The sequence below is a fragment of the Thioclava marina genome (assembly GCF_002020135.1).
Taxonomy (GTDB): domain Bacteria; phylum Pseudomonadota; class Alphaproteobacteria; order Rhodobacterales; family Rhodobacteraceae; genus Thioclava; species Thioclava marina.
In genome coordinates this window covers 170,352-225,563 of the sequence record NZ_MPZS01000003.1, presented here as the reverse complement: position 1 = coordinate 225,563, position 55,212 = coordinate 170,352, and the positions used below count along the sequence as shown (strand labels likewise).

Sequence of the window (55,212 nt, the reverse complement as noted above, 5' to 3'; positions counted from 1 at the left end):
CAAGGTAGATGCCGGTCAGCACCAGACCCGGGATCAGCGCGCCCTTGTACATATCGCCCACCGAGCGGCCGAGCTGGTCGGCCAGAACGATCAGGACGAGCGAGGGCGGGATGATCTGCGCGAGCGTGCCTGACGCCGCGATGACGCCGGTCGCCACCTTCCGGTCATAGCCGTAACGCAGCATGATCGGCAGCGAGATCAGACCCATCGCGATCACCGAGGCCGCGACGACGCCCGTGGTGGCGGCCAGAAGCGCGCCCACGATGATCACCGCATAGGCCAGACCGCCGCGCACCGGGCCGAAGAGCTGGCCGATCGTGTCGAGAAGGTCCTCGGCCATGCCGGATTTCTCCAGCACGATCCCCATGAATGTGAAGAATGGAATGGCCAGGAGTGTCTCGTTACTCAAGACCCCCCAGAAGCGTTCCGGCATCGCGTTCAGCAATGGCCAGCTGAGGTTGATCGAGCCACCCGAGTAGCCCGAAAGCTCGACGCCGATGACGAAGAACAAAAGACCGTTGGCGGCGAGCGCGAAGGCCGCCGGATAGCCGATCAGCAGGAAGACGATCAGCGAGACGAACATGATCGGGGCCATGTTCTGCGCGATAAGCTCAAGCATCAAAGGCCCTCCTCTTCGGCGATCGGATCATGACCGTGATGCCCCGCGCTGTCGGCATGGGGATCCTCGATCAGGCCGCGCATCACCGCGATCTTCTTGATGATCTCGGACACGCCCTGGAAGAAGAGCTGCCAGAAGCCGATCAGCAGGAGCATCTTCGCCGGCCACAGGATCAGGCCGCCCGAGTTCGTGGACATCTCGCCCGAGCGCAGCGACAGCATCACGAAGGGCGTCAGCTTGAACAGCATCAGGATGACGAAGGGCATCAGGAAGAAGATGTGGCCGAGAAGGTCGATCCAATGCTGCACCCGGCGCGAGAAGGCGCCATAGACGATGTCGATCCGGATATGCTCGTTCTGCTTGAGCGTATAGGCCGCCGCTCCGAGAAACGCCGCGCCGAAGAGATACCATTGCAGTTCCAGCCAGGCATTCGACGACATGTCGAACAACTTGCGAACGATGGCGTTGGTCGCACTCACGAGGATCGACACGAGGATCAGCCAGGCAACTGCCTTGCCCACTCTTTCGTTGATGGTGTCGATCAGTCGTGAAAGGGCCAGCAAAGCGCCCATCTCACTTCCTCCCTAGTTTCTTGCCCCGCCTCAGGGCCATTGCTCCCGTGATTGACCGAGCGGACAAGAAAGGTCAAGCAATTAAGGGCAATCTGGTATAATCACTTGACCACCTCCGACGGCTCCCACCCCAACGCGATCGAATTTCAGGCCCATTTCGCCTCACCCTGCGTCACGCGATGCTCAATTCCCCGCGACGGGACCACCGTGAATTTCGCAAAGTTGCGACGGCAATCGCAGCTTGCGCAATTTTCGGGAAAAAATTTGGCCACCCGCGACACTTTATTCAGGCTTTGGGCATTGACGCCCCCTCCGAGCGCTCATAATGTCCGCGCGAAGCATCGAAAAAGGAATTCGCGATGAATGCGATTCTTCTTGTCATCGTAGGAGCCAAGCGCATGGGCCGGTAACGGTTTGACCATGAAGGTTCCCATGCGCCCCCGCCTCAAAGCCGGGGGCTTTTTCTTGACAGGACGATGCGGCGACGACAGACGGGGCTGGACCCGTTGGCGGGAATATGGAGTGAGCATATGGCACGGCAGATGACCGGCGCGAAGATGGTGGTGCAGGCGCTGAAGGATCAGGGGGTCGATACGATCTTCGGCTATCCCGGCGGCGCGGTTCTTCCGATCTACGACGAGATTTTCCAACAGAACGACATTCATCACATCCTCGTCCGCCACGAGCAGGCCGCCGTCCACATGGCCGAGGGCTATGCGCGCTCGACGGGCAAACCCGGCGTGGTGCTGGTGACCTCGGGCCCGGGCGCGACCAATGCGGTGACCGGCCTGACCGACGCGCTGATGGACTCGATCCCTCTCGTGGTGTTCACCGGCCAGGTCCCGACCTTCATGGTGGGCACCGACGGGTTCCAGGAGGCCGACACCGTGGGCATCACCCGCCCCTGCACCAAGCATAACTGGCTGGTGAAGGATACCGACAAGCTCTCGGAGACGATCCATCAGGCCTTCCACGTCGCCACCTCGGGCCGTCCCGGCCCGGTGCTGATCGACATGCCCAAGGATGTGCAATTCGCGACCGGCACCTATACCCCGCCGAAGGCCGCGCGCACCGACAATTACCAGCCGCAGGTGAAGGGCGATCTCGAGGCGATCACCCAGCTCGTCGAGCTGATCGAACAGGCCGAGCGCCCGGTCTTCTATACCGGCGGCGGCGTGATCAACTCGGGCCCCGCCGCAAGCCAGTTGCTGCGTGAACTCGTGGACGCGACCGGCTTCCCGATCACCTCGACGCTGATGGGTCTGGGCGCCTACCCCGCCTCGGGCAAGTCGTGGCTCGGCATGCTGGGGATGCACGGGCTCTACGAGGCCAACCTCGCGATGCATGGCTGCGACCTGATGATCAACCTCGGCGCGCGCTTCGACGACCGGATCACCGGGCGCATCCCCGATTTCTCGCCGCGCTCGACCAAGGTGCACGTCGATATCGATGCCTCCTCGATCAACAAGATCATCCCGGTCGAACTGCCGATCCTCGGCGATATCGGCCATGTGCTCGAAGATGTGCTCAAGGTCTGGAAAGCGCGCGGGCGCAAGGTCAACAAGGCCGGGCTCGAGAAATGGTGGAAGAAGATCGACGAGTGGCGCGCGGTGAATTGCCTCGCCTACACCAACTCGGAAAAGACGATCAAACCGCAATATGCGTTGCAGCGCCTCGAAGAGCTCACCAAGGGCATGGATCGCTACATCACGACCGAGGTCGGCCAGCACCAGATGTGGGCCGCGCAGTTCCTCGGCTTCGAGGATCCGAACCGCTGGATGACCTCGGGCGGCCTCGGCACGATGGGCTACGGCTTCCCCGCCTCGATCGGCGTGCAGATTGCCCATCCCGACGCGCTCGTGATCAACGTGGCGGGCGAAGCGAGCTGGCTGATGAACATGCAGGAAATGGGCACCGCTTCGCAGTTCCGCACGCCCGTAAAGCAGTTCATTCTCAATAACGAGCGCCTCGGCATGGTCCGCCAGTGGCAGGAGCTGCTGCATGGAGAACGCTACTCGCAGAGCTGGTCTGAAAGCCTGCCCGATTTCGTGAAGCTCGCCGAAAGCTTCGGCTGGAAGGGGATCCAGGTCTCCGACCCCGCCGAGCTCGACGATGCGATCATGGAGATGATCAATTACGACGGGCCGGTGCTGTTCGACTGCCTCGTCGAGAAGCACGAGAACTGCTTCCCGATGATCCCGAGCGGCAAGCCGCATAACGAGATGCTGCTGGCCGCCGATGCCGATGCCTTCAAGGAAGGTGCGACGCTGGTGTGATCGCGGCCGGGGGCGCTGCCCCCGGACCCCCGGGATATTTGGACCAATTCGAAGATCGGGTCCGAACAACGTAAAGGAGAGAGGCAATGGCCGCTCTGAAGATCAAGAAAGGCTCCTCGAGCCACTCCGCCTACGACCTGCGCGACAGCCACAGCCAGATCGAGAGCTCGCATACGCTCGCCGTGATCGTCGATAACGAGGCGGGCGTTCTGGCCCGCGTGATCGGACTGTTCTCGGGGCGCGGCTACAATATCGACAGCCTCACCGTGGCCGAGGTCGATCACAAGGGTCACAAGAGCCGGATCACCGTCGTCACCCGCGGCACCGAGAGCGTGATCGACCAGATCAAGGCGCAGCTCGGGCGGATCGTGCCCGTGCACGAGGTGAAGGACCTGACCGTCGAGGGCTCGCCGGTCGAGCGCGAACTGGCGCTGATCAAGGTTTCGGGCACGGGCGACAAGCGTATCGAGGCGCTGCGCCTGGCAGAGATCTTCCGCGCCAATGTGGTCGACTCGACGCTGGAGAGCTTCGTCTTCGAGATCACCGGCACGCCCGAGAAGATCGACGCTTTCGCCGATCTGATGCGCCCGCTGGGTCTGGCCGAGGTCGCCCGCACCGGCGTCGCGGCCCTCTCGCGCGGGGTCTGAGCGGCCCGATCATGGCCTCGGACCGTCCCGCGCTTGGCGTCATCATCGTCACCTATCGCTCTGCCGATGTGATCGGGGCGTGCCTTGCCTCGCTGCGCGCGGCGACGGGTGTCGCGCTGCATGTGGTCGTGGTCGACAATGCCTCGCCCGATGACACGGTCGATGTGATCCGTGCCGCGGTTCCCGATCTGATGGGAGCGGCGGAGGCGGGTCAGGAAGGGATTGCGCTGATCGAGGCCGGAACCAATGGCGGGTTCGCGGCGGGCGTCAACCTCGGACTGGCCCGGCTGGCGGCAAATCCGGGCCTTGAGCGCTTCTGGCTGCTCAATCCCGATTGCGTGGTGCCTCCCGAGACGCCTTATCTGCTCGCAACCCACGATCCGGGGTCGCGCGGGGCGGCGATGATCGCACATCGGGTGGTTTATGGCGACGATCCGGAGAAGATTCAGATCGATGGCGGGGTGATCGACCGGCGCACCGGGATCACCCATAACCTCAATCAGTTCGCTCCTGCGAGTTCCCCTACCCCCGACCCATCGCGGATCGATTTCGTGACCGGGGCGAGCCTTGTCGCCACCCGCGCCTTTGTCGAGCGCGCGGGGCCGATGACCGAGGACTATTTCCTTTACTACGAAGAGGTCGACTGGGCGTTGCGCCGGGGCGACCTGCCGATTTCCTTTTGTGAAGGCGCGGTCGTGCGGCATGTCGCGGGCACCGCGATCGGCTCGCAGCGGATGGGCTCGGTCGCCTCGCCCTTCTCTCAATATTTCAAGCACCGCGCCCGGGCGATGTTCCTGCGCCGCCACTTCCCCAAAGGGCTGATCGGCGGCGCGCTCTGGTCGCTCGCGAAGGCCGCGCAACTCGGCGCCAAGGGCCATCGGCCAGAAGCCGGAGCGCTGCTGCGCGGCTTCTTCGGGATGGCCCCGCCTGCGGACGTTCTGGCGGCGCTCAGCCCGGACGCGCGGGCCAAGATCGGGCGTTAGCGGGGGGTGCGGCGATGCGTCTGGGCAAAGCGCGTATAGGCTGCGCTGCGCTGCCCGGACCTGCGCCCCACGGCGTCTTCTCCATTCGCTGAAGCGTCAGTCTCGCTGCGGTCGTCGGTGGAGCGATTCTTCACCTCTTCCGTCAGCATCCACATGCCCGCACCGAAAAGGAAGAAAGTGAAGGCGTATATCGATTCCCAGACATAGACGGTGCAAAGCGTGAAGGTCATGCCCGCGAAGGTGAAGACCCAGGACCTGCGGAAGTTCTGCATCCTAACGTCGCCACTGAAATCGCGGAACATGACCTTGAAGAGCCCCCAGAGATACCCTGCCGTTACCAGCAGGAACCCCGGAATTCCGTAACGGACCGCCATCACCAGCCAGAAATTGTCCATGCTCCCCGAATACATGTACCAGGGCCGCACCCAGTCGTTGAGACCGATGCCGAAGATCGGGTTCGCCCAGACATTCTTGAGGCCCCATTCGAAGATGATGGTGCGCCAGTAGGCGGTATGGGCCGAGAAGGTCGCATAACTCAGGAAAACCATGATCGCCGAGCGGTTCGAGATCAGATCCACCGTCACGTAAGCGAGGCTCACCAACCCGACCAGAAGCCACCAGCGCCACTCCAGACGTCGCAGCGCGATGTACCAGCCGATCAGTCCGATCTGCAAAAGAAGCGAGAGCAGCGCGCCCGAAGACAGGGCGAGAAAACCGTTGAGCAGGATAAGCCCGCTCGCCACGATCCGCCACGACAGCGACTTGATCCCGTCGAAGGCGACGAAGGCGAAGGCGAAAACCACCGAACAATAAAGCCCGAAATGAATTGGATGCGCGAAGGGCCCCTGCACGCGCTCAAGTCCCATACGGGGATCTTGATAGTTGATCGTGATCGTTCCCATGCCGGGGATCTTGTCGATCAGGGTCGGGATCAAGGTGGTGCCGGTTTTCGTCTCATATAGCGAAAACACCGTCATCAACAGGACCGACCAGATCAGAACGCGGCCGAGCGCCGCGAAATCCTCGCGGGTGCGAATGAAGGCGCGCCCCATGAGATACCCGCCGAAGAACTCGATCCCGACCGAGCCCGCTTGCTGGATCACCCGGTCCGGATTGTTTACCGCGAGGGCGATCGACAGCCAGATCGTGTGAAACAGGAAAAGCCAGTCGACCGGCAAGATACGCCCGTAGCGTCCGGTGAAAAGACGGATGAAAAGCGGCACCGTCATCACCATCAGGACGAGACGCGGACCGGTCAGCGCGAGCGAGCCGAGGTTGAACTTGAAAGGAAACAGGATCGCCAACAGGAAGATGAAGACGGGCAAAGGCAATTTCGTCTTTGCCAGTGCTGCGTCGGGAAGAGCCCCGGCCAGCGAACCGTATCGAGCGGCGCCATAGGCCTCGCGCCCCAGGGCGCCGGCCCGCATCACCGCATCGCTCCGGTCACCGTGGGGCCGCTCGCGTCAAGATCGATCGCCGAGAGCTCGCCATGGAAGCTGTCCTTGTTGCCGAAAGGATTGCCGAAGGCCAGCCCCCAATATTCCATCTTGCGCACCCGCCCCGAGACAGTGCCCTTTCCGATCACCTCGTCGCCCGCAAGCACCTCGAAGAGCTTGTCGCGCGAGGAATAGCGCAACGTGATGTCGTGCCACTCCCCGTCGAAGAGCGCGATCGCCTTGGTGCGCAAGAACAGGCGCTGTCCAGTCTCGGGCCGGAAATCCACGGTGAAACTGCCTCGCCCCGTGGCCTTCACGAAAAGCGACTGATGCACGCGCAGGAGCTCGCCCGCGGATTTGTAATCCCCCATCGCCCGAAGCCGCAAATGGAGGTTGAAACGGTCGGCCCCGAAGAAGGGAGCGATCATGCCGGGCGGAATTTCCAACGCCCCATCGCCGCGACCGAACTCGATCGCACCGGGACTGAGAGGCAAGGTGTCGAGCGCCTCGGGCTCGGCGCCCACATGCGAGATGATCCGGCCGAGTTGCGGATCATAGCTGACGACACGCTCGTCGATGACCGCGATACGGCCCGAGCTTGAGGCCGCGCGACCGTCGGGCAGCGTCACCTTCAGCGCGACATTGTAGATCCCGGGCTCGGCAAAGCGCAGCGGCACGTCCGCGCCCTCGATCTTTCCGGTTTGCGCAATCGTCCAGTCATAGCGCACCTCTTCGGGGTTCACGCCGTCGGGCAATAGCGTCTTGCGCGCGTCAAAGAGCATGTCGAGCCCGCCCTCGGGCGCGCGATCGAAGCGCATCACCGGCTGGAAGCCATGCGTTCGATCGAGCGTATCAAGCATCGGCGCGCCCACGCCAGAGCCGGCCAGAGCACCGCCGGGCAGATAGGAGAAATTGGTCAGGTCGTCAGGCAGACCGGTTCGCGCTGCCACGAAGAGTGCATCGTAGAAATCCGCCCGCCCCGGCGTCGTATCCTGAATCAGGAGATTGCCGCTCACGCGCCAGTCGGCCTGTCCGACCGGCCCGGCGATCTCGCTGACCGCATTGCGCGCGATCGTCACGTCGCGCGACGTCTTTGCCACCCGTATCTGCGGAATCCAGAGCACCGGATCGCGCGTCTCACCTTCGGAAAAAACGTTGTGGATCAGCGTGTTGTTTTCGACCTTAACGCCATCGGCCTGCCCCACCGTAATCCCGTGCAGATGCGCATTGACGATCACGTTGTCGCGGATCTCGACGTTGCGAAAGAACATCTCCTCGCCCGCCTCGCCGCGATCGACGAGTTCGTTGCGCATCAGGATCGACTGGGTAAACCCGCCCAATCCCGAATTCAGCACATTGCCCGCAATCACGATATCGCGGCTCGGGCGCTCTGTTCCGGCGGTCCAGAACTGGATCATGTCGGCATGATCGCCGGTGTCGATCGCACGCAGGAAATCGTGGATATGATTGCCGACAATCCGCACTCGTTCGACCTGCGCGAAATTGAGCCCGTCCATCCGCATCGCGTGGATGTCGTTATCCTCGAGCGTCAGATCGGTGCAGTCGGTGATAATCGCTCCGCGATAGAACCCCCGAAACTCGTTGCGCGAAAGTGTTATCTCGGTCGAGGAGCGCAGCGCCAACCCGAAGCCAGTCGGCAAGGGGCCAAGCTCGGGCTGGACAGGATCGGGCGGCGCCACATCGCCATCGAAGAGACTGTCGAGGATCTGCAAATCCCGCGTGGTGAAGACCTGGAAAGGGCGCGTATTGGCGGCATCGCCTGGGGTATAGGTGTAATCGAAGGTGAGATTTTCGAGCACGAGATGACTCACCTCGCGTAGATCCATGGTCTCGATCCGGGCTGGTTTTTCCGGATCGGCGGAACGGATCACGATCGGTGCCTCGGGCTCGCCTGCCTTCTTGTAGAGCGTCAGCGCAGGATAATTTCCCGGCGCGATTTCAACCACATCTCCCGCAGCGATACGCGAGAGGGCTTCCGTCAGCTCCTGCGGTGACCCGACTTTCCAATCCTTGGCGAAAACCGGACCCGCGAGCACCAAAGCGAGCGCACAGCCCAGCAGCCCGCGCCGAAAGGCACGGGCAAGATGCCCTTGTTCTGTCGCGATCTGCTCCATCGCTTCCTGCCTGTCTTGGCGACTTTGTTAACGCCGCTCTAACCTTGTCTTACGTCAAAAATAGGGCGCGGGCGTTCGTTCGGGCAAGGATTTTCACGCTCCGAGGGCAGAGGCGGTCCGATTGTGGCCCTCGCGCCGCTAGAGCTTGCCGAAGAGCGCCTGACGCAACATCCAGCCCATCCGCGCAAGCCGCAACCGAGCCAGCGTCCCCATCGCCCGCATCCGCTCGCCCACGCCGTTCAGTCCCGGGTGACGCAGCACCTTGGGGATATGGGCGAGGATCGAGACCGGCATCAGGAGCGCCTTGCCCGCCCAACGCAGCCGGTCCATGGCGCCCGAGCCGTTCACGCCAAAGCCCTCCTCGGTCAGCCGCCGCCACTTGCGGCTCAGCGCCGCCCAGTCCTGCCGAGAGGGATGACCCACGCGCAGCTCTTCCGCATAGACGAGGCGATACCCTTTCGCGGTCGCGCGGCGGCACCAGTCGAGATCCTCCGACAGCCCCGCGATGAACGGCCCCGTCGCCTCGAAGACGTCGCGACGGGTCACGAGATTACCCGTGCCGGAAAACCCCTTCTCCTCGATATAGCGGCGGAAATCGAAGGCGAAGATGGTCTCGAAGGCTTCCGCGCCCGAGCGCGGCGGCGGGGTCTCGTCGAAGACGAAGACATGCCCGCCGACAAGATCGCCCCTCTCGGCCACGGCAAAGGCCGTCGCGATCCAGTCGGGATCGGCCACGCAATCGCTGTCGATGAAGAAAAGCCGCGGCGCTTTTGTCTCGGCCACACCGCGATTGCGCGCCTCGGCCGCGCCTTTCTTCGCCTCGGTTACGATCCGCAGATCGGGGTAAGCGGCGCGGATCGGCGCCAGATCGACGGTGGAATTATTGTCCACCACCAGCAATTCGCAGCGCGCATCAAGCTGCGGCGCGAGCGTGTCGAGACAGCGGATCAGCCGCTCGACATCGTTGTAATGCGGGATGATGACAGCGGCCTCGACCATCACAGCGCCTCCATCAACTGCAACAGCGCCGCGTCATAGGCTGAAAGCCGGTCCAGCCCGCGCGCCAAAGCCGCGCGCGCCTCTTGGGCAAGCGCCGCTCGATTGGTGAATCCGTCCTGCAACGCGGTCATCACCGCATCCGCATCGGCCTTTGTGCAATCGATCGTATGGGCGTAACCCAGCGCGCCGAACAGCCCCTCGAACTTGCGGCTATAGGCGAGCGGCACGACCGGCACGCCCGAGGAAAACGCTGCGATGCAGGCATGCATCCGCGCGCCCGCGAAGAAATCCATTCCCGCGATATAGCTCTTTGCTTCTGACGGGCTGGCGAAAGCGGGCGCGCAGCTCACGCCATGCGCCTCGGCCAATGCGGCGCTGGCGCGGTAATCATCCTCGATCACCATCGGCCCTTCCGCGACGATCACATGGGGCACGAGATGGACCTCCGCCCCCTGCCCCTTGAACCACTCGATCGCGCGCGCCATCAGCGCCGGGTAATCGAGTGTCATGCCGAAATCATTGCCCCCGTGATAGCCCCCCGCCATCAGCAGCCCCGAGACGTTGAGACCGACACGGACCGGGCCATCGTCCCGCGACTGAGGGGCGTCATACGGCAGCCGCAACGCGAGATCGGAGGCCAGAACGGAAGGCCCGCGATAACCCAGCTCGCCAAGCGCCACCTGCGAGCGCTCATCGCGCACCGCCACCAGCGCCGAGCGTTTCAGCGTCGCCCCCGCCAGCCAGCGCGCCCAGCGTTTTGAGAACGGGCCGACCGTCTGCGGCGCGACGACCAATGGCGTGCGCGCCAGATGGCTCGCGAATTTCATCCAGAACATCTTGAGCAGGCGATTGGCCCCGTAGATATCGGCGAAACTGTCCCCGCCGCCCACGTCGATCACCAGATCCGCCGCCTTAACTTCAGCCAGCAAGCCATTGGGTGATTTCAGAAAAGCACCATCGACCTCAATCAACCGCAGGTCATCGCCCGCGACATAGGGCGCGCGGCGGTCCTTCCAGTCGAGCACGGTGATCTCCAGCGCCCGGCCCGCCTTCGCGGCCAGATCGCGCAGCAAGGCGATCTCGGAGACCGTCAACGCGCCGACGCCCAGATTGTCGGAGCGCGTCGAATGAAAGATCAGGCAGATGCGCAGGGGGCGTCTCATGCTTGCCTCCGCAACGCACGGCGCAGCGTGCCCAGAAAATTGCGCGCGTTCCGCGAAAGCGGGTTCTGGCGCGCACAGGCACGCAGGTTGAGCCCTTCGTAACGCGGCACCGGCCGCAGCATCAGCTTCAGCGCTGCAAGGCGCGCGAAAAGCGCCCGTCGCCTCTCGCGCTGCCCGGGCTGGATCGCAGCGAGCTCTGCCACGTCGAAAGGTTGGGTCTCAAGCGCACCTGCCCCCTCCGCCTCAGACAGTAGCTCCACCCCGAGTGCCGTGCGCGCCACGATCAGGCTTTGCCCCGGCGCCTCGTCAAAGATCGGATATCCACGCGGATCCGCCTCCCACGCATCTGCGAAAACCAGATCAGCCGCGCCCCCCGTGCCGTCGGCGCAGATCTTGCAACGATGCTGGACATGACCCGAGAGCACCCCGCCCCAAGCCTCGTGATAGGACATCTCGCGCTCGGTTCCGTCATTCAGCTTGGCGACGGCCCGACCGGGCCAGCCATTGCCGCGATAGCGAAAGCTCTCGAGACGATCGGCATCCGCCCCCATCGCGGCGAGAAGCTCTTCGGCCCCGCGCGCACTTGGCACGCCGGCACAGAAGAAAGACAGGATCACCGGAAAGGTATGAGCGATCGCCGGATCTCGCGCGGCAGCCGCGCGCAGCGCCGCCGCATCGCAGGGCTTGCCGATGAACGCGTGACGCCGCCCCGATGCGCGCAACGCCGCAAGCCCAGCAAGTGGCGCGGAGGGCGCATAGCGTGAGCCCGCCGAGGCGAGGATGTGAGCACGTGCCGTACTGATCCGTGTCCGATTGCCGGTCGGGTTCGCTGGATCGGCTTCGATCTGCACAACCGCATCGACCCGCCCCGTCTCCAGAAGATGTGCTGCGAGTGCCGAGAGCGCCCCACCCGAGGCTCCCGCATGACGCAAGGCGGGATCAGTGGAAAAGCCGGTCTTCATTCGCTCGAACGGCCCCCAGAGCACCTCCTGCCCCGGCTTCGCGGGCCGCGCGCTTTGACCGAGCCCCGGACAGCTCGCCGCGATCGCAGCCTCCTGCGCGGCCGGGATCGGGCCGCGCTGCACTGGCCGCAGGAACCCGCGCGCATCGACCGCCATCGTCACCGCCTCGGGCGCAAGTCCGGCGCAGAGCCCACAGCCCGCGCAAAGATCGCCAGCCGCCACGAGAGAAAGCGCGGCGCTCGGCGGCGTCGGGGTCTGGGCTTGGGTGGTCATGCTCGATCATTCTCGTTTTGCGACGCAGTTGAACAGCAAAGCCGGAGTCCTGACAAGTCTGCGGCGCGGCGCGGGATGCGCGCTGCGTGGCGCCCATGTCACAGGTTCCCACACCGGCATGAGGCAGTACGCTTGACCTCCCGGGGCGCGGCGCAGGAATATGCGAACGAACCCGCGCGGATCTGACGTCTCGCGCCTTGCCGGACGAGAGATGCTTCGCACCGCCCTTCTGATCGTGACCGGAAACGCCTCCGCTTCGGCGTTGCTGCTGGCGCGCAACCTGTTGCTCGCGCGGCTGATCCCGGTGGCCGATTACGGCGTGGCCGCAACCTTCGCGATGATCATGGCGGTGATCGAGATGACCTCGACGCTGGGCTTGCAGCAACAGATCGTGCAGTCGAAGCGCGGGGATGAACCCGATTTCCAGGCCGCTCTCCAGGGGTTTCAGCTGCTGCGTGGGGGGCTGGGCGCGCTGGCGCTGCTGGTGCTGGCCGGACCGATCGCTCAGTTCCTGGGCATTCCGCAGGCAGCTTCGGCCTATCGCTGGCTGGCACTGGTGCCGCTCTTTAACGCGCTGCAGCATTTCGACATCCACCGCGCCCAGCGCGCGGGCCGTTATCGTCCGCTGATACTGACCGGCACCTTGCCCGCCCTTGTGGCCTTCATCGCGGTCTGGCCACTGGCGCTGATCTTCAACGACTGGCGCGCGGCGCTCTGGGCGATCTTGCTATATGCGGCCCTCGGCGCGTTGACCTCGCATTTCGTCGCCGAGCGCCCCTACCGGCCGCGCCTCGATGGCCCCGTGATGCGCGAGAGCCTGCGTTTCGGAATGCCGCTGCTTGCGAATGCAGCGCTGATGTATCTGGTCTTTCAGGGCGACAAGATCATCGTCGGGCGGCTTGCGGGCATGGAGGAGCTGGCGATCTTCGCGATGGGGATGACACTGACACTGACGCCCTCGTTGATCGGTGCGAAATCGGTACAGAACTTGTTCCTGCCGAAACTGTCGAGCGCACATGGGCGCGATGACGAAGCCGAGCATCGCCGGTTCGCCGCGGCAACATTCGAGGGCATGTTCCTCACGGGCTCCACCCTCCTTCTCGGCACCCTCCTCGTAGGGCCGATCGTTGTCGTCGCAGTCTTGGGAGAAAAATATGCGAGCCTCCTGCCGCTCCTGATCCCCTTTGCACTTCTCAACACGATCCGCGCCATCAAGAACGGGCCGAGCACGGTCGCGCTTTCCGCAGGACAGACCGATAACGGGCTCTGGGGGAACGTGCCGAGGATAGCGGTGCTCCCGCTCAGCTATTGGGCGTTGGTTCAGACAGGCTCGATGCTCCCCGTGATCTGGCTGGGCATTATCGGAGAGTTGGCGGGCCTGGCACTGGCGCTATGGCGCCTGTCGAAAGTGATGGCACTTCCCGAGGTGAACCGCGCGGCTCTCACAACGGTCTTCACGATCCTGTCCGTTCTCGTGCTTGCTTACCTGCCCTCCCCGGGCAGCTCGGGCATTCTGGTTACCTGGATCGGCGCACTGGTGCTCGTCGCGGCGCAATTCGCGGGCCTCACCAACCTGAGGAGCTTTTTCAGCCGCGACCCGATGCCGCTGGCGTGAACCACCCTTCCGCCCGCTCGGGAAGACCGTGAAAGGCGCCTTGGGTCGCTTGGCGGGGTTGCCTCAGTCCGAGACCTTCTTCACGAATTGCGACTTGAGACCCATCGGGCCAATGCCGGGGATCTTGCAGTCGATGTCGTGATCGCCCTCGACGAGCCGAATGCCGCGCACCTTCGTGCCGACCTTCACCACCGAGGAAGAGCCCTTCACCTTGAGATCCTTGATCACGGTGACGGTATCGCCATCGGAAAGGACATTGCCGACCGCATCGCGCACCACGGCCTCGCCTTCCGCCTCGGCACCGGGCGACCACTCATGGCCGCATTCCGGGCAAATGAGCAGGGCATCCACCTGATACGTGAATTCGGAGGCGCATTCGGGGCACGGGGGCAGAGTCTCGGTCATGGCAAAAGCCATAAGCGCCGGACGCGCCTTGCGCCAGTCAAATCGCCCGCCTGCGACATGATCGACAGCCCACGACGGTCTCAGGCTTCGAGCTCGGTATCCCAGTAGAGGAAATCCATCCAGCTCTCATGCAGGTATCCCGGAGGAAAGCGCCGCCCGATACGCAGCATGTCTTCCGGCTGGGGCTGACGCGCGGGCTTGAGCAGGCGCATCCCGGAGCGTTCGAGCGGCTTGTTCGCCTTCCTGAGATTGCACGGCGCGCAGGCCGCCACGACATTCTCCCAGCTGGTAATCCCCCCGCGCGAGCGCGGAATGACGTGATCGAAGGTCAGATCGCCCTTCTTGCCGCAATACTGGCACTTGAATTCGTCCCTCAGAAAAAGATTGAAGCGCGTGAAAGCCACGCGCTTCTGGGGTCGGACATATTCTTTGAGGACGACGACCGAGGGGATCTTGAAGGCCTCGCGCTGGCTGCGCACAACCTCGTCATATTCGGCCAATATCGTGACCCTGTCGAGGAAGACCGCCTTTATCGCCTCCTGCCAAGGCCACAGCGATAGCGGGTAGTAGGAAAGCGGCCTGAAATCAGCGTTGAGCACAAGCGCGGGATGCCGCCTCAGCGCCGCTGGCTCGCGGGTGAATTGCGTTCGAAAATCGATCCTGTCGCATTCGTCCAGCATGGGTGACTCCGTCCTCGCCCTGTCGCCTGCCTCGGCCCAGGGGCGGGGTCCGCCCCTGCCTTAACGATAACTATATATGGCGTTCGCGATCTGGCAAGCCTCTTGATCTCGCGAATTGCTGCTCTGCAGCACGAATTATCAGAAGGCTGTGACAGGCAGGTGACGGATCAGCCGGGCAGCTTGTCGCGCAGGAAGGCAAGGGCCACGGAGAGACCATCGGGCGCGATGCCATGGCCGGTGCCCTTCATCACATGCGCGTAGGTATCAAAGCCGGCCGAAACCAGCGCGTCGCCCGCCTTGCCCATGTCCGAAAAGGGCACGACCGGATCCTGATCGCCATGTACGAGCAGCACGGGCGGTTTGCTGAGCGCCTCGCCCCCCAAAGCCTCGGGACGCAGCAGGCGGCCCGAGAACGCCACCAGAGCAGCCACAGGTTCGGCACGACGCGGCAGCACCTCGAGCGCCATCATCGTGCCTTGCGAGAAACCGATCACCGCAAGCTGCGCGGGGCTCAGCCCCTGCTCGTCCAGCACCGCGTCGAGAAACGCGTTGAGATCCTCGGCCGCCGCGCGCATCCCCTCGAGCGATTCCGTCTCGGTCGAATTGTCGAGCCAGGGGATCGGAAACCATTGCCGGCCATAAGGCGCCGCGCGACAGGGTTCGGGTGCATCGGGGGCTATGAAAAGCGTGTCGGGCAGATGCCCCCCCAGCGGATCGGCGAGTCCCAGCAGGTCCGCACCGTCCGCGCCATAGCCGTGCAGGAAGACCACCGCCGATTTCACCTGCCCCGATTGCGGCCCCTTGCGACCGGCTTCCAGCTTGCGCGTCATGGCGCCACTCCTTCACGTCTCTTGCACGCGGCGTAATAGGCCCAGAGCCCGCGCGCCGCAACCGCGCGCCAGGGCGACCAGACGGCGGAAAGCTCGTTGAACTGCTTGCGTTTCGGCCGCTCGGGCAGATCGAAGAGAAGACGCGCGCCCTCGGCCAGCGCCAGATCATCCACCGCGAAGACATCCGCGCGGCCCAGAGCGAAGATCAGATACATCTCGACCGTCCAGCGACCGATGCCCGGGATCGGCAGAAGCTGGGCGATCACCTCCTCGTCAGGCAGGACGCGCAGCCCTTCGAAATCGACGCCGGATCCCGCCAGTGCCTGGAGGTAGCGCACCTTCTGGCGCGAGAGGCCACAGGCGCGCAGATCATCCTCAGAAGCTCCCGCGATCGCGACGGGCTCCGCGAAGCCTGCATCAAGCACCTTCGCGCGGATCGAATTGGCCGCCGCCACTGAAACCTGCTGACCGATGATCGCATCGCGCAGGGCGGCGAACCCGTCCTCGCGCCGGCGCAGGGGCCAGGGGCCCGTCATCTCGCAAACTTCGGCAAAACGCGGCTCGGCGCGGCACAGCCAGGCGGTGCCCTCTTCGATATCCGCCTCGCAAGTGATGATACGTCCGACCATGACCGCCACCCTGCCCTATCACGCGCGCGCTTGCCAGCCCTCTTCGCGCGCGCTAGCAAGCGGATATGAGCGATATCACCTCCCCCCAGGACTTCCCGCGCGAGAAGCGCAACACCATCGTCCTCGTGCTCGCCCAGGCGCTGCTGGGTGCGCAGATGCCGATGATCTTCACCGTGGGAGGGCTGGCGGGGCAGATGCTCGCGCCGAACCCCTGCTTCGCGACGCTGCCGCTGTCGCTGATCGTGCTGGGTTCGGTGCTCTCGGCGCAACCGATGTCGGAATTCATGAGCGCTTACGGACGTCGCGCGGGCTTTCTGCTCTCGAATGTCGCGGGCGCGACAGGTGCGGCGATTGCGGCCTATGCGCTCTATATCGGCTCGTTCTGGGTCTTTCTGGGCGGCTCGTTCCTGACCGGCATCTACATGTCGGCCCAGGGCTTCTACCGTTTCGCCGCGACCGACACCGCGCGTCCCGAATTCCAGGCCAAGGCGATTTCCTATGTGCTCGCGGGCGGGCTGGTTGCTGCCATCATCGGCCCCCAACTGGTGAAGGTCACGAGCCAGGCGATGCTCGTGCCCTTCATGGCCACCTATCTCGCGATCATCGCGATCAACGCGATGGGCCCCTTTCTCTTCGCCTTCCTCGACATCCCCGCTCCGGGGCGGCGCAAGAAACACGAGCATCACGAAGGCCGCACCCGGCGCGAGTTGCTCAAGGACCCGGTCATCGTGGTGGCGATGATCTGCGGCATGGTCTCCTACGCGCTGATGAACCTCGTGATGACCTCGACCCCGCTCGCAGTCGTGGGCTGCGGCTTCGAGCAAGGGGACGCGGCCAATATCGTCTCGGCTCACGTTCTCGCGATGTATCTGCCCAGCTTCTTCACCGGCCACCTGATCGCGCGTTTCGGCAAGGAAACGATCGTGGGCGCCGGTCTGGTGATCCTTGCGACCTCAGGCGCTGTGGCCCTGACCGGGGTGGAACTCGAGAAATTCTACCTCGCCCTGATCCTGCTGGGCCTGGGCTGGAATTTCGGTTTCATCGGCTCCACCGCGATGCTCGCCTCGGCCCATGAGCCCTCGGAGCGCGGCCATGTGCAGGGGATGAACGATTTCATCGTCTTCGGCGGCGTGTTCCTCGCATCGCTATCGTCGGGCGGCCTGATGAATTGCGCTCAGGGCGGCAACACGGAAGCCGGCTGGCAGGCGGTCAACCTCGCGATGCTGCCCTTCCTGACGCTTGCGGGCGGCGCGCTGATCTGGCTCGTGATGCGCCCGAAAGAGACGCGCTGAAAGGGGCGCTGTCCCCGCCGACATCTCACGCAACCAAGAGAGGGGCGGCGCCCCACTGCTTTCGGATCAGGAACTGGAAACGCTCAGGCGAGCTTGGAGATGCGCTCTTCGAGAACGTCGAAGGGCACGCCGGGATCGTCCTTGGCGCAGCGGATCACGAGGCTCGTCTTCACGCTCGCGACGTTATCGGCTGCGGTCAGCTCACCGGTGAGGAAGCTCTGGAAGCTCGACAGATCAGGAGCCACGCATTTCAGCACGAAATCGATCTCGCCGTTGAGCATGTGGCATTCGCGCACGAGCGGCCAGTCGCGGCAACGCCCCTCGAAGGCCGACAGATCCGACTCGGCCTGCGAATGCAGACGCACCATCGCGAAGACCTGAACCTCGAATCCCAGCTCGCGCGGGTTCACATCGGCATGGTAGCCGCGAATATAACCCGCCTCTTCCAGCGTGCGCACACGACGCAAGCAGGGAGGCGCAGAGATGCCCACACGCTTGGCCAGTTCGACATTGGTCATCCGACCATCAGCCTGCAATTCGGCGAGGATCTTGCGGTCGATGTCGTCGAGCCGAGAGGTGGGCATTTGAAACTTTCCTTCGTGACTTGCTGCGGAACTTACCTGCGGGCGTCGTGTTGCGCAATAATATTTCGCGCGGGTCGCCGCAAGAGCAATTCGCCGCAGCAAGCGGGGGCTTTTCGCCGCGGCGTGCTCCGATTATATCCGACAGGCAGATTTCAAAGGAGGCGGGCATGTCCGAGACGAAGAAAACCAAGGTCCTGATCATCGGCTCCGGCCCGGCGGGTTACACGGCGGCCGTCTATGCCTCGCGAGCGATGCTCGAGCCGGTTCTCGTGCAGGGCATGCAACCGGGCGGGCAGCTCACCATCACCACCGAGGTGGAAAACTGGCCCGGCGAGAAAGAGATTCAGGGCCCCGACCTCATGGTGAAGATGGAAGAGCATGCCCGCACGATGGGCACCGAGATCATCATGGACATGATCACCGAGCTCGACACCTCCAAGCGCCCCTTCATCGCGAAAGGCGATTCGGGCACCACCTACGAGGCTTCGGCGGTGATCCTTGCCACCGGTGCACAGGCGAAATGGCTGGGCATCCCCTCGGAAGAGAAATTCAAGGGCTTCGGCGTCTCGGCCTGCGCCACCTGCGACGGGTTCTTCTATCGCGGCAAGGAAGTCGTGGTGATCGGCGGCGGCAACACGGCGGTCGAAGAGGCGCTGTTCCTGACCAATTTCGCGTCGAAGGTCACGCTGGTGCATCGCCGCGACAGCCTGCGTTCGGAAAAGATCCTGCAGGATCGCCTGTTCAAGAACCCCAAGGTCGAGATCGAATGGAACCACACCGTTGAGGAGATCCTCGGCACCGAAGCGCCCCTCGGCGTCACCGGCGTGCGGGTGAAATCGACCGTGGACGGTTCGGAAAAAGTGATCCCCTGCGACGGCTTCTTCGTGGCAATCGGGCACGCGCCGTCTTCGGAACTGGTCAAGGACAGCCTGAAGATGCAGGCGGGCGGTTATGTCTGGGTGGAGCCGGGCTCGACCCGCAGCTCGGTGCCCGGCATCTTCGCCGCCGGTGACCTTACCGATCACACCTATCGTCAGGCGGTGACTTCGGCGGGTATGGGCTGCATGGCCGCGCTCGACGCCGAGAAATGGCTTGCCGAGCAGGGCGAGGCCGAGTGATCTCGTTCAACGGCACGGTCTGGCGGATCCTCTCTGCCGACCGCGTCGTTCAAGTGCTTGAACCGGCTCGCCACCCGGAGGGCCGGTTTCATCATTCCGGGCAGCCGGCACTTTATGCCTCGCTGAGCGCGGAGGGCGCGGCTGTGGCGCTTCGGCGTTACGTGCGGGCGGGCGATCCACCTCGCGTGATCGTGCCCCTGAGGATCACCGCAGAAAAGATGGTCGATCTGCGCGGCACCCCCGATCAGGCCGCGGCCTCGATCGTGTGGCAAGATGGGCGTGCGGCGGGCGCCCCCTCGCCCACCTGGGTCTTTTCGGATGGTGCGCGGTCGGCGGGCGCGCAGGGACTGATCTATGCCTCGCGCTCGCGTCCCGAACTGAGCCATCTGGTGCTTTTCGAGATCACGGCGGAAACGGTCACGCAGGACGGAACGGCGCCCCCATGGCAACCGCCCTACCCTGTTCCCGAAATGTAAGAAATCAGCTCAGAGCCAGCCGATGCACGCCGCGGGCGAATTGCGGCTGGACCCGGGCGAGCTGTTGAAGCGCGAGCGCAAGGCCGACCACCAGGGTCGCGTTGAGCGCAGGCGTGGAGATCAGCACAGACGCAAGCGGGGGGCTCTGGGCGGCGACAAGCGCGAGTCCCAGTCGCGACACCGCGGTAAAGGCGATGAACCGGCTCAGTCCCGGCAGAAACGCCAGGATAAACGCCGCGCTCAGCCCGACACCCAGCGCATAGAGACAGGCCGCAAAGAGCCAGAGCGGCATCGCGCCGATCGCGAGCGCCACGTGACTGTAGAAGAGGCACCCCGAGAGCCCCGCCATCGCCGAAAGCGCCAGGACGCGCCGCGACAGAGCGGGAAGAGACCCGGCGGCAGGCAGAACGAACGGATTGGCGAGGCGCATCAGCATGACCACAGCGTCGCGCGCGATGGCGACGCGCGCGCGGCGCGAATGAGGCGATTTCCCGACTTTCAGGGTACGAAGTACTCAACGTCTGAAGTCGCGTACTGATCTCTTCCGATCCTGATCGCGTGAGGGCGCCTTGATTGTCAAAGCTGCGCGGTTACCTGAGAAGCGGAACATGGAGGTCGCTCATGCGCTGGCGCGGGGTCAATCACGTCGAGTTCTCGGTGCTCGATTACGAGAATTCCATCGCCTTCTACGATGCGATGTTCGGCTGGCTTGGATACCGGAGCTTCTGGACGCTCGATATCGGGTATCGCTCGACCTATTACATGGCGCGCTTTCCGATGCCGCATTCCTATATCGGCATCCAGCCCGCGCGATCGGGCGAGAAGCTGGATCACGAGGCGCGGGCGGTGGGCATCCATCATATCGCGCTCTGGGCGAAATCTCGGGCCGAGGTGGATGCGTTTCACCGTGACTTCCTGATCCCGCGCGGCTTGTCGGTCACCGAGGCGCCACAGGAATATTCTGTTTATGCGCCCGGCTATTACGCGGTGTTCTTCGACGACCCGATAAACGGCATCCACTGGGAGCTCGCGCATATTCCACGCATCCCCGGGCTTGGCGCGCTTCGACGCTTTCGCGCGGCCTTGAAGGCCGCGCAGGCGAAGCATCCCGAATGGCACGGGCCGCCCGAGAAACTCGCGTTTCGCGACCTGCCCCGGCGCTGAGATCAGGCGAGATGCGACAGGAAAGCGTCGATCTCCTCAGGCGTCGTCGCCCATGAACACACCAGACGCGCGGCCAGAAGTTCCTCTTCCGGGCCCTCGAGCGATTGATCGAACGGCCAGAGGTAGTAATAGGCCCCGGCCTCGTGCGCGCGCTTATGGGCGCCGCGCGGGAAAGCCGCGAAGACCGCGTTGGCATCGGTGGGGTGGATCAGTTTTGCGCCTTCGATCTTGCTGACGCCTTCGGAAAGTTTGCGCGCCATTTCATTGGCATGGCGGGCAGTCTTCAACCACAGATCATCGGTCAGATAGGCCTGCATCTGCGCCGCAAGGAAGCGGTGCTTCGAGAACAGATGCCCGCCCCGTTTGCGGCGCAGCTCGAACTCCCAGGCATGTTTCGGATCGAAGATCACCACCGCCTCTACGCCCATGCAGCCGTTCTTGGTGCCACCGAAGCTGAGTACATCGACGCCCGCTTTCCACGTCATTTCGGCGGGCGTGCATCCGGCCGCGACCAGAGCATTGGCAAAGCGCGCCCCGTCCATATGCACCGGCAGGTGGAAACGCCGCGCGACCTCGGTCAGCGCCGCCACCTCGGCGGGCGAGTAGACCGCGCCTGCCTCGGTCGAGTTGGTGACCGAGACCATGCCGCGCTGGACGTTGTGGATGCCGCCCCGGCCCGTATGGGAAATGGTCCGGGCGAGCAGCTCCGGGTCCATCTTCGCATCCGGTCCGTCGACCAGAACCAGCTTCGAGCCATTCGTGTAGAACTCGGGCGCGCCGCATTCGTCTTCCTCGATATGGGCGTTGCGATGGCAGAAGATCGCGCCCCAGGGCTGGGTCAGCACCGCACAGGAAAGCGCATTGGCCGCGGTCCCGGTCGCCACCAGATAGACGCGCGCTTCGGGCGCCTCGAAAATCTCGCGGATCTTCGCCTGCACGCCCTCGGTGATCGGGTCCGCGCCGTAGGAATGGACATGGCCCGCATTGGCGGCGGCGAGGCCTTCGAGAATGGCGGGATGCGCGCCGGAGGTGTTGTCGGAGGCGAAATTCATGAGAGGTCCTCGATCGTGTATTGGTCCCATTCGTCCTCGGGCACCTCGAATTCGGGCACGGTCCAGCCGCGCACGCTCTCGCCCGCCTCGTGGACGGTCTCGCGCGAGCCCGAAATCAGGTAGTGCCACTCGGGCAGCGGCTCGCCTTCGAAGCGCAGCCGATAGGCGCAGGTCGCGGGCATCCAGTAGGCGATCTTGTTGATCGTCTTCGGGGTCAGCGTCACGCATTCGGGGACGAACTGGTGGCGAATGTCGTATTGCGTGCAGCGGCAGGTCTCGCCATCGAGAAGCCGGCAGGCGACGCGGGTGAAGACCACCTCGCCCGTATCCTCGTATTCGAGCTTGTTCAGGCAGCATTTGCCACAGCCGTCGCACAGCGCCTCCCATTCGGGGGCGGTGAGCTTTTTCAGCGGCAGCTTCCAGAATTCGGGGCGCAGTTTGGTCATGGCGCGGAAAATGGGGCAGCGGCGGGGAAATGGAAAGGGGGGATCGGCGGATCGTTACCGGATCTGTGGTTTGGGAATGGCGGGGGGAAAGAGAACTGGCGCGGGGCGACGAGCCCCGGGCCGCGCCCATTCGTCGTGCTTACGCCGCGCCACTGGCGCGACGGTCCCTCCTCATTCCCCCCGGGAGGGCGCATTGGCGATGGCGCGCGCGTTCAAGCTACCTGCGGGCTTTTGAGATAAAAGCGCCCAGCCACGAGCGGCACAAAGCGCCCACCCGAGGTCGGGCGCCGCCCTCGATCGCCTACTCCGCCAGAATCTCCCGCGCCTTCGCGCAATCTGCGTCCATCTGGGCCACCAGCGCGTCGAGCCCGTCGAACTTCATCTCGGGCCGGAGATATTCGACCAGAGCGACCGAGACATGCTCGCCGTAGAGATCGCCCTTGAAATCGAAGATGAAGGTTTCGAGATTGGGGGTGTTCTCGCCGAACATCGGGCGCACGCCGAGGCTCGCGGCACCAAGGTAATTTCCCTGATGCTTGCCGGTCAGCACGTCGATTTTCACCGCATAGACGCCGAGTTTCGGCAGATGCAGCCCCGCCACCGACATGTTCGCAGTGGGATAACCAAGGTCGCGCCCGCGTTTGTCGCCATGCAAAACGGCGCCGTCGATGCGGTGCAAGTGGCCCAGCATCTTCGCGGCGTCCTCGGGACGTCCCTCGGCCAGCGCGGTGCGAATGGCCGTGGAAGAGGCCTCGACCCCCTCGACATGCAGAAGCGGCGCGATCGTGACCTCGAAACCGTATTTGCGGCCAAGCTCGACAAGCATTTCGGTGTCGCCTTCACGGCCCTTTCCGAAACGGAAATCATCCCCTACCGCGACATGCGTAACGCCCAGCCCCTCGGCCAGAACCTCGCGGGCAAAAGCCTCGGCGGACATGTCGGCGAGCGTCTCGTTGAAGGGCAGTTCGTAAAGAACATCGACGCCGAGCTTGGCGAGCCGGTTGGCGCGCGACTCGGGGCTCATCAGGCGAAAGGGCGGCAAGATCTTTCCCGCACGGGCAGCGAAGAACTCGCGCGGGTGAGGCTCGAAGGTGATGACGCCGAGCGGCGCGTCACGACCGCGCGCCTGATCGATCACCGACTGGTGGCCAAGATGGATCCCATCGAAATTGCCCATGGCGACAGAGGCGCCACGGGCCGCATTATCAAGCGATGTCCAGGAGGTTACGCGTTTCATCACCCCGCCCTCCGGCGGGGTCCGCCGGGTCAGTCGAATTTCCGCGAGGGTGCCAGAACCAGCGCCTCGCCCTTCACGACAACCGTATCGCCCACCGCGCAATGGGTTTCAAGCGTGACACGGCGGCGCGAATGGTCGATCGCGATCACCTTCACCTCGGCATAGACCACGTCGCCGGGGCGCACGGGCGCCATGAACTTGAGCGACTGACCCAGATAGACGGTGCCGTGACCGGGCAGTTGCTCACCGATAACCGCCGAGATCAGGCCAGCGGTCAGCATCCCGTGGGCGATTCGACCCTCGAAGATCGTGTCCCGTGCGTAATCGTCATCCAGGTGCACGGGGTTATGGTCCGTCGATACCTCGGCGAACATCTCGATATCACGGTCGGTGATCTGCTTGCGCAGATAGCGAACCATCCCGATTTCCAGATCTTCGATGCAGATCGTGCCGCGGGGCATGTTGTCGAGCATATCCATAAGTCCCTGCCGGAAGTTCATGTTGCGCTGCGGCATAGCATATGCAGAAGCGCGCAGGCAAGATGCCTGCGCAACTTTTTTACCCGAATGAGATCAGAGGCGCAACAAAGTTGCCCTTAGACCTTTAGGCTAGCGCAGGGTCCCGATCGTATAGAGCGGGTCCTGTTGGCGCGCGCCGAGCCAGCCGCGCAGCAGCTCCGGGTCGGGATTCTCGCGATCGGGGCCGAACTGGTCATGCGCCAGACCACCGGTGACGAAGAGGCAATCGATCCCTTCTCCTGCGGCGCCCGGCACATCGGTATTGATCCCGTCCCCCACCGCGAGAATGCGCGCGTCATCAACGCCGCCGAGCCGCGCCAGCTTGCGCCGCGCGAGATCGTAGATCGGCGGATGGGGCTTGCCGAAATACATCGCCTCGCCCCCCATTTCCTCATAAAGCGCGGCGAGCGCGCCCGCACAGTAGATCCGCTTGTCGCCCATATCGACGACGATATCGGGATTGGCGCAAAGCATCGGTAGCTCGCGCGTCTTCGCGAGCAGGAATTTCGGCCGGTAATCCTCGGGCACTTCAGTTTCCTCGTCGAAGGGGCCGGTGCAGACGATCCCGTCGGCCTCGTCGAAATCGACGCGGGTGATCTCGGCCTGACCCTGCCATTCCTCGGGAACCTCGGTAAAGAAGCCGTTGTCCTTGTCGGGGCCGAGATGCCAGACCTTCTTGCCCACCGCTCCCGCGAACATCGCATCCTGCGCGGCATCGCCCGAAGAGACGACGAGATCGTAGGCATCGCGCGGACAGCCCATCCGGTCGAGCGCTGCGATCACGAATTTCGCCGGGCGCGGCGCATTGGTCAGAAGAACCACTTTGCCGCCTTGCTCGCGAAAGCCCTGAAGAGCCGCGACAGCCTCGGGAAAAGGCGCCACGCCATTGTGCAGGCAACCCCAGAGATCGCAGAACAGCACGTCATAGGGTTTCGAAATCTCGGCGAGCGATTGGATGATGCGGGTCATGTCGGCCTTTCGGATCTGGGTTTGGCGCATGGGGCGGAACAACCGTCACGGCCATGGGTCACAGCGCAGCCGGGACCGGCCGGGGTCGCCTTATCGAGGCTATATGGCACGGGCATGACGGAAGGCAAAGGGGCGCTCAGCCCGCGTTCTCCTCGCCATAGCCATAGCCATACCCGTAGCCATACCCGTATTCGGGGCCCGAAAAGCGGAACTTGTTGACGACGACGCCCATCACGTTGGTGCGTTCGGCCAGTTCGCGCTCGCAGATGTCGATTTCCTTGATCGTCGTCTCTTCGGTCGCAGCGACGATCAGGACGCAATCGACATAGGCCGCAAGCGCCAGCGTGTCGTCGCTGACGAGAACCGGGGCGGTGTCGAAGATGATCAGATCAGGCTGGTAGATCGCCTCGATGCGCTTGAGGGCCTCGCCGGAGGTTCTCGACTGGATCAACTCGGCGGGGTGATCGACGGGCTTGGTATTGAGCCCGAGCGCGAGGTTCGGCCCCACCCGCAGAGCGTAATCGGAAAATTCGGCACGTCCCGCGAAGACTTCGGAAACCTGCGGACCCGCTTCGATATCGAGCAGCTTTGCCAGCGAGGGGCGGCGCAGATCGGCCTCGAGCAGGATCGGGTAGATCTCTTCCTGACGTGCGAGGCTGAATGCGAGGTTGAGCGCGATGGTGGATTTACCGCAGCCCGCCGAAGGCGAGGTGATCGCAAGGCGCGTCCAGCCGTTCGAGCGCATCTGCTGCAGGATTTTGGTGCGCAGCATGTCGAAGGGGGCAGACTCGGCTCCACCCTCGCGCGCGACGACTCGGTTGGTACGCAGACCGACCGGGCTCGGCTCGAGTGGCGACAGCGCGGACCATGCCGCCCCGGCGGGCCCCGCGCGCAATGTCAGTGTTTGGGGCGCCGCGCCGAGCGCGCGGCGATCGGCTCCGCCTTGTCCCATCCTAGCCGCCCGGGCCTTGGCAATCGCATCCCGAATTCTCTCGGCCATCGCTGCCCCTCCCCCCTCAGAAGATCCGGTCGAGCGGCATGTAGAGCAGCCCGACAAGCGCAAGCACCGCGATCAGCGCACCCAACACCATCACGGAGGAGATCACGAATTGACGCCGACGCCGCGCGAGATCGGCAGGCGTCGCGATATAGGGCAAGGTCGCAAAGGCGCTGATGCCCAACTGGCGCTGCAGATCCTCGGGGCGGCGAATGCCGGGGTTGAGCAGCTCACGCCCGATGATCACCAGAAGCCCCAGCACGAACCCCGCCCCGAACCCCGCGACGGCGATCGTCTTGCGGTTAGGTTTGACCGGTTCGTTGGGAGCCACCGCCTGATCGATCACGGTCAGCTTCTCGCCTTTCGCCAGAGACTCGATCGTGTCGCCGGTCTCGGCGACCGCGCGGGCCCTTGTCGCGCGATCGTACTGGTCGAGCAGGTTTGCGTAATCGCGCTGCAACGCTTCGAGCGCGGCCGCATTGGCTGGCACCTTGGCGATATCGGCCTGGAGTTGTTCCATCTGCACTTCGGCCGCTTCCTGACGCGCGCGTGCGGTGAAGAGATCGTTTTCGAGCGCGCGCAGGCGTTCCTCGAAAGCAGAGGCAGGTTTTGCGAGCGGTTCTGTGGCGCCGGCGTCCTGCTCCATGATCTGCGCCCCGAGCGCCGCGATGCGCGGGTCGTCCGGGGGCAGCACCTGGCGAAGCGCGTCGCGTTGCGCCTCCAGCCGGGCCAGATCGCGTTGCGCCGGTGGGTAGATCGCATCGAGAACGACCGTCTCGCCCGAGACTTCCCGGCGGCGGACAAGCCGATCCTTCTGGTCCTCGACCTCCCTGATCTGGTCGGCCAGTTGTGGCGTGGAAAGCTGGAGTGCCGCAAGCTGGTCGCGCAGCAGCGGAAGGCGCTCGGGCAATGCAGTGGAATTTTCCTGCTTGAACTGGAGGATCGTCGCAGAGGATTTCGCAAGCTCGGAATTGAGCCGATCGACCTCACGCGAGAAGAAATCGAGTGTGTCCCGCGCGGCCTTCGTTCGGATATCGGCATCTTCCTTGAGGATGCGCGTGACCAGTTCATTCGCGACCTGCGCGGCCCGCGTGGGCGAGCCCGCGATGTAGGACACGGTCATGAAGGTCGCTTCCTGAGGCGCGGTTTTCGACTTTGCCTGCTTGCTGATCTCGATCGAGATCGACCCCGTCAGCGCCTCGAAGACCGCGTCGACATCGCGTGCGCCCGACGCCGTGCGCAGGGCGGGAAAGAGGTCCATCCGGCGCGCCATGTCGAGAAGGTTCTCACGGGCGAGCACCCGTTTGCGGATCACCTGCAACTTGGCATTGGTGTCGGTTTGCACCGTCGAGGAAGCGAGCTGGTCGGGGATGCGCTCTCCCTCGACCACCAACAGCGCGTTCGCCTGATAGATCGGCGTGATCAACCGCGCGACGACAAGCCCCGCCATCGTCCCGATCAGCGTGAGCAGGATCAGCCAGTGCAGACGGCGCAGCAGGAGCATCGCGTAGAAGCGCAGATCGCGCATCACGTCCTCCCGCGCGCGGCAAGATCATCCTCGCGACCGCCCGTCACGGCCTGCATTCGCTGACGCTGGCTCTCGACGGGCAGATAGAAGACATTGTCCTCGATCACCTTGTCGATGATCTCGGCGGTGACCTCCTCCGAGCGCGCGGAATAAGCATAGACCATGCCAAGATCGGCGAGTTGGTTCATCAAACGCGGGATGCCGCCGCAATAGGCATGAACCTTCTGCGAGGCCTCCGGCGTGAAGATCTGCCGCGTCGCCCCGGCGACCGAGAGGCGATGATCGACATAGGCCTGCGCGCAATCGGCCGCCATCGGTCCAAGATGGAACCCCGAGGAAACGCGCTGCGCGAACTGGCGCAGTTCGGGTTTTGAGATCAGGTCGCGCAGTTCGGGCTGGCCCATCAGGATAAGCTGCACCAGCTCGTCCTTGTCGGCATTGATATTGGTGATCATGCGCAGCTCTTCGAGCACGCCCGCATCGAGATTCTGCGCCTCGTCGATCACCACCACCACGCGCCGCCCCCCGGCATATTCGGAAATCAGGAATTGCTGGAAACGGTCGTAGATGAGCACGTAGTCTTCGCCCGGCTCGATCCGCTGACCAAGCGAGAGCATGATCCAGCGGATCACGTCCTCCCGACCACCGCGCGCATTCGAGACCAGCGCCATCGTCACGTCATCCGAGATCGAGGCCATCAGGTAGCGCAGCAATGTCGTCTTGCCTGCGCCGACCTCCCCGGTGATCAACGTGATCGGCGCACGCGAGAACAACCCGTATTCGAGCATGGTCACCGCGTGCTTGTGCTCGGGCGACCAGAAGATGAAATCGGGATCGGGCAGCAGCGAAAAGGGCCGCTCCGCAAGTCCGAAAAATTCGGTGTAGATCTCGTTCATGCCTGTTTCCGGGCCTGCGGCCTCTTTCTGATTTCCGGCAGTGAAGCGGAAATCTGCGCAAATCGCAACATTCCCCTGCCCAAAACCCGGTGCTGCGGCACATCTGTCGCAAGTTTCACACCCCTCCCCTCGCGGCGCCCCATGCCAAAGCGCGAAAGGCTTTATCGGGACATGCAAAATCGCTAGAGTGCCCAAAAGCGCCGGAGAGAGCGCAACGAGCAGGCCAGAACAGATGTCCCGACCTTTTTCCGTGCGATCCGCAGCACTCGTGCTTTGCGCAGGCCTCGCCCTTGCGGGCTGCAAGAGCAAGGAGGAGAAGGCTGAGGCGTTTTACCGCTCGGCCGAGGAACTTCTGGCGCAGGGCGACGTCCCGCGCGCGCTGGTCGAACTGCGCAATGTCTTCGATTACGACAGCTCGCATCAGCAAGCGCGCAGGCTTTATGCCGATATCCTGCTTCAACAGGGCCGCCTTCAGGAGGCCTATAGCCAGTATCTGCGCCTGTCCGAGCAATATCCCGACCTTGCCGACATTCACCGTATCCTTGCCGAATTGTCGCTGCGCTCGGGCAACCTGACCGGCGCGCGCGACCAGACGCGCCGCACGCTCGAGCTCTTGCCTGACGATCCCGGCGCGCGCGCGGTTTCGGTGGCGCTGTCCCTGCGTGCGGCGATGGCGCGGTCCGACCGTGGCGCCTATGCCGAGATCTCGAAAGCGGCGGAACGGCTCACGCAGGAGGCGCCCGATGTGCCGACCGCCTGGCACGTCCTGATCGATGCGCGCAACGCGGCAGGTGATCGCGAAGGCGCGCTCGACGCGCTCGATGCCGCACTGACCCGCGAACCCAGGCAATATCGCCTGCAAGTCCTGCGCCTCGAGTTGCTCAGTGAACTGAACAGAACCGACAAGATCGGCGCCCAACTTGAGACGATGCAGACGCTCTTCCCCGACGATCCCAAGACACGCACCGCGCTTGTCGCCTGGTATGTGCTGCGCGATGATCCCGAGGGCGCGGCGCGTTTCCTGCGCAGGCTCGCCACCGACCCGCAAAGCCAGACAGAGGGTTATGTCGAGCTGGTGCGCTTTCTCGCCCGAGCGCGTGGCGCTGACGCCGCCGCGCGCGAACTCGATAAGCTGATCACGGAGTCGCAGGGCAAACCCAACGAGGCGATCTTCTCCGCGATGCGCGCTGATCTCGCGTTTCGTGCTGGCCGCAAGGACGATGCGCTCACCCGGATGAAGGCGCTTCTGACCCGTCTGCCCGAGGGCGAGGAGCGCGGACGGATGCGCGTGGCCTATGCGCGCATGCTCGAGGCCGCAGGTCAGTCGGATGCGGCGCGCGCCGAAATCGAGACGGAATTGAAGGCCACGCCGCTCAATGTCCCGGCACTGCAACAGCGTGCAAGCTGGGCGATCGCCTCGGACAATTTCGACGCTGCGATCGTCGATCTGCGCACCGCGCTGCAACAGGACCCGACCAATCCCGACACCCTGACGCTGATGGCCGAGGCGGATCTGCGCGAAGGCGCCCCCGATCTCGCACGGGCACGGTTCGCGCAAGCCTACGAAGCCGCCAATCACGCAGCCCCCGAGGCGATCCGCTATGCCGATTTCCTGCTCTCGCAGGATCGGAGCAAGGCCGCACGCGACCTGCTTGCCGAGGCCGCCCAGCGCAATCCCGGCACGCCGGGCATCCTGCAACGTCAGGCCGATCTCGCGCTTCGGGATAATGACTGGCCCCAGGCCCATGCGATCGCCGATCAGCTTGCCGCGCTCGGCCTTCCCGAGACGGAGGCGCTTGCACAGTCGATCCGCGCGGCGATCCTGATGGGGCGCGGACGCACCGACAACGCAATCGAGACGCTCAAATCGCTGGCCGCAGCCAATGGCGGTGGAGATATGGCCGTCGCGGCGGTGGTTCAGGCGCAGATCGGGGCCGGACGCGCAGGAGCCGCGCGCGCCTATCTCGATGAACAGCTCACGCGCCGCCCTGAAGATCGCGGGCTGCGGATGCTTTCGGCCAATCTCGCCGCGATGCTCGGCGATCCGCAAAGCGCCGAGGCAGGGCTGCGCGCACTCATGTCCGAGGCGCCCGCCGATCCCGCCCCCGCGCGCCAGCTCTACCGGCTGCTGGCCGCGCAGGGCAAGGAGACAGAGGCGGCCGATGTAATCGCGCAGGCGCTGAAATCCGCGCCGCAGGCCGATCCGGTGCTTTTGCTTTACCGCGCCCGCTCGGAAGAGAAATCGGGCGATTTCGACGCGGCGATCGCCACTTACGAGGATCTTTACGCACGCGACAGCGGCGATCTGATCGTAGCCAACAATCTCGCGAGCCTGCTCAGCCAGCATCGAGACGACAAGGCGAGCCTCGAGCGCGCCGCGCGCATCGCCAAACGCTTCCGCGAGCGCCCCGAACCCGCCTTCAAGGACACCTATGGCTGGGCGGAATTTCGGCGGGGCGATTACAAGACCGCAATGCCACTGCTCGCGGCGGCGGCGGCCGGGATGCCCGAAGTGGCGCTCGCACAATATCACTATGCGATGGCGCTGGCGGCGACCGGGGAACGCGAGGAAGCCGCACGGGTACTGGCGCAGGCGGTCGCGCTGGCCGGCGATCGCTTGCCCGCGCAGATGGCCGACGCCCCCGCGACGCTCGAGAAGCTGCGCGAAGCTCCCTGAGCGTTGCCAAACCGCCCCGTTCGCGCAGAAAAAGAGGCGCAGCGCCCCGCAGCCCGGCTTGCAACGCGCTTTGCGCTTTGGCTTTCCCTCCGTCGCGGGTAGGATTTCACCAAGCGCCGCATCAGACGGCCAAGAGGCGAGCAGATGATCACGACGAGCACCTTTCCGGCACGGGTGCGCGCCCTGCCTTGGGGCGCGCTCGGCCTGATTGCCCTTGCGCTGATCTCGTCCCCGTTCTTTGCCCTAGGGATCGAGAGCCTCGCGGCGGCCTGGTCCACGCCGGAATATAGCCACGGGCCGATCATCCCGATGATCTCGCTCTACCTTTTCGCTCGTGAACTGCGCCATGCCCCCGCCCTGCCCGATGGTCCCACGCGCCGTTGGCCAGGGATCGTGGTGATCGGGCTCGGGCTCGCGCTCGGCGCTTTCGGGACGCTGGCGCAGATCCCCGATATCGTGACCTACGCGCTGATCGTCTGGCTGATGGGCGTGGTGTTGCTGGTGATGGGCTGGGACACGGGACGGCGGCACTGGAAGCCCGTCCTGCATCTGATCTTCATGCTGCCTTTGCCGCAGATCCTCTACTGGCGGCTGACGATCGCGCTGCAGATGGTCTCTTCGGAGCTGGGCATCGCGCTGGTGCGCGCGGTCGACATTCCGGTCTTCCTGGAAGGCAACGTGATCGACCTGGGCGTCTACAAGCTTCAGGTGGCCGAAGCCTGTTCGGGGTTGCGCTACCTGTTCCCGATCCTGAGTTTTTCCTATCTCTTCGGCATCCTCTATCGTGGCCCCTTCTGGCACAAGGCGGTGCTGTTCGCGATGGCGGCCCCGCTGACGGTGGCGCTCAACAGCTTGCGCATCGGAGTGGTGGCGATCCTCGTCAATTCTTACGGGATCGGACAGGCGGAGGGCTTCCTTCATGTCTTTGAAGGCTGGGTGATCTTCGGGGCCGCCATCGCGATCCTGAGCCTCTCCGCGATCGGCCTGCAACGTTTGACGCCGCGCCCGCTTCCGCTGGCCGAGGCGCTCGATCTCGATTATCGCCGCTTTGCCCCTGAGGCCCGGCGGTTGCTGAGCGTCGCCCCCTCGCGCGCCCTGATCATGGCGCTCGGACTTAGCGCGCTGGCAAGCGCCGCCTGGTTGAGCCTGCCGCGAATGGGGAGCTCCCTGCCCGATCGTTTCGCCTTCGCGACCTTCCCGGGCCGGATCGGGGATTGGGAGGGAATGCGCCATCCGCTCGCGCCTGAAACCGAGGATGTGCTTGGCGCAAGCGATTACCTCAACGCGATCTACGCCGATGCCGCGAGCGACGCGCGAGTGAACCTCTTTGTCGCCTGGTATGCCGATCAGACCGGCGGCACTGGCATCCATTCGCCCGAGGTCTGCCTGCCTGCGGGCGGCTGGGAGGTCAGCGCCTTCACCCCGCACCGTATCGCCCTGCCCGGCCGCGCGCCCTTCGAGGTCAACCGCGCGATCATCGCCAAGGGGCTCAACCGGCAACTTGTCTATTACTGGTTCGACGAGCGCGGCGTAGCGATGACGAGCGACTGGCGCGCAAAGCTTTCGGTGATCGCGGACGGGGTGACGCGCGGGCGCACGGATGGCGCATTGGTACGCTATGTGACGCCGCTGGCAGCAGGCGAGGATCCGGGCGCGGGCGATGCACGTCTCACCCGTTTCATCGCGACATCGCTGCCGGTTATGGGCGACTATATTCCGAACTGAGCAAGCCCAAGGCGTGCGTCCTGGAAGAGACCGGGATCAGGAACCCAGTTGCTGCCTGCCTTCCCAGCAATGCGGGATCGGCTTGCGTGTATCGAAGACCAACGGACAGCTTTCGGCGGCCTTGATCGCGGCATCGACGCGCGCGTCGGCCATCGCCGGGGTGAGACCGAGATCGAGCGCATGGATGACCGGGTCGTAATACGAGCGGGAGGTAAGGCCGGGGGCGGCAGGCGCGATCTCACGAAGATCTCCCGCCATCGCCGCCCCCACCGTCATGGCGCCGCAGAGAAGGGCAACAGCCCCGAAACCCTGTCTCTTCGAAATCGCCATGTGAGCCCCCACGCGGAAAAGCCTCTACCGGATCGGTTCGCGCCCGATCGGCCCCGACGGGCATCAAATCAAACGCACCCTCCCCTCTGATTTGCGGCGCAAATGGGGCATCAATCAAGCAGAAATTTGCTAAAATTTCAAGACTTTGGCTCCGATTTCGAAACAAACACCGCGCCGCAAATGGGATTATTTCTCAATCTTGGAAAAAATCCGATCGTATGCAACCAGAAGCTGTTTGGCCGAAAAGTCCCAGGAGAGCGCCTCCAGCACTCTCGCGCGCCCCTTGCGTCCCATCTCGCGGGCCATCTCGGGAGCGTCGATCAGGGCCGCGATCCGCGCTGCGAAATCGCGCGGATCGTTGGCGCGCGCGTAAAGTGCAGCCTCTCCGGCCGAGGCGCGTCCCTCGGTCAGATCGAACTGCACGAGCGGCTTTTCGAGTGTCATGTATTCCATGACCTTGTTCATGGTCGAGATGTCGTTCATCGCGTTCTTCGGATCGGGCGCGACGCCGATATCGATCGCGTTCATCGCAGCGAGCATCTCCTCGCCATAGAGCGGCCCGGTGAAGGTGAAATAGTCGCTCAACCCGCGCGCCGCGACATCCGCTTCGACATTGGGCAGCTCGGGGCCGAAGCCTACGATCACCACATGCAGGTCGGAATGGCCGAGATCGCGGATCAGATGCTCCACCGCGGCGATCAGCAGATCCATCCCCTCCTGCTGGCCGATCACGCCGATATAGCCGAGCACTGTTTTCGCGCCTTTGCGATAGGAGGCATCGCCCGGACCGGGCAGGAATGTCTCGACCCGTGGCGCGGAGCGAACGATGAAGACATCCTCGGGGGCCATGCCACCCCGCTCGATCGCGATCCGGCGGAAGCTCTCATTCGTGGCCATCGAAACCGAGGCGGTGGCGAAGGTGATCCGCTCCCATATCCGCATCACCCACCACAAGAGCCCCTTCTTGTCGAACTTGGCCTCGAACAGCTCCGGACAGACATCGTGATGGTCGAACATGTAGCGAACGCCGGAAAGCCGATAGCGCAGCGCCAGAAGCCAGATCAGATCGGGCGGGTTGCAGCCCTGGATCACGTCAAAGCCACGCTCGCGCCGGACGACTTTCGCCAGCCGGAACCACGCCTTGATCGCGTGCCAATATTCGCGCGCATAGGCGACGGCGCCGGAATGGGCCTCGGGCGGCGCGGGGTGGCGGTAGATGTGGATGCCCTCGATCTCTTCGCAGGGCGCATCCCAGCCGCGCCCCATCGGGCAGATCACCGAAACCTCGTAGCCTGCCGCTTTCAGCGTGGTGGCCTCGACCCAGACGCGCCGGTCAAGCGGAACGGGGAGGTTCTCCACCACGATCAGAATTCGTCTTGTCATCTACCCTGCCGTATTGCCCCGGGGGCGGTTTGCCGCCCATTTTGTCGTGAGCCTCTTTTTCTCAGGCTCTTTGAGAGTTATGTCGCAGCCGGACGCGGGTTTCCAGCCCGCCGTGACCCGGAATTCCAGACATGTTGCGATCCCTACTCTCCCGCCTTTCGAAATCCGACGCGGCCGCCGACGGGTTTCCGCGCCCCGAGGCGCCGATCTGCCTTATCGGCGACATTCACGGGCGCGCGGATCTGCTGGGCGCGATGTTCGAGCGGATCGGCGCGGAACCCGAGTCAGGGCGCGCCCGTGTCGTGACATTGGGCGACATGATCGACCGCGGACCGGATTCGGCGCATGTGCTTGCGATGTTGCAGGCCGCGCAGATGTCCAATCCCGCGCGGATGATTTGCCTGATGGGCAATCACGAACGTATGCTGCTCAATTTCCTGATCTCGCCCGACCGCAACACCGTGCGCTGGCTGAAGGTCGGGGGAGATGCGACGCTGCGCAGCTTCGGGCTGACGCCACCCGACCCCGACCGGCCCGACCCGGAGGCGCTCGATGCGTTGCGGATGGATCTCGCCCATGCAATCGGGCCCGATCTGCTGGCCTGGCTCGACGCGCGGCCCGCGATGTGGCGCGAGGGGCAGATTGCAGCGACCCATGCGGGGGCCGATCCCTATCACCCGCTCGAACGCCAAAGCCCGGATGCGCTGCTCTGGGGGCATCCGCGTTTCGTCAGCGCCCCGCGCCGCGACGGGGTCTGGATCGCTTATGGGCATTGGGTGGTCGAGCAGCCCTTCGCCGAATCCGGCCGGATCGCGCTCGATACGGGCGCGTGCGAGACCGGCGTTCTGAGTGCCGCCTGGATCGACCGCAAGGGGCTGCGTTTCCTTCAGGTTCAGGGCTGAAACGAAAAGCGCCCCATTACGGGGCGCTTTGAACAAAGGTCTCTCGGGGCTTACCGGCCAGTCTGACGCAGCACCACCGCGAAGGTCATCAGGCAAAGCCAGATATCGTTGCTCAACGAAAGACGCTTGTAATAGCGCTCGTCATAGCGGACGCGATCGACGAAGGCCGTCGCCGAACGGCCCGCCACCTGCCACAGCCCGGTGATGCCCGGACGCATCTCGAAATAGGCACGGCCCATCGCCCCACGATAGCTGTCTTCCTGCTCTTCCATGAAGGGGCGCGGACCCACAAGGCTCATCGAGCCGAAAAGCACGTTGAAGAATTGCGGCAGCTCGTCGAGGCTGGTGCGGCGCAGGAAAGCACCGACGCGGGTGATGCGCGGATCGTTCTCGAGCTTCTGGTGGATGTCCCACTCGCGGGCGATCTCGGGGTCGGCGGCGCAAAGACGGGCCAGCTCGGCTTCGGCGTCGATGCGCATCGTGCGAAGCTTGTAGCAGCGGAAATTGCGCCCGCCCTTACCGATCCGGGTCTGCGCGAAGAAAGCAGGGCCGCCGTCGAGGCGCACCAAGAGCGCGAGCATTGCCACCAGAGGAAGCAGAATCGGGAGAATCGCGGCGACGACAGCAACGTCGAACAGGCGTTTGCCGAGCCCTTCGTAGCCAATTCTCGAAAACGAGAGGGCCCGACGGGTTTCACGCGTTTGTTCGAGCACGCAATTTGTCGAAAGGTCCGACATGGCTTTCCCCAAAACTCTACCTTCTACGCGGTTCGATTCTGACCGCGTTTCGTGGAGGGTGTTTTCTGGGGGAATTCGTCCGAGAATGTGACGAAACCAGACAATTGTTAGGCCTGTTTCTGGGCCAGAAATCACGGGCGCGAACACAATCCCTTGAGGGCCGCCTCATAACTATATGATTTTAAACAAATTAAACCTTAGAGCGTTTCATATTTCTGTAACAATTGAGAAAGGTGCGACAATTTGCGCAGCCCGATTCCCAAAAATTCGGGAACAGACGGCATCGGCTCGCCCCCGGTGTTTGCTTCGCTTCCCCTTGATAGCCTTGAAACCTTCCCCATATCGAAGCAAAGATGTTATGGAGATTAACATGACCCGAGATGACAGCCGCGCCCTCTATATCGAGCAGCGCGTCGCCAATGAGAAGAAGTCGGCGCTGGTGGGCTACCTGCTGTGGTTCCTGCTGCCGATGCTGGGCGTACACCGTATGTATCTGGGCCGGGTCGGCTCGGGGCTCATCATGCTCATGCTGACCGGGATCGGCACGCTCTTCGCCCCGATCCTGATCGGGTATATCCCGCTCGCGCTCGTCGGGCTGTGGTGGTTGATCGACGCGCTCTTGATCCCCGGCATGATCACGCAAGACATGGCCGAGACGCGCTGGCGGCTGATGCAGGAGATCTGATCAGTCCGCGTGCCGGACCGAATGTTCTTCCATCGCGAGCGCCTGTTCGGCCGTCAGATCCTCGCGCCGCACGACCTGCGTGTGGATCGTGAAGATCACCGCGCGGGTCTGCGGCAGGCGGAACAGGCATTGCCGCTCGACCCGTATATAAGGAGAGCCGTCAGAGCCATGACGATATTCATATTCCGAGCGCGGGTCGTGCAGGTGCGCGTCTGACTGCGAGGCCGTCCCGCGCATCAGCCCCCTGCCCAGCTGCACTCCGTCCATCAAACGCTGCACCCGTTTTCCCAGATCATCCGTATAGATCTCGATCGGCTCGTGGATGCGCATCATGGGGCGCATGAATTTCTCGCGCAGCGTCCAGCCCGAGGGGAAACACAAGACACCCCCGGTCAGCACATGCTCGGCATGGCCGAAGACCTCGGGATCGGATTCCATCAGACACAGGTCGCATTGCACAAGCCGAGCCAGCGTGCGGAGCGGATCGGAGCGGTCGAGCGGAACGGTTACGCCGTCTGGTCGGATCGCTTGATCTTCGTTCAGCGAAAACCCGAGCGGCGGCAGGAGCGGCAGAACCGTGTCGAACAGCTCCTCGGCCGCCGGGCGCGCGTGGTCCGACAGCGCATAGACCAGTTCAGGCTCTTGCGAGAGCAACCGGTCGCGCAGCGCCATCTGCGCCGCATAGGCGTCATCGACTTCGAACCAGTCCTCGACGCTGACCGGGATCACGCCGGGCAGCCGCCGCGTGCGCGGGTCCACCCAGGGCGCGAAGCTCAGACGTTTTTGCAAGATCGGAGACAGGTCGAGGTCTTTCATGGCCGCGATGCTGCCCCGTCCCGCACGCCTCGGCAAGAGGGATCAGCGCAACCCTAGTCGCCGCCCGGCGCATAGTCCGAGATCATCTCGTAATCCTTGCGCGGCCCCTGCACCCGCCAGACCGCGCGCCAGTTCGGCCAATCGCCGAACTCGTAGCGCACGCGGTAATCATCAGGCTCGCACCAATGCGCGGCCTCGGGCGAGAGCGGGTCGAAACTGTGGAACGGGCGGCCATCCTCGAAGGCGACCGCAATCCTGCCGCCCTCGGCGCGCCAGAAATAGCTGCGCTCGGCGCGAAAGCTCTGCCCGGTCGGCAGGATCAGATCGCCCGCCTCGCGGTAATGCAGACCCACCCCTTCGGGCTCGAACGACGCCACGCCCTCGAACCGCGCGCGATTGCCGTCTGAATGGGCGATCTGGCGCGTCAGCACCCAGTCTCCCTCGAAATCCGACAGTTGCGGCATCAGGCCTCCCTTGCCCCAAAGGCAGGTGCAGTCTAGAAGCCGCCTCAACCACCTGCAATCGAAGAGGCCGCCGATGATCCCGCGTTATGCCCGCAAAGAGATGGTCGACATCTGGGAACCCGCCACCAAGTTCAAGATCTGGTACGAGATCGAGGCCCATGCCTGCGACGCGCAAGCCGAGCTCGGCGTGATCCCGAAGGAAAACGCGGAGGCCGTCTGGAAGGCCAAGGATGTCGAGTTTGACGTGGACCGCATCGACGAGATCGAAGCCGTCACCAAGCATGACGTGATCGCCTTCCTGACGCACCTCGCCGAGCATGTCGGCTCGGAAGAGGCCCGGTTCGTGCATCAGGGCATGACCTCGTCGGATGTGCTCGACACCTGCCTCAACGTGCAACTCGTGCGCGCCGCCGACATCCTGCTCGCCGATCTCGACAAGGTTCTGGCCGCGCTGAAGAAGCGCGCTTACGAGCATAAGGACACGATCCGCGTCGGCCGTTCGCATGGCATCCATGCCGAGCCCACCACGATGGGCCTGACCTTCGCGCGCTTCTACGCCGAGATGGACCGCAACAAGGCCCGCCTGCAGGCCGCCAAGGAAGAAGTCGCCACCGGCGCGATCTCGGGCGCGGTCGGCACCTTCGCCAATATCGACCCGCGCGTGGAAGAGCATGTCTGCAAGATGATGGGCCTGCGCCCCGAGCCGATCTCGACGCAGGTCATCCCCCGCGACCGTCACGCGATGTTCTTCGCGACGCTCGGCGTCATCGCGTCGTCGATCGAGAATGTCGCGATCGAGATCCGCCACATGCAGCGCACCGAAGTACTCGAAGGCGCGGAGTTCTTCTCGATGGGCCAGAAGGGCTCGTCGGCGATGCCGCACAAGAAAAACCCGGTCCTGACCGAGAACCTCACTGGCCTCGCACGTCTCGTACGCATGACCGTCGTGCCCGCGATGGAGAACGTGGCGCTCTGGCATGAGCGCGATATCTCGCACAGCTCGGTCGAGCGTGGCATCGGCCCGGACGCGACGGTGACGCTCGATTTCGCGCTCAACCGTCTCGCGGGCGTCGTCGACAAGATGATCATCTACCCCGAGAACATGCTGGCGAACATGAACAAGTTCCCCGGCCTCGTGATGTCGCAGCGCGTGCTACTGGCACTGACCCAAGCCGGTGTGTCGCGCGAAGACGCCTATGCGATGGTCCAGCGCAACGCGCTCAAGGTCTGGGAAGACCGCGTCGATTTCCGCGAGCAACTGCTGGCAGACAAGGACGTCGTGGCCGCGCTCGGCGTGGACGGGATCAACGAAAAATTCGACATGGGCTACCATACCAAGCATGTCGACACGATTTTCGCCCGCGTTTTCGGCGAATGACAAAGCCGCGCTGCGCCTATGTCACCTGACTATAGGCGCAGCGCGCGATTCGGATTACGCTAAGTCATCTGCAAAGGGAGATTGCCGATGACCCGTACGATTATCGCAGCCACCGTGCTGATCCTTGCCCCGCTCGCCGCCAGCGCCGAATGCCCGCGCGAGCATCAGGCCTCGATGTCCTGCCCGACCGGTCAGATCTGGGACAAGGACGCCAAGTCCTGCGTGCTGCAATCAAGCTGATCACGCAGACGGTAAGACCGTCTTAACCGCCCCCGTGCGAGGCTGCCTCGAACCGCTGGTTTCAGGCAGTAACGGAGGGGACGGTGAACGCGATTGCGCCGATGGCGCTCGGCAAGCTGACCGGGCCGGACATCCACGATGACAGCGCCCCCTCACCGGGGGCGGGCAGCTTGTCGCGGCGTCAGAAGGCCGCGATCATCGTGCGGCTTCTCTCCTCCGAAGGATTGAAACTGCCGCTCAGTGAACTCAGCGAAGATCACCAGACCGCATTGGCCGAACAGGTGGCAGAACTGCGCCTGGTCGACCGCGACACGCTCGTCTCGGTGGTAGAGGAATTTTGCGACGCGCTGGAGGCAGTGGGCCTGGCGTTTCCCGGCGGGCTCGACGGGGCGCTGTCCCTGCTCGACGGCCAGCTTTCGCCCGCCGCGTCGACCCGGCTGCGCCGCCTTGCCTCGGGCAGTTCGCGCGCCGATCCGTGGGAGCGGATCACCGGCCTCTCGGCAGAGTTGCTTCTGCCTGTGCTCGAAGAGGAAAGCACCGAGGTGGGCGCGGTGATGCTCTCGAAGCTCTCGGTGGCGAAGGCGGCAGAGCTTCTTGGAAAGCTGCCCGGCGACAAGGCGCGCCGTGTGGCTTACGCCGTCTCGCTGACCGGCAATGTCGCCCCCGAGACGGTGCTGCGGATCGGGCAGGCGCTCGCATCTCAACTCGATGCACGGCCCGCAAAGGCCTTTGACACCGGTCCGGTCGAACGCGTCGGCGCCATCCTGAACTATTCGGCCTCGGCGACGCGCGAGGCGGTATTGAAAGGGCTGGAAGAGGAAGATTTCGCCTTTGCCGAAGAGGTGAAGAAAGCGATCTTCACCTTCGCCAATATTCCCGCCCGCATCGACCCGCGGGATATCCCCAAGATCCTGCGCACTGTCGATCAGGCGCGCCTTGTCGTTGCGCTGGCCGGGGCGAAAGGCCCGCTGGAGGCTTCGGCCGAGTTCATGCTCACGAACATGTCGCAACGCATGGCGCAGAACCTGCGCGACGAGATGGCCAATCTCGGAAAGGTCAAGGACAAGGATGCCGAGGAGGCGATGGGCGAGATCGTCGGCGCGATCCGAGAGATGGAAACCGCCGGAGAAATCTTCCTGGTCGCCGAGGATGGAGACTAGGTCCCATTCCGGCGCCACGATTCGCGACGGCGATTGCAAGACGACATCGCCCCTGTCTCAATGCGCTTGGCCGGCACTCGAGGGGCCCAAAGCGCCGCCAATCGCCAATCGTTATCGCAAACACATGATGTTTTCGCTAACAAGCTGATCTGAAATCTTTTCCCGATTTGCATACAATGGTATCCCCTCGCCAAATTCCGGTCCTTGCGGGGGAGTTCACCATGACCGTCACTATCGGCATCAACGGTTTCGGCCGTATCGGGCGCTGCACTCTGGCCCATATCGCAGAAGCCGCGCGCAATGACGTGCAGGTCGTCAAGATCAACGCCACCGGCCCGATCGAGACCAATGCCCACCTGCTGAAATACGACAGCGTCCATGGCCGCTTCGGCGGTCCGGTGAAGGTCGAGGGCAAGACGCTCGATCTGGGCCGCGGTCCGATCGACGTTATGTCGACCTACAATCCCGACGAACTGGACTGGGACGGCGTCGATGTCGTGCTCGAATGCACCGGCAAGTTCAACGCCCGTGACAAGGCCGCCGTCCACCTCGGCCGCGGCGCCAAGCGCGTGCTCGTCTCGGCCCCTGCGACCAATGCCGACAAGACGATCGTCTACGGCGTGAACCACCGCGAGTTGACCGAGGCGCATCACGTCGTCTCGAACGGGTCGTGCACCACCAACTGCCTCGCGCCGCTGGCCAAGGTGCTCAACGATGCGATCGGTATCGAATCGGGCGTGATGACGACGATCCACTCCTATACCGGCGATCAGCCGACGCTGGACCGCCGCCACAAGGATCTCTACCGCGCGCGCGCCGCTGCGATGGCGATGATCCCGACCTCGACGGGCGCGGCCAAGGCCATCGGCGAAGTGCTGCCCGAACTGAAAGGCAAGCTCGACGGGACCGCCTTGCGCGTACCGACGCCGAATGTCTCTGCCGTCGATCTGACCTTCGAGGCCAAGAAAACCGTGACCCGCGACGAGGTGAACGAGATCGTGCGCGAGGCCGCAGCCGGCTACATGGGCATGGTTCTGGGCTACGATCCCGAGCCGAAGGTCTCGATCGACTTCAATCACACCCCGCAATCCTCTATCTTCGCCCCGGACCAGACCAAGGTCGTGGGCAAGCTGGTCCGCGTGCTGGCTTGGTATGACAACGAATGGGGCTTCTCCTGCCGCATGGCTGACGTGGCTGGTGCGATGGGGCGGCTTCTGCACTGACGCGCCGGCAGGGGCGCGCGAGAGGGACAGATGACCAATCGCATCGCGCTCTGGCTGGCAGGCATCACCGTCATGCTCATTTTTTCGGATGCGCTCTTCAATGAAGGGCGCATCCTTCTTTTTCTGGCAAAAGAGCTCCTGGACCTCGTTCAATATATCGCCTTCTGGCGCTAAGCGTTTATCGTGGTGGTTGACCTGCGGGCGCAAACGCGCTTGTTAGCGTTAACGGGAATTCTGCCCGACACGACTCCCCGTCGGGCAGCCAGCCAGAGGAGACGGAAATGACGGTCAAGGTTGCCATCAACGGATTTGGACGGATCGGGCGTAACGTGCTGCGCGCCATCGTGGAATCGGGACGCACCGATATCGAGGTGGTCGCGATCAACGATCTCGGCCCGGTCGAGACCAACGCGCATCTGCTGCAATTCGACTCCGTCCATGGCCGTTTCCCGCAAGAGGTGAAGACCGGCGAGGACTGGATCGACGCAGGCCGCGGCAAGATCAAGGTCACCGCGATCCGCGATCCGAAGGAACTGCCCTGGGGCGAGGTCGATATCGCGATGGAATGCACGGGCATCTTCACCGCGCGCGAAAAGGCCGCCTTCCACCTCGAGAACGGCTCGAAGCGCGTGCTGGTCTCCGCCCCCGCAGCCGGCGCCGACAAGACGATTGTCTATGGCGTGAACGAGGGCGTGCTGACCAAGGACGATCTCGTGGTCTCCAACGCATCGTGCACCACGAACTGCCTCTCGCCGGTGGCGAAGGTCCTCAATGACGCGATCGGGATCTCCAAGGGTTTCATGACCACGATCCACTCCTATACCGGTGACCAGCCGACGCTCGACACGATGCACAAGGATCTCTACCGCGCCCGCGCGGCGGCGATGAGCATGATCCCGACCTCGACGGGTGCCGCGAAGGCGGTCGGGCTGGTACTGCCCGAGCTGGCGGGCAAGCTCGACGGCGTCGCGATCCGCGTTCCCACACCGAATGTCTCGGTCGTCGATCTGGTCTTCGAGGCCGCGCGCGACACCACCGTCGAAGAGGTCAACGCCGCGATCAAGGCCGCAGCCGACGGGCCGATGAAAGGCATTCTCGGTTACACCGAGCGCCCGAATGTATCGGTCGATTTCAATCATGACCCGCACAGCTCCACCTTCGCGATGGATCAGACCAAGGTGATGGAGGGCCGGATGGTCCGCATTCTGACCTGGTACGACAACGAATGGGGCTTCTCGAACCGCATGGCCGATACGGCCGTGGCGATGGGCAAGCTGATCTGAGGCAGAACCGGGGCGCTGCCCCCGCCCGCCGGATCGGCGGGCTCCCCCGAGATATTTGGATCAAGAAGAAGGGCGGCCCGATGCGGGTCGCCCTTTTCGTCTCACGGCTCACACATGCCTCACGGAGCGGCGGCCACCGCTCGCGATCGCGACCGGATCATTGAGGACAGGTGATGGAGCCCCGAGCACGATCGCGCGTTTTGGGTCCATGGGCGGCAAGTTTTGCGCAGCCCAAGAGAACCGTATCGAGACTTTCGAAAGGAATAGACTCATGAAACGCAATTCGAAGCTTCTTGCGCTGATGCTCTCGGGAACGCTTGTCGCGGGACCGCTCGCCTATGGCGTCCTGCCCGCCCTTGCCGATCAGACGAGCCCCGCCGCCACGAACCAGAAAAGCGCGGATGCGGTCGCGAAGACCACGTCGAGTTCGAATGACACGGAGCTGCTGACCACGGTCGACGATGCCTATACCGCGATGCGCGAGGTGCGCGCGGCGCGGCTGGCGCTGTTCGACGGCAATACCGACATGGCGACGCAGATGACGAATGACGCGATCGCCAAGATGCAATCGGCCGAAACCTCGGAGGCGAAATGGGGGGTCCCGTCGAAATCGGGCCAGCAGGGCGTAACCTATGTGCCCTTCGACAGCTCGATCATGCTGGGCGAGGGTTTCACTGTCACGCCGGACAATTCCAAGGCGGTGAGCGCGGCCAATGATCAGATGGCCAAGGGCGATGCGAAAGGAGCGGCCGAGACGCTGAAGGCGAGCAACATCGACGTGTCGGTCGCGGCGGCGATGGTGCCGGCCAAACTCTCGCTCACCCATCTCCAGGTTGCGGCGAAGCTGATCAAATCGGGCAAATACTACGAAGCCAACCTGGCGCTGAAAGGCGTCGAGGACGGCGTGGTGATCGACCAGTGGGGGCTGGCCCAACTGCCGCGGCAGGCGGGCCAGGCGACGAAATCCTCGGCGACCACCGCCGCACCGCAAACCGCTGCGACCAAGTCGAACGGCTGACAGGGAGCAAGCCCGCCGGTTTTCGGCAGGGCAGGAGGGGATGGTCTCGGGATCATTCCCTCCTGCCCGTATTCCCTCCTGCCCGTATGGACAGCCCGCGAAGAGGGGCATCCGGGCAAGTGGCTGCATGGCACTGGCATTGGCGCCGTGCTAACATCTCTTGTTCTCACACATTTTCTTCGGGAAGGAAGATCAGTGCTCAGCCCTTCACAGGTTTTGCAGGAGTTCATCACCCTCTGGGTCGTGATCGACCCGATCGGCACCTTGCCGGTCTTTCTTGCGGTGACCCGCAACATGAGCGAGGCTGAACGGCATGCCGTGGCGCGCCGCGCCGTGCTCGTTTCCTTCATCGTGCTGGGACTTTTCATAGTTCTGGGACAAATCGTACTCGAAGCGCTTGGCCTGCCTTTGCCCGCCTTCCAGATCGCCGGTGGGATCGTACTGTTTCTCTTCTCGCTGACGATGATCTTTGGTTCGGGCAAACCCCAGAGCGAGATCGACGAGGCAGATCGGGTCCGCGAAACCTCCGTCTTTCCAGTGGCGATCCCGTCGATCGCCTCGCCCGGTGCGATGCTCGCCGTGGTTATCCTGACGGATAACGACCGGTTCTCGGTCATTCATCAGTCGATCACCGCGGCCTTGATGGGCGCAGTCTTGCTGGTGACGCTGGTGATCTTGCTTCTGGCCAACCCGCTGCACCGCCTGATCGGCACCACCGGCGCCATGGTGATCAGCCGGGTGATGGGCATGATCCTGGCCGCTGTCGCGGTGGACGCGGTCCTCAAGGCTTTGGTAACGATCGGGGCGCTGCCCCAGTTCTGAGCCTCGCTCAGGCTGAAAATTTGCCTACCAGCTTGGTGCGGACATCGGGGGTCACGAATTTCGACACATCCCCGCCAAGCCGCGCGATTTCCTTGACCAGTTTCGAGGCGATCGCCTGACGACGCGCATCGGCCATCAGGAAGACCGTCTCGACCGAGGCGTCGAGGGCGCGGTTCATGCCGACCATCTGAAACTCATATTCGAAATCGGCTACCGCGCGCAGACCACGCACGATCACGCTCGCGCCGACATCCTTGGCGCAGTCGATCAGCAGGTTCTCGAACGGGTGCACGACGATCTCGCCGCCGCGACGTTCGGTGATCTTGGCGCATTCCGCCTGCACCATCGCGACACGTTCCTCCAGCGCGAAGAGCGGCCCCTTGTCGCGATTGATCGCCACGCCGATCACCAGACGATCGACCAGCGCCATCGCGCGTTCGATGATGTCGAGATGGCCCAGCGTGACCGGATCAAAGGTTCCGGGGTAAAGACCGATCCGCATGGCATCCTCCAAAATCGCCCGCAAAGCTCTGGGCACGCAACTATATTGCGCACCCAAATGCAAGCCCGAAGGTGCCGCAGTGCGGCATCAGTTGCCCATGATCATGCCCTGAAGCGACTCTTTTTCCATGTGAAGTTCACCGAGGCGCGCCTTGACCACGTCCCCGATCGAGATCACGCCAACCATCTTGCCCTTGTCCTTCACCGGCATGTGGCGGAAGCGCCCCTCGGTCATCTGCTCCATCACCGCCTCGGTGCTGTCCATCGGCGCACAGCACGAGACTTCCCGCGTCATCACCTCGGAGGCGCGCAGCGTCAGGCAGGCGGCACCGCGCCGGGCGATCTCGCGCACCACGTCGCGTTCCGAGACGATCCCCTCCACGGTCTCGCCATCGGTCGAGACGATCACCGCGCCGATCCGCTTCGACGAGAGCGCCGCGATCACATCGCTGAGCTTCATATCGGGCGAGACGGTGTACACGCCGCCCTGCCCTTTCTCCTTGAGAATCTGCATAACCTGCATCGCGACCTCCCTGAAAACATCCTCTTGTTTCAAGCGTCTCACCGGTTGGCGCGATCTGTCAACTCTGTCGCGTTCACAGGCCCGCCAGAGTTGTTTCAAACGCGGCGCGTTCAAGCCGGGCCACCTCGTCGCGCAAACCCTGCCCCAAAGCCTCCGCGAAACGCGTCAGCCGTTCCGAGCGGCGGTCGTCGGCATGGCGGATCAGCCAGAAGGCCCGATCTAGCCGGATCTCGTCGCCGAGCACGCGCACGACCCCCGGCGCGAAGGGGATCGCGAAGTCATGCACGATGCCTAAGCCCGCCCCCGCCTCGATCATCCGCATCTGCACCGAGGCCGAGTTCGAGGCGAGCCCCACCATCTCCGCCCCGGTCTCGGCGAAATAGTCGAGCTCCTTGTCGAAGATCATGTCGGGGATATACCCGATCATCCGATGCACCGAGAGATCGGACTTGTCCCGCACCGGGGGGGCGTTGGCGAGATAATCGCGATGGGCGGCGAGGCTGAGATGATAATCAGTCAGCTTCTGCACCGTCAGGCGCCCCGCCGTCGGGCGCGACACCGCGATCGCCATGTCGGCCTCGCGTTTCGAGAGGTTGAACACGCGCGGAAGGGCGATGATCTGGATCTCGAGGCCGGGATTCTCCGCGGCGATCTTCGCACAGACCTGTGGCAGGAGGTAATTCGCGCAGCCATCGGGGGCCCCGATGCGCAGCTGGCCCGTCAGTTGCCCCGCGATCCCTGACAGCTCCTCCTCGGCGCCGGCGAAAGCCTGTTCGGCGGCTTCGGCATGGGGCAAGAGCCGATCGCCCGCCTCCGAGAGCGCATAGCCCTGCGGCGATTTCACGAAAAGCTTGGAGCCGAAGGCTTCCTCGAGCCGCGAGACCCGTCGCCCGACCGTCGCGGCGTCGAGCTTCAGACTGCGGCCCGCGCCGGACAGGCTCTCCGCCCGCGCTACGGCAAGGAAAATACGCAGATCATCCCAGTCCATTCGGCCTCACCTTTGCGAAATTGCAAAACGCTTTTGAGTTACTTCCTCTTTTATCGGCATTTTCGCAAGGCTAGAGTTCGCGCAACCCAATCGAATGAGTCTTTGCAGGAGGAGGTTCTCATGGAAGAGATCGGTCACTGGATCAACGGCAAGCGCGTTGCAGGCACTTCGGGCCGCTTCGGCGATGTCTACAACCCCGCCACGGGCGAAATCATCGCCAAGGTCGCGCTGGCCACCCCGGCCGAGCTTGACGCCGCGATCGCGGATGCCGCGAAAGCGCAGCTCGAATGGCAGAAGGTCAACCCGCAGCGCCGCGCCCGCGTGATGATGAAGTTCGGTCAACTGATCGAGCGCGACATGGACAAGCTCGCCGAGGCGCTGTCGAAGGAACATGGCAAGACCATTCCGGACGCCAAAGGCGACGTGCAACGCGGCCTCGAAGTGATCGAAGTCTGCATGGGCGCGCCGATGCTGCTCAAGGGCGAATACACCGGCGACGCGGGCCCCGGCATCGACCTCTACTCGATGCGCCAGCCGCTTGGTGTCGTCGCGGGCATCACGCCCTTCAACTTCCCCGCCATGATCCCGCTGTGGAAAATGGGCCCGGCGCTGTCGGCCGGGAACGCGATGATCCTCAAGCCCTCCGAGCGCGTGCCGACCACCGCGATCATGCTCGCGGAACTGGCGCAGGAAGCCGGTCTTCCCGATGGCGTCCTGCAGGTCGTCAACGGCGACAAGGAAGCCGTGGACACGATCCTCGACCACGAGACGATCCAGGGCGTGGGCTTCGTCGGCTCGACCCCGATCGCGCAATACATCTATGGCCGCGCGGCGAATAACGGCAAGCGCGCGCAGTGCTTCGGCGGCGCGAAGAACCACATGCTGATCATGCCCGATGCGGATATGGACATGGCCGCCGACGCGCTGATCGGCGCGGGCTACGGCGCCGCTGGCGAGCGCTGCATGGCGATCTCGGTCGCGGTCCCCGTGGGTGAAGGCACTGCCGAAGCCCTGATCGAGCGCCTCGTGCCGAAGATCGAGAAACTCAAGGTCGGCCCCTACACCGGCGGCGACGACGTGGATTACGGCCCCGTCATCACCAAGCAGGCGCAAGAGCGCATCAAGGGCCTGATCAACTCGGGCGTCGAACAGGGCGCGGATCTCGTGGTCGACGGTCGCGACTTCTCGCTGCAGGGCTATGAGGAGGGCTTCTTCGTCGGCCCGTCGCTCTTCGACAAGGTGACCCCGGAGATGGACATCTACAAAGAAGAGATCTTCGGTCCGGTGCTGTCGATGGTGCGCACGAAGAACTACGAAGAGGCGCTCGATCTGGTGATCGACAACCCCTATGGCAACGGCACCGCGATCTACACCGCCGATGGCGACACCGCGCGCGACTTCGCCTCGAAGGTCAATGTCGGCATGGTCGGCATCAACTTCCCGATCCCGGTTCCGCTGAGCTACTACACCTTCGGCGGCTGGAAGAAGTCGGCCTTCGGCGACCTCAACCAATACGGCCCCGACGCCTTCCGCTTCTACACCAAGACCAAGACCGTCACGGCGCGCTGGTTCTCGGGTATCAAGGACGGCGCCGCGCTGAACTTCAAGGCGCTTGACTAAGAGGGTGACGGGCGGTTTCGACCGCCCTCCCCGGCGACAAATGAGAACGCCCCGCACATGCGCGGGGCGTTTTTCTTTGCCCACCGTCAAAAGGCGGCGACGCGTGCCGGGGCACGGTCCCTACGGGATATCCCAATCGTCCTCATGTCCGACGCCGCCCATGGCAATCCAGTCGGCGCGCACCCGGGCGACGCGGGTGTCGCCCCAGGTGCGAAAGACGATGACGAACCCCTCGGACGTCACCCCATCGCTCGAGATATCCATCCGAGAGTTGTGCTCACCATCCACGTCCCACATCGAAAGCGAGACATGCACCATGGGCTTTCCACGGAAAGGTTCGGGGAATCGCACCGCCTTGCGCAACTCGCGCGGGCCGTCGCCGGTCCACATCGTGCCGCCATCCTGAAAATCGGAGAACAGCACCAGCGAGCCCTGCTGCAATCCCAATCGATGGCTCTCAACTGTGATCATCGAGCTTTCTTCCCGGCCGTTGCACGCCTCAGTTTACGCATGGGCCGCGCAATAAAAAAGCCCCGGAAACCCGGGGCTTTTTCCATTCCTTGAAACGACGGCTCAGCCCAGCATATGCGCGCCAAGAGCTTCCATATCGGCCAGAAGCTTCGCGGTCATATCGGCCACCGAAGGATGCGCTTCGTCATGGACGCGGCGGGCTTCCTCGATCAGGCGATCGTGGACTTCCTTGGTGAACTCTTCCGCGGGCATCGAACGTTCGGCCAGAACCGTGATCCCCTCGGGGGTGATCTCGGCGAAGCCACCCGTTACCGCGTAGCTCTGGGTTTCCGAACGCGTCACCAGCGTCAGCTTGCCGGGCCGCAGCGTCGTCAGCATAGGCGCGTGGCCGGGCATGACCGTGAGGTCACCATCCGAACCGGGCACCATGACCTCGACCGCTTCCTCGACGGAGGCAAGCTTGCGCTCGGGGGCGACCAGGTCAAATTGCATCGTGTCGGCCATAACGCCTCCTTACGCCGCAGCGGCGAGTTTCTCGGCTTTCGCTTTCACTTCCTCGATGCCGCCGACCATGTAGAAGGCTGCTTCGGGCAGGTGATCGTATTCGCCAGCGACAACCGCCTTGAACGAGGAGATCGTGTCCTCGAGCGGAACCTGAACGCCGTCCGAACCGGTGAACACTTTCGCAACGTCGAAGGGCTGCGAGAGGAAACGCTGGATCTTACGGGCGCGGGCCACGGTCAGCTTGTCCTCTTCCGACAGTTCGTCCATCCCGAGGATGGCGATGATGTCCTGGAGGGCCTTGTAGCGCTGCAGGATCTCCTGCACGTCACGGGCGACCTTGTAGTGCTCTTCGCCGACGATCGCCGGGTCGAGGATGCGCGACGAGGAGTCGAGCGGGTCCACGGCCGGGTAGATGCCGAGTTCCGAGATCGCACGCGACAGAACGGTCGTGGCGTCGAGGTGGGCGAAGGTGGTGGCCGGAGCCGGGTCGGTAAGGTCGTCGGCCGGAACGTAGACGGCCTGGATCGAGGTGATCGAGCCGGCTTTCGTCGAGGTGATGCGTTCCTGCATCGCGCCCATGTCGGTGGCCAGCGTCGGCTGGTAGCCCACGGCCGAAGGGATACGACCCAGAAGCGCCGACACTTCCGAACCCGCCTGCGTGAAGCGGAAGATGTTGTCGACGAAGAACAGAACGTCGGTGCCCGATTGGTCGCGGAACTGCTCGGCCAGCGTCAGGCCGGTCAGAGCGACACGCGCGCGTGCACCCGGAGGTTCGTTCATCTGACCGTAGACCAGAGCCACCTGCGAGCTCGACAGATCGTCGGGCTTGATGACGTTGGATTCGATCATCTCGTGATAGAGGTCGTTGCCTTCACGGGTCCGCTCGCCAACACCGGCGAACACGGAGTAGCCCGAGTGCACCTTCGCGATGTTGTTGATCAGTTCCATGATGAGAACGGTCTTGCCCACGCCGGCGCCGCCGAACAGGCCGATCTTACCACCCTTCGAGTAGGGCGCGAGAAGGTCGATGACCTTGATGCCCGTCACGAGGATTTCCGAGGCGGTTGCCTGGCTTTCGAAGTCGGGCGCGGGCTGGTGGATCGCGCGGGTCTCGGTGGCTTCCACCGGGCCCTTCTCGTCCACGGGCTCGCCGATCACGTTCAGGATGCGGCCGAGCGTCGCGTTGCCGACCGGCACCGAGATCGGGGCGCCCATGTCGGTCACTTCAGCGCCGCGCACGAGACCTTCGGTCGCGTCCATTGCGATGGTACGCACCGAGTTCTCGCCGAGGTGCTGAGCAACCTCGAGAACGAGGCGCTTGCCGTTGTTGGTGGTTTCCAGCGCGTTCAGGATCGCCGGCAGTTCGCCGTCGAACTGCACGTCGACGACGGCGCCGATGACCTGGGTCACTTTACCTTTGCTTGCCATGTCTCAATTTCTCCGGTTCCGTCAGAGCGCCTCGGCGCCCGAAATGATTTCGATGAGTTCCTTGGTGATCGCGGCCTGGCGCGAGCGGTTGTATTCGATCGTCAGCTTGTCGATCATCTCGCCCGCGTTGCGCGTCGCGCTGTCCATGGCGGACATACGCGCACCTTGTTCCGAGGCACCGTTTTCCAGCAGAGCCGTGAAGATCTGCGTCGCGATCCCGCGCGGCAGCAGGTCGGTGAGGATCTGCGTCTCGCTGGGTTCGTAATCGTAATTGACCGTCGGCACGTGCTCTTCGCCCTCTTCCGGTTCATAGGAAGCGGGGATGATCTGCTTGGCGGTCGGCGTTTGCGAGATCACGCTCTCGAAGATCGAGAAGAAGATCGTCGCGACATCGAACTCGCCCTTGTCGAAGCGGCCGATGAGATCGCGCGCGATCCCCTGGGCGTCGTCATAGCTCAGCTTCTTGACTTCGCTCAGGTCCACGTGACCCACGAAATACTGGCCGTATTCCCGGCGCAGCGCATCGCGGCCCTTCTTGCCGACGGTGAGGATTTTCACCTCTTTCCCTTCGGCAAGAAGCTTTTCTGCATGCTGGCGAGCCAGCTTGGCGATGTTGGCGTTGAAGCCACCGCACAGACCACGCTCGGCCGTCATCACCACGAGAAGGTGAGTCTTGTCCGAGCCGGTGCCCTTGAGCAGGCGCGGCGCAGTGTCCGAGCCCTTCACCGAGCCCGCCAGCCCCGCCATCACGGAATGCATCCGTTCGGCATAGGGGCGCGCGGCCTCGGCGCTTTCCTGGGCGCGGCGCAGCTTCGCCGCGGCGACCATTTGCATCGCCTTGGTGATCTTCCGCGTGTTTTTGACGCTTCCGATCCGGTTTTTGAGGTCCTTAAGGCTGGGCATGTCCCTGTCCTTTCAGGCCAATCACGCGAAGGTCTTGGCGAAGTCGGCGATAGCGGCTTTGAGCTTGTCGGCGGCTTCACCCTTGATCTTGGGATCTTCCTTGGTCAGCCACTCGAGGATGTCCTTCCGCGAGTTGCGCAGGTAATCCAGCAGGCCCTGCTCGAACTTACCGACTTGCGAAACCGGGATACCGTCGAGGAAGCCGTTGGTGCCGGCGAAGATGACGGCGACGATTTCCGCGTTGGTGAGCGGCGAATATTGCGGCTGCTTCATTAGCTCGGTCAGACGCGCACCGCGGTTCAGCAGCTTCTGGGTCGCGGCGTCGAGATCCGAGCCGAACTGGGCGAAGGCCGCCATTTCGCGATACTGGGCGAGTTCCAGCTTAACCGGGCCAGCCACGGTCTTCATCGAGTTCGTCTGAGCCGACGAGCCAACGCGCGACACCGACAGACCGGTGTTCACGGCCGGGCGGATACCCTGGTAGAAGAGTTCCGTCTCGAGGAAGATCTGACCGTCGGTGATCGAGATCACGTTCGTCGGGATGTAGGCCGACACGTCACCCGCCTGGGTTTCGATGACCGGAAGCGCTGTGAGCGAGCCCGAACCGAAGTCCTCGTTGAGCTTCGCCGAACGCTCCAGCAGGCGCGAATGGAGGTAGAACACGTCGCCCGGGTAAGCTTCACGTCCCGGCGGACGACGCAGCAGCAGCGACATCTGGCGATAGGCCACAGCCTGCTTCGAGAGGTCATCATAGATGATCAGCGCGTGCATGCCGTTGTCGCGGAAGTATTCCGCCATCGCGGTCGCGGTGTAGGGCGCGAGGTACTGCATCGGCGCGGGGTCCGAAGCGGTCGCGGCGATCACGGTGGTGTATTCGATCGCGCCGGTTTCCTCGAGCTTCTTCACGAGCTGGGCAACGGTCGAACGCTTCTGGCCGACGGCGACGTAGAAGCAGTGCAGCTTGTTCGACGGATCGGCATCGTTATACGACTTCTGGTTCAGAATGGTGTCGAGCGCGATTGCGGTCTTGCCGGTCTGACGGTCGCCGATGATCAGTTCGCGCTGGCCACGTCCGATCGGGATCATTGCGTCGACCGACTTGAGGCCGGTCGCCATCGGCTCGTGCACCGATTTACGCGGGATGATGCCCGGGGCTTTCACGTCGGCGACGCGACGCTCTTTCGCTTCGATGGCGCCTTTGCCGTCGAGCGCGTTGCCGAGACCGTCGACCACGCGGCCGAGCAGCGCTTCACCGACCGGCACGTCCACGATCGAGTTCGTGCGCTTGACGGTGTCGCCTTCTTTGATGTCCTGGTCCGAACCGAAGATAACAACACCGACGTTGTCGGTTTCGAGGTTCAGCGCCATCCCGCGGATACCACCGGGGAATTCGACCATTTCACCGGCCTGGACGTTGTCGAGACCGTAGACGCGCGCGATACCGTCGCCAACCGACAGCACGCGGCCGACTTCGGCGACTTGGGCGTCCTGCCCGAAATTCTTGATCTGCTCCTTGAGGATCGCAGAAATCTCAGCTGCTTGGATGCCCATGTTTATCCGACCTCTTTCATGGCGTTCTTGAGGGAAGCGAGCTTCGAGCGGATCGAGGTATCGACCATGCGCGAGCCCAGCTTGACGATCATGCCGCCGATGAGGCTTTCATCGACAGCGGTGTTCAGTTTGACGGTCTTGCCCGTCTGCTTGTTCAGCACCTCGGCCAGTTTCTTGGCCTGAGCTGCGGAAAGTTCACTGGCGGAGGTGACCTCGGCGGTCACTTCGCCCTTCTCGTCGGCGATCAGAGCGGCGAGCGAGTTGAGGAGTTGCGGCAGCGCGAAGAGACGGCGCTTGGCGCCCATCAGCTGCAGCCCGTTTGACATCGGAGCCGACAAACCCATCTTGCCAGCCAGCGCGCCGACGGCGGCGGCCTGCTGGTCGCGGCTGTAGATCGGCGAGGAAATCATCTCGCGCATCTCGGCCGAACCGGCCAGCGCGTCCGAAAGCGCCGTCACATCGGCTTCGAGCGCCGCGAGGGAATTTTCTTCGCGTGAAAGTTCAAAAATTGCCAGCGCGTAGCGGCCGGCGATGCTTGCGGAAATCGAAGCTGGTTCGGACACGTCCACCCTTCCGATGCTTGTTGCCCTCACTCGACCGTTTCGGTGCCGAGAGGGCGCTCCCCCGGCGCGGGAGATCCAGCCTCTCCGCACCGCTTATCGGGGAGGCTACTAGCAGAGCAATCCCCCCCTCGCAACCGTCTTGAGCACGAGAATGTGAGCAGAAGCCCGCATTTTGCACTTCGTCGCGAGAAGGTGACACACGCGGGCCGAAAATGAGGGCGCTAACACGAATTTTCCGGCCCACGCGGCGATTTCGCGGATCCCGGTGATTCACCACGACAGGCTTGGAAAAACCGGCGGCAGGTTCGAAACTTTCTCCCTCGACGGCAATTCGCGACAGGTGATTTCGTCGCGAAGGACGCGGGGCGGAGTAAAATTTCGCGTGACGTCCAGCGCGCGCCCTGGATCAGCCTGCTGCTAGACCGGGTCAGACCGGGTCCGTCGCAGGTTTCACCGCCCCTTCGAGAATCGAGAGCGGCTTGCGCACCCGCGCGCCGAGTCCCGAATTGTGTCGTGCGTGAACCTGCTTGGAGACCTCTAGCATGATCACCCCGGCGGCGAGCACCCCAGAGACCTTCACCCCGATCCGCTCCCACATCGCGGCCGAACGCAGCCAGAAGCGCCGGTGACTCGGCGGGATATAGAGCGCGCCGGTGTGTCGCTCGGGGACAAAACCCGAGCGCCGCGCGAGCTGGTCGAGCTGACCCAGCGTGTAGGGTTTGCCGAAACCGAAGGGCGTCGTTTCACGCGGCGCCCAGAGACCGGCGCGGTTGGGCACGATGAACAGCGCGCGCCCGCCCGGCCCCAGCACGCGCC

General features: G+C 63.8%; 57 protein-coding genes (2 of these 57 running past the window's edge). 21 read left to right on the top strand and 36 right to left on the bottom strand.

Translation table 11 applies throughout. The annotated features are described in order from the left end of the window. Together BMG00_RS15370 and BMG00_RS15365 are read right to left on the bottom strand one after the other, a co-directional pair. Window positions 1–619, bottom strand: the beginning of a protein-coding gene (locus BMG00_RS15370; protein WP_078529998.1) for a TRAP transporter large permease. 1,127 nt of this gene lie to the left of the window's left edge; the window shows 619 of its 1,746 coding nt (coding positions 1–619); the start codon lies at window positions 617–619; its stop codon lies beyond the left edge, outside the window. Continuing rightward, window positions 619–1,191, bottom strand: a complete 573-nt coding sequence (locus BMG00_RS15365; RefSeq protein ID WP_078574949.1) for a TRAP transporter small permease subunit — start codon at window positions 1,189–1,191, stop codon at window positions 619–621. The genes BMG00_RS15370 and BMG00_RS15365 overlap by 1 nt, the downstream gene beginning before the upstream one ends. Before the next feature lie 530 nt (window positions 1,192–1,721). Here BMG00_RS15365 and BMG00_RS15360 point away from each other — a divergent pair. The 3 genes from BMG00_RS15360 (at window position 1,722) to BMG00_RS15350 (ending at window position 5,097) form a co-directional block, all read left to right on the top strand. Then, complete coding sequence (locus BMG00_RS15360; RefSeq protein ID WP_078574948.1) at window positions 1,722–3,467, top strand: acetolactate synthase 3 large subunit; 1,746 nt, start codon at window positions 1,722–1,724, stop codon at window positions 3,465–3,467. Window positions 3,468–3,553: 86 nt separating this feature from the next. Next, window positions 3,554–4,114, top strand: a complete 561-nt coding sequence (gene ilvN, locus BMG00_RS15355; RefSeq protein ID WP_038079091.1) for an acetolactate synthase small subunit — start codon at window positions 3,554–3,556, stop codon at window positions 4,112–4,114. Between the two features lie 11 nt (window positions 4,115–4,125). Then, the gene (locus tag BMG00_RS15350) at window positions 4,126–5,097 is read left to right on the top strand and encodes a glycosyltransferase family 2 protein (RefSeq protein WP_078574947.1); all 972 of its coding nucleotides are present in this window, start codon (window positions 4,126–4,128) and stop codon (window positions 5,095–5,097) included. Here the strand turns inward: BMG00_RS15350 and BMG00_RS15345 are convergent. From BMG00_RS15345 to BMG00_RS15325, 5 genes are all read right to left on the bottom strand, one after another. Next, window positions 5,094–6,524 (bottom strand): O-antigen ligase family protein, encoded by a 1,431-nt coding sequence (locus BMG00_RS15345; RefSeq protein WP_078574946.1) that lies wholly within the window; start codon window positions 6,522–6,524, stop codon window positions 5,094–5,096. The genes BMG00_RS15350 and BMG00_RS15345 overlap by 4 nt on opposite strands. After that, on the bottom strand, window positions 6,524–8,668 hold the full coding sequence (locus tag BMG00_RS15340) for a right-handed parallel beta-helix repeat-containing protein (protein WP_078574945.1): 2,145 nt from the start codon (window positions 8,666–8,668) through the stop codon (window positions 6,524–6,526). Before BMG00_RS15340 ends, BMG00_RS15345 begins: the two co-directional genes overlap by 1 nt. A gap of 138 nt (window positions 8,669–8,806) precedes the next feature. Further along, the gene (locus BMG00_RS15335) at window positions 8,807–9,667 is read right to left on the bottom strand and encodes a glycosyltransferase family 2 protein (RefSeq protein ID WP_078574944.1); all 861 of its coding nucleotides are present in this window, start codon (window positions 9,665–9,667) and stop codon (window positions 8,807–8,809) included. Next, on the bottom strand, window positions 9,667–10,830 hold the full coding sequence (locus BMG00_RS15330; RefSeq protein ID WP_078574943.1) for a polysaccharide pyruvyl transferase family protein: 1,164 nt from the start codon (window positions 10,828–10,830) through the stop codon (window positions 9,667–9,669). Before BMG00_RS15330 ends, BMG00_RS15335 begins: the two co-directional genes overlap by 1 nt. Continuing rightward, a complete protein-coding gene (locus BMG00_RS15325) occupies window positions 10,827–12,065 on the bottom strand; it encodes a Coenzyme F420 hydrogenase/dehydrogenase, beta subunit C-terminal domain (protein ID WP_078530006.1) in 1,239 nt (412 codons plus the stop codon). Before BMG00_RS15325 ends, BMG00_RS15330 begins: the two co-directional genes overlap by 4 nt. A gap of 211 nt (window positions 12,066–12,276) precedes the next feature. Here BMG00_RS15325 and BMG00_RS15320 point away from each other — a divergent pair, with 211 nt between their 5' ends. Beyond that, window positions 12,277–13,680 carry an oligosaccharide flippase family protein gene (locus tag BMG00_RS15320; protein ID WP_158521748.1) on the top strand — a complete coding sequence of 468 codons (1,404 nt, stop codon included), beginning with the start codon at window positions 12,277–12,279 and terminating at the stop codon, window positions 13,678–13,680. 63 nt (window positions 13,681–13,743) lie between these two features. On the opposite strand, the gene BMG00_RS15315 is transcribed toward BMG00_RS15320, so the two are convergent. From BMG00_RS15315 to BMG00_RS15300, 4 genes are all read right to left on the bottom strand, one after another. Then, window positions 13,744–14,085 carry a zinc ribbon domain-containing protein YjdM gene (locus BMG00_RS15315; protein ID WP_078575268.1) on the bottom strand — a complete coding sequence of 114 codons (342 nt, stop codon included), beginning with the start codon at window positions 14,083–14,085 and terminating at the stop codon, window positions 13,744–13,746. Between the two features lie 80 nt (window positions 14,086–14,165). Then, entirely contained in the window at window positions 14,166–14,765 is a 600-nt protein-coding gene (locus tag BMG00_RS15310; protein WP_078530008.1) for an HNH endonuclease, read from the bottom strand. Between the two features lie 167 nt (window positions 14,766–14,932). Further along, window positions 14,933–15,595 (bottom strand): alpha/beta hydrolase, encoded by a 663-nt coding sequence (locus tag BMG00_RS15305; RefSeq protein ID WP_078530009.1) that lies wholly within the window; start codon window positions 15,593–15,595, stop codon window positions 14,933–14,935. Next, window positions 15,592–16,224, bottom strand: coding sequence for a DNA-3-methyladenine glycosylase family protein (locus BMG00_RS15300; protein WP_078574941.1), 633 nt, complete (start codon window positions 16,222–16,224; stop codon window positions 15,592–15,594). The genes BMG00_RS15305 and BMG00_RS15300 overlap by 4 nt, the downstream gene beginning before the upstream one ends. A gap of 65 nt (window positions 16,225–16,289) precedes the next feature. Between BMG00_RS15300 and BMG00_RS15295 the strand changes: the two genes are divergently transcribed. Continuing rightward, on the top strand, window positions 16,290–17,516 hold the full coding sequence (locus BMG00_RS15295; protein ID WP_078530011.1) for an MFS transporter: 1,227 nt from the start codon (window positions 16,290–16,292) through the stop codon (window positions 17,514–17,516). Between the two features lie 83 nt (window positions 17,517–17,599). On the opposite strand, the gene BMG00_RS15290 is transcribed toward BMG00_RS15295, so the two are convergent. Then, the gene (locus BMG00_RS15290; RefSeq protein WP_078530012.1) at window positions 17,600–18,100 is read right to left on the bottom strand and encodes an Lrp/AsnC family transcriptional regulator; all 501 of its coding nucleotides are present in this window, start codon (window positions 18,098–18,100) and stop codon (window positions 17,600–17,602) included. 167 nt (window positions 18,101–18,267) lie between these two features. Between BMG00_RS15290 and trxB the strand changes: the two genes are divergently transcribed. Further along, window positions 18,268–19,218, top strand: a complete 951-nt coding sequence (gene trxB / locus BMG00_RS15285) for a thioredoxin-disulfide reductase (RefSeq protein WP_078530013.1) — start codon at window positions 18,268–18,270, stop codon at window positions 19,216–19,218. After that, the gene (locus BMG00_RS15280; protein WP_245795057.1) at window positions 19,215–19,694 is read left to right on the top strand and encodes an RES family NAD+ phosphorylase; all 480 of its coding nucleotides are present in this window, start codon (window positions 19,215–19,217) and stop codon (window positions 19,692–19,694) included. Before trxB ends, BMG00_RS15280 begins: the two co-directional genes overlap by 4 nt. Window positions 19,695–19,698: 4 nt before the next feature. On the opposite strand, the gene BMG00_RS15275 is transcribed toward BMG00_RS15280, so the two are convergent. Next, a complete protein-coding gene (locus tag BMG00_RS15275) occupies window positions 19,699–20,130 on the bottom strand; it encodes a hypothetical protein (RefSeq protein WP_078574939.1) in 432 nt (143 codons plus the stop codon). Window positions 20,131–20,315: 185 nt separating this feature from the next. Between BMG00_RS15275 and BMG00_RS15270 the strand changes: the two genes are divergently transcribed. Next, window positions 20,316–20,858, top strand: a complete 543-nt coding sequence (locus tag BMG00_RS15270; RefSeq protein ID WP_078574938.1) for a VOC family protein — start codon at window positions 20,316–20,318, stop codon at window positions 20,856–20,858. Window positions 20,859–20,860: 2 nt separating this feature from the next. Here BMG00_RS15270 and BMG00_RS15265 read toward each other — a convergent pair whose 3' ends face one another. From BMG00_RS15265 to BMG00_RS15230, 8 genes are all read right to left on the bottom strand, one after another. Beyond that, a complete protein-coding gene (locus BMG00_RS15265; protein WP_078574937.1) occupies window positions 20,861–21,910 on the bottom strand; it encodes a threonine aldolase family protein in 1,050 nt (349 codons plus the stop codon). After that, on the bottom strand, window positions 21,907–22,356 hold the full coding sequence (locus BMG00_RS15260; protein ID WP_078574936.1) for a YcgN family cysteine cluster protein: 450 nt from the start codon (window positions 22,354–22,356) through the stop codon (window positions 21,907–21,909). The genes BMG00_RS15265 and BMG00_RS15260 overlap by 4 nt, the downstream gene beginning before the upstream one ends. 301 nt (window positions 22,357–22,657) lie before the next feature. Beyond that, a complete protein-coding gene (locus BMG00_RS15255; RefSeq protein ID WP_078574935.1) occupies window positions 22,658–23,593 on the bottom strand; it encodes a bifunctional riboflavin kinase/FAD synthetase in 936 nt (311 codons plus the stop codon). Between the two features lie 29 nt (window positions 23,594–23,622). Next, the gene (locus BMG00_RS15250) at window positions 23,623–24,066 is read right to left on the bottom strand and encodes a MaoC family dehydratase (protein WP_078530189.1); all 444 of its coding nucleotides are present in this window, start codon (window positions 24,064–24,066) and stop codon (window positions 23,623–23,625) included. A gap of 135 nt (window positions 24,067–24,201) precedes the next feature. Beyond that, the gene (locus BMG00_RS15245) at window positions 24,202–25,080 is read right to left on the bottom strand and encodes a TIGR01459 family HAD-type hydrolase (RefSeq protein ID WP_078530190.1); all 879 of its coding nucleotides are present in this window, start codon (window positions 25,078–25,080) and stop codon (window positions 24,202–24,204) included. 136 nt (window positions 25,081–25,216) lie between these two features. Then, window positions 25,217–26,080: a CpsD/CapB family tyrosine-protein kinase gene (locus BMG00_RS15240; RefSeq protein WP_078574934.1), complete on the bottom strand. Its 864-nt coding sequence runs from the start codon at window positions 26,078–26,080 to the stop codon at window positions 25,217–25,219. A gap of 16 nt (window positions 26,081–26,096) precedes the next feature. Then, window positions 26,097–27,605 (bottom strand): GumC family protein, encoded by a 1,509-nt coding sequence (locus BMG00_RS15235; protein ID WP_078574933.1) that lies wholly within the window; start codon window positions 27,603–27,605, stop codon window positions 26,097–26,099. Next, the gene (locus tag BMG00_RS15230; protein WP_078574932.1) at window positions 27,605–28,501 is read right to left on the bottom strand and encodes an ExeA family protein; all 897 of its coding nucleotides are present in this window, start codon (window positions 28,499–28,501) and stop codon (window positions 27,605–27,607) included. The genes BMG00_RS15235 and BMG00_RS15230 overlap by 1 nt, the downstream gene beginning before the upstream one ends. Window positions 28,502–28,733: 232 nt before the next feature. On the opposite strand from BMG00_RS15230, the gene BMG00_RS15225 reads away from it, so the two are divergent. Both BMG00_RS15225 and xrtD read left to right on the top strand, forming a co-directional pair. Continuing rightward, complete coding sequence (locus BMG00_RS15225; RefSeq protein ID WP_078574931.1) at window positions 28,734–31,178, top strand: tetratricopeptide repeat protein; 2,445 nt, start codon at window positions 28,734–28,736, stop codon at window positions 31,176–31,178. A gap of 144 nt (window positions 31,179–31,322) precedes the next feature. Continuing rightward, window positions 31,323–32,903: a VPLPA-CTERM-specific exosortase XrtD gene (gene xrtD / locus BMG00_RS15220; protein ID WP_078574930.1), complete on the top strand. Its 1,581-nt coding sequence runs from the start codon at window positions 31,323–31,325 to the stop codon at window positions 32,901–32,903. Between the two features lie 36 nt (window positions 32,904–32,939). On the opposite strand, the gene BMG00_RS15215 is transcribed toward xrtD, so the two are convergent. Continuing rightward, window positions 32,940–33,161 (bottom strand): hypothetical protein, encoded by a 222-nt coding sequence (locus tag BMG00_RS15215; RefSeq protein WP_146642673.1) that lies wholly within the window; start codon window positions 33,159–33,161, stop codon window positions 32,940–32,942. 258 nt (window positions 33,162–33,419) lie between these two features. After that, window positions 33,420–34,616: a glycosyltransferase family 4 protein gene (locus BMG00_RS15210; RefSeq protein ID WP_078574928.1), complete on the bottom strand. Its 1,197-nt coding sequence runs from the start codon at window positions 34,614–34,616 to the stop codon at window positions 33,420–33,422. Window positions 34,617–34,747: 131 nt separating this feature from the next. Between BMG00_RS15210 and BMG00_RS15205 the strand changes: the two genes are divergently transcribed. Then, complete coding sequence (locus tag BMG00_RS15205) at window positions 34,748–35,518, top strand: metallophosphoesterase family protein (protein WP_078574927.1); 771 nt, start codon at window positions 34,748–34,750, stop codon at window positions 35,516–35,518. 50 nt (window positions 35,519–35,568) lie between these two features. On the opposite strand, the gene BMG00_RS15200 is transcribed toward BMG00_RS15205, so the two are convergent. After that, window positions 35,569–36,255 carry a sugar transferase gene (locus BMG00_RS15200; RefSeq protein ID WP_078574926.1) on the bottom strand — a complete coding sequence of 229 codons (687 nt, stop codon included), beginning with the start codon at window positions 36,253–36,255 and terminating at the stop codon, window positions 35,569–35,571. Between the two features lie 370 nt (window positions 36,256–36,625). Here BMG00_RS15200 and BMG00_RS15195 point away from each other — a divergent pair, with 370 nt between their 5' ends. After that, window positions 36,626–36,940 (top strand): TM2 domain-containing protein, encoded by a 315-nt coding sequence (locus tag BMG00_RS15195; RefSeq protein ID WP_078575266.1) that lies wholly within the window; start codon window positions 36,626–36,628, stop codon window positions 36,938–36,940. Here BMG00_RS15195 and BMG00_RS15190 read toward each other — a convergent pair whose 3' ends face one another. Next, window positions 36,941–37,756, bottom strand: a complete 816-nt coding sequence (locus BMG00_RS15190; RefSeq protein WP_078574925.1) for a heme-dependent oxidative N-demethylase family protein — start codon at window positions 37,754–37,756, stop codon at window positions 36,941–36,943. 53 nt (window positions 37,757–37,809) lie between these two features. Next, entirely contained in the window at window positions 37,810–38,220 is a 411-nt protein-coding gene (locus BMG00_RS15185) for a DUF6314 family protein (protein WP_078574924.1), read from the bottom strand. Between the two features lie 73 nt (window positions 38,221–38,293). On the opposite strand from BMG00_RS15185, the gene purB reads away from it, so the two are divergent. The 8 genes from purB to BMG00_RS15155 all read left to right on the top strand — a co-directional run bounded on the left by purB (window position 38,294) and on the right by BMG00_RS15155 (window position 45,344). After that, window positions 38,294–39,598: an adenylosuccinate lyase gene (gene purB / locus BMG00_RS15180; protein WP_078530032.1), complete on the top strand. Its 1,305-nt coding sequence runs from the start codon at window positions 38,294–38,296 to the stop codon at window positions 39,596–39,598. 87 nt (window positions 39,599–39,685) lie between these two features. Then, a complete protein-coding gene (locus BMG00_RS17670) occupies window positions 39,686–39,838 on the top strand; it encodes a hypothetical protein (protein WP_158521747.1) in 153 nt (50 codons plus the stop codon). 101 nt (window positions 39,839–39,939) lie between these two features. After that, window positions 39,940–40,998, top strand: a complete 1,059-nt coding sequence (locus BMG00_RS15175) for a flagellar motor switch protein FliG (protein ID WP_078575265.1) — start codon at window positions 39,940–39,942, stop codon at window positions 40,996–40,998. A gap of 221 nt (window positions 40,999–41,219) precedes the next feature. Then, entirely contained in the window at window positions 41,220–42,221 is a 1,002-nt protein-coding gene (gap, locus tag BMG00_RS15170) for a type I glyceraldehyde-3-phosphate dehydrogenase (RefSeq protein ID WP_078530033.1), read from the top strand. 30 nt (window positions 42,222–42,251) lie between these two features. Then, window positions 42,252–42,395 carry a hypothetical protein gene (locus BMG00_RS17720; protein ID WP_093470163.1) on the top strand — a complete coding sequence of 48 codons (144 nt, stop codon included), beginning with the start codon at window positions 42,252–42,254 and terminating at the stop codon, window positions 42,393–42,395. A gap of 107 nt (window positions 42,396–42,502) precedes the next feature. Continuing rightward, window positions 42,503–43,504, top strand: coding sequence for a type I glyceraldehyde-3-phosphate dehydrogenase (gap, locus tag BMG00_RS15165; RefSeq protein ID WP_078574923.1), 1,002 nt, complete (start codon window positions 42,503–42,505; stop codon window positions 43,502–43,504). Between the two features lie 271 nt (window positions 43,505–43,775). Continuing rightward, complete coding sequence (locus tag BMG00_RS15160) at window positions 43,776–44,522, top strand: YfdX family protein (RefSeq protein ID WP_158521746.1); 747 nt, start codon at window positions 43,776–43,778, stop codon at window positions 44,520–44,522. A gap of 195 nt (window positions 44,523–44,717) precedes the next feature. Continuing rightward, entirely contained in the window at window positions 44,718–45,344 is a 627-nt protein-coding gene (locus BMG00_RS15155) for a MarC family protein (protein ID WP_078530036.1), read from the top strand. A gap of 7 nt (window positions 45,345–45,351) precedes the next feature. On the opposite strand, the gene coaD is transcribed toward BMG00_RS15155, so the two are convergent. The 3 genes from coaD to BMG00_RS15140 form a co-directional block, all read right to left on the bottom strand. Continuing rightward, entirely contained in the window at window positions 45,352–45,846 is a 495-nt protein-coding gene (gene coaD / locus BMG00_RS15150) for a pantetheine-phosphate adenylyltransferase (protein ID WP_078530037.1), read from the bottom strand. 87 nt (window positions 45,847–45,933) lie between these two features. After that, the gene (locus BMG00_RS15145; RefSeq protein WP_078530038.1) at window positions 45,934–46,368 is read right to left on the bottom strand and encodes a CBS domain-containing protein; all 435 of its coding nucleotides are present in this window, start codon (window positions 46,366–46,368) and stop codon (window positions 45,934–45,936) included. 73 nt (window positions 46,369–46,441) lie between these two features. Continuing rightward, on the bottom strand, window positions 46,442–47,356 hold the full coding sequence (locus BMG00_RS15140; RefSeq protein WP_078574922.1) for a LysR family transcriptional regulator: 915 nt from the start codon (window positions 47,354–47,356) through the stop codon (window positions 46,442–46,444). 120 nt (window positions 47,357–47,476) lie between these two features. Here BMG00_RS15140 and BMG00_RS15135 point away from each other — a divergent pair, with 120 nt between their 5' ends. After that, window positions 47,477–48,976 (top strand): CoA-acylating methylmalonate-semialdehyde dehydrogenase, encoded by a 1,500-nt coding sequence (locus tag BMG00_RS15135; RefSeq protein ID WP_078530040.1) that lies wholly within the window; start codon window positions 47,477–47,479, stop codon window positions 48,974–48,976. 120 nt (window positions 48,977–49,096) lie between these two features. Here BMG00_RS15135 and BMG00_RS15130 read toward each other — a convergent pair whose 3' ends face one another. The 7 genes from BMG00_RS15130 to BMG00_RS15100 form a co-directional block, all read right to left on the bottom strand. Continuing rightward, entirely contained in the window at window positions 49,097–49,447 is a 351-nt protein-coding gene (locus tag BMG00_RS15130) for an H-type lectin domain-containing protein (RefSeq protein WP_078574921.1), read from the bottom strand. Window positions 49,448–49,549: 102 nt separating this feature from the next. Then, complete coding sequence (locus BMG00_RS15125) at window positions 49,550–49,951, bottom strand: F0F1 ATP synthase subunit epsilon (protein ID WP_078530042.1); 402 nt, start codon at window positions 49,949–49,951, stop codon at window positions 49,550–49,552. Window positions 49,952–49,960: 9 nt separating this feature from the next. Next, window positions 49,961–51,379: a F0F1 ATP synthase subunit beta gene (gene atpD, locus BMG00_RS15120; protein ID WP_078530043.1), complete on the bottom strand. Its 1,419-nt coding sequence runs from the start codon at window positions 51,377–51,379 to the stop codon at window positions 49,961–49,963. Between the two features lie 21 nt (window positions 51,380–51,400). Further along, entirely contained in the window at window positions 51,401–52,282 is an 882-nt protein-coding gene (locus tag BMG00_RS15115; RefSeq protein WP_078530044.1) for a F0F1 ATP synthase subunit gamma, read from the bottom strand. A gap of 21 nt (window positions 52,283–52,303) precedes the next feature. Next, window positions 52,304–53,833, bottom strand: coding sequence for a F0F1 ATP synthase subunit alpha (gene atpA, locus BMG00_RS15110; protein ID WP_038079007.1), 1,530 nt, complete (start codon window positions 53,831–53,833; stop codon window positions 52,304–52,306). Window positions 53,834–53,835: 2 nt separating this feature from the next. Beyond that, a complete protein-coding gene (locus BMG00_RS15105; protein ID WP_078530192.1) occupies window positions 53,836–54,396 on the bottom strand; it encodes a F0F1 ATP synthase subunit delta in 561 nt (186 codons plus the stop codon). Window positions 54,397–54,823: 427 nt separating this feature from the next. Continuing rightward, on the bottom strand, window positions 54,824–55,212 hold the 3' portion of the coding sequence (locus tag BMG00_RS15100) for a class I SAM-dependent methyltransferase (RefSeq protein ID WP_078530045.1). Its footprint extends 370 nt past the window's final position; 389 of the gene's 759 nt are visible here — the last part of the coding sequence; its start codon lies off the right edge, out of view — the gene reads right to left on this strand; it ends in the stop codon at window positions 54,824–54,826.

Coding starts and splice junctions, on each gene's coding strand:
- BMG00_RS15365 (WP_078574949.1), bottom strand. CDS start 1,191: ATGGGCGCTTTGCTGGCCCTTTCACGACTGATCGACACCATCAACGAA.
- BMG00_RS15360 (WP_078574948.1), top strand. CDS start 1,722: ATGGCACGGCAGATGACCGGCGCGAAGATGGTGGTGCAGGCGCTGAAG.
- ilvN (WP_038079091.1), top strand. CDS start 3,554: ATGGCCGCTCTGAAGATCAAGAAAGGCTCCTCGAGCCACTCCGCCTAC.
- BMG00_RS15350 (WP_078574947.1), top strand. CDS start 4,126: ATGGCCTCGGACCGTCCCGCGCTTGGCGTCATCATCGTCACCTATCGC.
- BMG00_RS15345 (WP_078574946.1), bottom strand. CDS start 6,524: ATGCGGGCCGGCGCCCTGGGGCGCGAGGCCTATGGCGCCGCTCGATAC.
- BMG00_RS15340 (WP_078574945.1), bottom strand. CDS start 8,668: ATGGAGCAGATCGCGACAGAACAAGGGCATCTTGCCCGTGCCTTTCGG.
- BMG00_RS15335 (WP_078574944.1), bottom strand. CDS start 9,667: ATGGTCGAGGCCGCTGTCATCATCCCGCATTACAACGATGTCGAGCGG.
- BMG00_RS15330 (WP_078574943.1), bottom strand. CDS start 10,830: ATGAGACGCCCCCTGCGCATCTGCCTGATCTTTCATTCGACGCGCTCC.
- BMG00_RS15325 (WP_078530006.1), bottom strand. CDS start 12,065: ATGACCACCCAAGCCCAGACCCCGACGCCGCCGAGCGCCGCGCTTTCT.
- BMG00_RS15320 (WP_158521748.1), top strand. CDS start 12,277: ATGCTTCGCACCGCCCTTCTGATCGTGACCGGAAACGCCTCCGCTTCG.
- BMG00_RS15315 (WP_078575268.1), bottom strand. CDS start 14,085: ATGACCGAGACTCTGCCCCCGTGCCCCGAATGCGCCTCCGAATTCACG.
- BMG00_RS15310 (WP_078530008.1), bottom strand. CDS start 14,765: ATGCTGGACGAATGCGACAGGATCGATTTTCGAACGCAATTCACCCGC.
- BMG00_RS15305 (WP_078530009.1), bottom strand. CDS start 15,595: ATGACGCGCAAGCTGGAAGCCGGTCGCAAGGGGCCGCAATCGGGGCAG.
- BMG00_RS15300 (WP_078574941.1), bottom strand. CDS start 16,224: ATGGTCGGACGTATCATCACTTGCGAGGCGGATATCGAAGAGGGCACC.
- BMG00_RS15295 (WP_078530011.1), top strand. CDS start 16,290: ATGAGCGATATCACCTCCCCCCAGGACTTCCCGCGCGAGAAGCGCAAC.
- BMG00_RS15290 (WP_078530012.1), bottom strand. CDS start 18,100: ATGCCCACCTCTCGGCTCGACGACATCGACCGCAAGATCCTCGCCGAA.
- trxB (WP_078530013.1), top strand. CDS start 18,268: ATGTCCGAGACGAAGAAAACCAAGGTCCTGATCATCGGCTCCGGCCCG.
- BMG00_RS15275 (WP_078574939.1), bottom strand. CDS start 20,130: ATGCTGATGCGCCTCGCCAATCCGTTCGTTCTGCCTGCCGCCGGGTCT.
- BMG00_RS15270 (WP_078574938.1), top strand. CDS start 20,316: ATGCGCTGGCGCGGGGTCAATCACGTCGAGTTCTCGGTGCTCGATTAC.
- BMG00_RS15265 (WP_078574937.1), bottom strand. CDS start 21,910: ATGAATTTCGCCTCCGACAACACCTCCGGCGCGCATCCCGCCATTCTC.
- BMG00_RS15260 (WP_078574936.1), bottom strand. CDS start 22,356: ATGACCAAACTGCGCCCCGAATTCTGGAAGCTGCCGCTGAAAAAGCTC.
- BMG00_RS15255 (WP_078574935.1), bottom strand. CDS start 23,593: ATGAAACGCGTAACCTCCTGGACATCGCTTGATAATGCGGCCCGTGGC.
- BMG00_RS15250 (WP_078530189.1), bottom strand. CDS start 24,066: ATGCTCGACAACATGCCCCGCGGCACGATCTGCATCGAAGATCTGGAA.
- BMG00_RS15245 (WP_078530190.1), bottom strand. CDS start 25,080: ATGACCCGCATCATCCAATCGCTCGCCGAGATTTCGAAACCCTATGAC.
- BMG00_RS15240 (WP_078574934.1), bottom strand. CDS start 26,080: ATGGCCGAGAGAATTCGGGATGCGATTGCCAAGGCCCGGGCGGCTAGG.
- BMG00_RS15235 (WP_078574933.1), bottom strand. CDS start 27,605: ATGCGCGATCTGCGCTTCTACGCGATGCTCCTGCTGCGCCGTCTGCAC.
- BMG00_RS15230 (WP_078574932.1), bottom strand. CDS start 28,501: ATGAACGAGATCTACACCGAATTTTTCGGACTTGCGGAGCGGCCCTTT.
- BMG00_RS15225 (WP_078574931.1), top strand. CDS start 28,734: ATGTCCCGACCTTTTTCCGTGCGATCCGCAGCACTCGTGCTTTGCGCA.
- xrtD (WP_078574930.1), top strand. CDS start 31,323: ATGATCACGACGAGCACCTTTCCGGCACGGGTGCGCGCCCTGCCTTGG.
- BMG00_RS15215 (WP_146642673.1), bottom strand. CDS start 33,161: ATGGCGGGAGATCTTCGTGAGATCGCGCCTGCCGCCCCCGGCCTTACC.
- BMG00_RS15210 (WP_078574928.1), bottom strand. CDS start 34,616: ATGACAAGACGAATTCTGATCGTGGTGGAGAACCTCCCCGTTCCGCTT.
- BMG00_RS15205 (WP_078574927.1), top strand. CDS start 34,748: ATGTTGCGATCCCTACTCTCCCGCCTTTCGAAATCCGACGCGGCCGCC.
- BMG00_RS15200 (WP_078574926.1), bottom strand. CDS start 36,255: ATGTCGGACCTTTCGACAAATTGCGTGCTCGAACAAACGCGTGAAACC.
- BMG00_RS15195 (WP_078575266.1), top strand. CDS start 36,626: ATGACCCGAGATGACAGCCGCGCCCTCTATATCGAGCAGCGCGTCGCC.
- BMG00_RS15190 (WP_078574925.1), bottom strand. CDS start 37,756: ATGAAAGACCTCGACCTGTCTCCGATCTTGCAAAAACGTCTGAGCTTC.
- BMG00_RS15185 (WP_078574924.1), bottom strand. CDS start 38,220: ATGCCGCAACTGTCGGATTTCGAGGGAGACTGGGTGCTGACGCGCCAG.
- purB (WP_078530032.1), top strand. CDS start 38,294: ATGATCCCGCGTTATGCCCGCAAAGAGATGGTCGACATCTGGGAACCC.
- BMG00_RS17670 (WP_158521747.1), top strand. CDS start 39,686: ATGACCCGTACGATTATCGCAGCCACCGTGCTGATCCTTGCCCCGCTC.
- BMG00_RS15175 (WP_078575265.1), top strand. CDS start 39,940: ATGGCGCTCGGCAAGCTGACCGGGCCGGACATCCACGATGACAGCGCC.
- gap (WP_078530033.1), top strand. CDS start 41,220: ATGACCGTCACTATCGGCATCAACGGTTTCGGCCGTATCGGGCGCTGC.
- BMG00_RS17720 (WP_093470163.1), top strand. CDS start 42,252: ATGACCAATCGCATCGCGCTCTGGCTGGCAGGCATCACCGTCATGCTC.
- gap (WP_078574923.1), top strand. CDS start 42,503: ATGACGGTCAAGGTTGCCATCAACGGATTTGGACGGATCGGGCGTAAC.
- BMG00_RS15160 (WP_158521746.1), top strand. CDS start 43,776: ATGAAACGCAATTCGAAGCTTCTTGCGCTGATGCTCTCGGGAACGCTT.
- coaD (WP_078530037.1), bottom strand. CDS start 45,846: ATGCGGATCGGTCTTTACCCCGGAACCTTTGATCCGGTCACGCTGGGC.
- BMG00_RS15145 (WP_078530038.1), bottom strand. CDS start 46,368: ATGCAGGTTATGCAGATTCTCAAGGAGAAAGGGCAGGGCGGCGTGTAC.
- BMG00_RS15140 (WP_078574922.1), bottom strand. CDS start 47,356: ATGGACTGGGATGATCTGCGTATTTTCCTTGCCGTAGCGCGGGCGGAG.
- BMG00_RS15135 (WP_078530040.1), top strand. CDS start 47,477: ATGGAAGAGATCGGTCACTGGATCAACGGCAAGCGCGTTGCAGGCACT.
- BMG00_RS15130 (WP_078574921.1), bottom strand. CDS start 49,447: ATGATCACAGTTGAGAGCCATCGATTGGGATTGCAGCAGGGCTCGCTG.
- BMG00_RS15125 (WP_078530042.1), bottom strand. CDS start 49,951: ATGGCCGACACGATGCAATTTGACCTGGTCGCCCCCGAGCGCAAGCTT.
- atpD (WP_078530043.1), bottom strand. CDS start 51,379: ATGGCAAGCAAAGGTAAAGTGACCCAGGTCATCGGCGCCGTCGTCGAC.
- BMG00_RS15115 (WP_078530044.1), bottom strand. CDS start 52,282: ATGCCCAGCCTTAAGGACCTCAAAAACCGGATCGGAAGCGTCAAAAAC.
- atpA (WP_038079007.1), bottom strand. CDS start 53,833: ATGGGCATCCAAGCAGCTGAGATTTCTGCGATCCTCAAGGAGCAGATC.